Here is a 55096-nt window from a genome sequence, read left to right on the forward strand (position 1 = left end):
TGAAGCCGGTGGCGCCGGCCGAGAAGTACGAGGGCGCGTACGGCTCGGCGAGGCCCGCGACCCACACGAAGCGGTCCAGGCCCGCGTCGCGGGCGAACGCGGCGAACTTCGCGGCGTCCGGCACGGCGTACTTCACACCGATCACGTTGGGACAGGCGTCGGCGAGCTGGGCGAGGCGGGCGCCGGGGAGCTGGGCGTTGCGGATGTACGGCACGACGCCCAGGTCGGGGACGGCCTCGGCGATGGCGCGGTGGTAGTCGACCCAGCCGCTCTGCGCGACGTAGGGGTGGACGGGCTGGTGGACCATGACCATCCGGGCGCCCAGCTCGCGGGCGTGCCGGGCGGAGGCGACGGCGGTGGGCATGTCGTGGCCGACGCCGACCAGGACGGCGGCGCGGTCGCCGCTCTCCTCGACGGTCAGCTCGGTGACCAGGCGGCGCTCCTCGGGGGTGAGGGCGTAGAACTCGCCGGTGTTGCCGTTGGGGGTGAGGGTGGTGATCCCGGCGTCGAGCAGCCGGCGCAGCAGCGCCCGGTGGGTCCGCCGGTCGACGGAGCCGTCCTCGGCGAACGGGGTCACCGGGATGGCGACCACGTCGGCCAGGGCCGCACGCTGGCTCTCGAACACCACGCTGCTCATTCCTGGCCCTCCTGGTGGGATGCGGGGACGTCCGCCCCGGGGAACGCCCGCTCGACGAAGGACGCGATGTGGGCGTGCAGGGCGCGGGCCGCGCCGTCCGCGTCGCCGGCCAGCGCCAGGCGCAGGATCTCCCGGTGCTCGCCGGCCTCGCGCTCCCAGGAGGGGTCGGCGGCCCAGGCCACGGCGGAGACCAGGGCGGCCTGGTCGCGGACCTCGTCGAGCATCCGGCCGAGCAGCGGGTTGCCGCACGGCACGTACAGGGCGCGGTGGAACTCCCGGTTGGCGAGGGAGCGTTCGGCGGTGTCGGTGGCGTCGTCGGCCCGGGTGAGGGCGTCGCGGGCGGCGTCCAGGGAGGCGCCCCGGCGCACCGCCCGGCGCAGCGCCTCGGGTTCGAGGAGCAGCCGCACGTCGTAGACCTCGCGCGCCATGTCCGCGTCCACCATGCGCACCGTGACGCCCTTGTACTGGCTCATCACGACCAGCCCGGTGCCGGCCAGGGTCTTGAGCGCCTCGCGCACCGGGGTCTTGGAGACCCCGAACTGCGCGGCGAGCTCGGTCTCGACCAGGGCCTGGCCGGGCGTGAGCTGCCCGGTGAGGATGCGGCGTTTGATCTCCTCCAGCACGTACTGCGTACGGGAGGGAATCGGCGTGGGCACAGAGGTCATGCGCGCCTCTCGGAAGTCACGTGTCAGATCTCGGTGTATCTGATCTCGTGTATCGCGTCTCATATATGACGTACGAAGTACGACGCGTTGAAGGTAGGAGGGGGCCCGTGTTTCGTCAATGCTTCCGACACAGAAACCTGGGGCGGCGGCGCGAAGGCGCAGGTGGGGGCGGAAAGAAGGGCCGCCCGCCCCCGGTGGCGGGGACGGGCGGCCCTGGGCGCGCGGGAGCCGGGGCGGTCACGGGGTCCAGTGCGGGTCGCGGCCGCTGAGGCCCACGGCGCGGTCGAGGAGCGGCGCGTCGTCGGGGACGGGGACGGGCGGGCCGAAGGGGCCCTCACCGCCGCCCTGCGCCACCTGCAGCAGGAAGGCGTGGGCCGCCCCGAGCGCGGCCGGGTCGGGGACGTACTCCTGGCCGGTGGCGCGGGCCAGGTCCCAGCCGTGCACGACCAGTTCGTCGGCGGCCACGGCGAAGGCCACCTCGGCGGGCAGGTCGATGCTGCCGGCGCGGGTCATGCCGCTCGTGGCGGCCGGGTCGCGCCAGGCGTCGGCCAGCTCCTCCAGGACCTTGGGCAGCTCCGTGCGCCAGCCGGGCCCGACGTCGGGCAGGCTCGCGTCCGGCCGGGTGTCGGTGGCCGGCCCGAAGTCCTTGCGGGCCGCGTCGCGGAACGCCACCGAGAGGCCGGCCAGGTGCCCCAGCAGATGACGCACCGCGTACTGCGGACAGGGCGTCGCACCGCCCAGCTGGGCGTCCGTCACCCCCTCCGCGAGCCGGGCGACGACCAGCGCCTGCGGTCCGAGGTCGAGCGTCGTGGGGTCGGACATGGGTGCTCCTCCGGGAGACGGGAATCCCTACCGGAGGGTGGACCGCGCGCCTGCCCGGAATTCATCGGTCGTCGCCGGAGGCCCGCCGCGTCAGCCGCGCAGCGCCTCCCGCACCGCCTCCAGGTCCGCGTCCGAGGCCAGGCCCGCGTGGTAGAGGCGCAGCTCCGTCGCACCCAGCTCACGCGCGCGGGACGCGTCCGCGGCGAGGGTGGCCGGGTGGCCCCCCATGCCGGAGACGATCGTGAAGTTGGCCGCGAGGACGGCGTCCGCGCCCGTCTCGGCGAAGGGGGTGAGCAGGCCGGGGCCGCCCGTGCAGGGCACCACCACGCCGTCCGCGACGGACAGCACGTGCGCGGGGTCGACGCCCGCGTTGGCGCCGGTGTGGTGGGTGACCGGGTCGGCGTGCAGCAGCACCTGGAAGCCGTCGGGCGCCGCCGCGCGCACGGCGGCGACGGCCTGCTCCTGCAGGGAACGCGCGGTCGTGTCGCGCCACGCGCGCGTGGCGGCCGCCGTGTCCGGCCCGAGCAGCTTCTCGACCCCCGCCCAGCCCCCGTCGTCCGGCGCCCCCCGCCACAGCGGCTCCAGCGCCTGGCGTACGGCGGCGGCGAGCGCGTCGGCGTCCAGGCCCTGCCCGCCGTAGCCGGCCCGGCAGGCGGCGCAGAAGCACAGGGACATCAGGTAGTGGCCGGCGTCGCCCAGGCCGACCCCGCCGGTCTTGTCGTGGGCGTGCAGGTGCGCCAGCCCGTACCAGCCGAGGGACTCCAGCTCGGTGCCGGCCGCACCGGGGCGCACGGCGGCCTCGGCGGCGAGGTCGACGAGGTACGCGCGCGTGGCGGGCTGGGCGATGCACGGCGCCCAGGGGTAGCGGTCGCCGTAGGCGTTGACCACGGAGGTGTCCGGGTGCTCGGCGCCCAGGCGGGAGCTGTGCGCGAGGACGACCCAGGTGTGGACCTCCAGACCGGCGTCGCCGAGGGCGGCGGCCGCCTCGCCGAAGGCGTCGCCCGGGGCCCAGTCGCCGGCCGGGTGGGGGCGCAGGGCGCGTCCCTCCCAGCGCTCGCCCGGCGGGTACAGGGCGGCCGCGTACGCGGCGGTGACGACGCGGTGGCGGGGGTGGCGGGGGGTCAACGCGCGCGTGGAGTGGTAGGCGGAGGCGAGGGTCACCTGCCGCACGCCGAGCGCGGCGATCCGTGCGGGGGCCTGCGGGTCCCCGTTGACGTCCCAGGGGTAGACGAACGCCGACGCCTTCACTTGTCCTCCGTGCTGTCCTCGTCGAGCAGCGCCTGGCCGCGCTCGATCAGCTGGGCGAGCTGCTTGACGTGGTCCTCGCCCGGCTCGTGCAGCGGCGGCCGCACCTCCCCCACGTCCAGGCCGCGCAGCCGCACGCCAGCCTTGACCAGCGCGACGGCGTACCCGCGGCCCCGGGCGCGCAGTTCGACGAAGGGGCGGTAGAAGCCGTCCAGCAGCCGCCGGGCGGTGGCGTCGTCCCCGGTGTGCAGCGCGCGGTGGAAGGCGAGGGCGATCTCGGGCGCGAAGCAGAAGACGGCCGAGGAGTAGAGCGGGACGCCGAGGGCGCGGTAGGCGAGCTGGGTCTGCTCGGCGGTCGGCAGGCCGTTGAAGTAGAGGAAGTCGCCGGTCACCTCGGTGCGCACGGCGCTGATGACGCGCTGCATCAGGTCGAAGTCGCCCACGCCGTCCTTGAGGCCGACGATCCCTTCGGTGCGGGCGAGTCCGACGACGGTGGCGGGGGTGAACACGGCGTTGTCGCGCTGGTAGACGATCACCGGGAGCGGGGTGGCGGCGGTGACCTCGCGGTAGTGGCGCAGCAGGCCCTCCTGTCCGGCGACCACCAGGTAGGGCGGCAGGGCGAGCAGTCCGTCGGCGCCCGCCGCGTGGGCCAGGCGGGCGTAGCGGACGGCGAGCGCGGTGCCGTAGCCGACGCCCGCGACGACCGGGACGCGTCCGCCGGTGACCTCGACGGCGGCGCGCACGCAGTCCTCGAACTCCTCGGGGGTGAGCGCGTGGAACTCCCCCGTGCCGCAGCAGGCGAAGACGGCCGCCGCGCCCGCCTCGACCCCGCGGCGGACGTGCGCCCGGTAGACGTCCAGGTCGAGGGAGCCGTCCGGGCCGAAGGCGGTGACGGGGAAGAACAACGGCCCGCTGGGCACGGCGAGTCGGGCGGCGAACGGGGCTGGCGTCACGGGCTCTCCCTCGGAGCAGGCGCTGACCGGTGCACGTCTCTGACTGGTGTCCATATTTCTGAACACGGTCACGCTAAGGCGCCCTACCGGGCCGGTCAAGCGGGAAGAACGGCAGGACAGCACTGGCGGGGGCGACCCGTCCGGCACTTGACGGGCCGGGTCCCGCTCCCTAGCGTGTCCACGCATGTGAATGGCGTTTACGCACGCGGCCGTTGAGAGCCGCCCACACCCGTCGACACCCGCTGACACCGGCTGACACCCGCCGAGACCCGTCGACACCCGTCGATCAAGGAGACCCGAGGATGCCCGCTCCGCGCACCGTCCTGCTCACCGGCGCCGCCGGTGGCGTCGGCACCCTGATGCGGGGCCTGCTCCCCGCGTACGGCTACACGCTGCGCCTGCTGGACGTGCGGCCGATCGAGGACGAGCCGGACGCCGTCGTCGCGGACCTCTCGGACCGGGACGCCCTGCGCGAGGCCGTGCGGGGCGTCGACGCGATCATCCACCTCGCGGGCATCTCCCTGGAAGCCCCGTTCGAGAAGATCCTCCGCGCGAACATCGAGGGCACCTACCACCTCTACGAGGCCGCCCGCGAGGAGGGCGTCGGCCGTATCGTCTTCGCCTCCTCCAACCACGCGGTGGGCTTCACCCCCCGCCCCCGGGGCGACGACCCGCTCATCCCGGTCGACACGCCGCGCCGGCCGGACACCTTCTACGGGCTGTCCAAGTGCTTCGGGGAGGACCTGGCCCAGCTCTACTGGGACAAGCACGGCCTGGAGACCGTCTCGGTGCGCATCGGCTCCTGCTTCCCGGAGCCGACCAGCGTGCGGATGCTCTCGGTGTGGATGAGCCCCGCCGACGGCGCCCGCCTGTTCCACGCGGCCCTGACCGCGCCGGACGTCGGCCACACGGTCGTCTACGGCTCCTCCGCCAACACCCGCCTGTGGTGGGACCTGTCGAGCGCGCGGGCGCTCGGCTACGAGCCGCGCGACGACTCCGAACCGTACGCCGAGAAGCTGATCGCCGCACAGGGCGACCTGGACGAGGAGACCGTCTCGCACGCGTACCTGGGCGGCCACTTCGTCAACGACCCGCCGATCTGGCCGTACTGACGACACCTCACCGAAGGGGAGCGACGGGCGGCGCCGCCGTCGGAAGTGACGGAAAACCGTCGCTCCCCGCGGCGGGCGGGCACCGAACGGGCCCGCCCGGCGCGCATCCGGGCACCGAACGGGCCCCCGTGCGGTCCATCCGGGCACCGCACCCGGGCAGCACACCGTCCTGGAAGCTCCGCGGGAGACGACCCGAACCGCACGCCGCGAGTACCGTGACACCCCTCTGAGCAGCCACGAAACCTCCGCCCCCGGTCCGTCCCGACGCCGCCCGCACCCGCGGCCCGCTCCGGGCAGGCCGCCGACCGAACGGGCACACCCGGGCAGTATCACCTCGGCAACAGACCTGGTCGGCGCCGCGCACCCCCTGTAGAACTTCCCCCATGAGCCCACCGAGGGCCCGAACGGGCAACACGGCAGGAGGCGGGGAGTCGGCCATGACCAGGACCGCGGAAGAACGCCAGCGCGAGATCGTACGGGTGGCACGCGCCGCCGGCTCGGTCGACGTCGCCGCGCTCGCAGTCGAACTGGGCGTGGCCAAGGAGACCGTGCGCCGCGACCTGCGCGCCCTGGAGGACCACGGCCTGGTCCGCCGCACCCACGGCGGCGCCTACCCCGTGGAGAGCGCCGGCTTCGAGACGACGCTCGCCTTCCGCGCCACCAGCCACGTCCCCGAGAAGCGCCGGATCGCCACCGCGGCGGCCGAACTGCTCGGCGACGCGGAGACGGTCTTCGTCGACGAGGGCTACACCCCCCAGCTCATCGCCGAGGCGCTGCCCCGCGACCGGCCGCTGACCGTGGTCACCGCCTCCCTGCCCGTGGCGGGCGCCCTGGCCGAGGCCGAGAACACCACCGTCCTGCTGCTCGGCGGCCGGGTCCGCTCCGGGACCCTCGCCACCGTCGACCACTGGACCACCCGGATGCTGGCGGGGTTCGTCCTGGACCTGGCCTACATCGGCGCCAACGGCATCTCCCGCGAGCACGGCCTCACCACCCCCGACCCGGCCGTCAGCGAGGTCAAGGCGCAGGCGATCCGGGCCGCGCGGCGCACGGTCTTCGCCGGGGTGCACACCAAGTTCGGCGCGGTCAGCTTCTGCCGGTTCGCGGACATCGGCACGCTGGAGACGATCGTGACCAGCACGCTGCTGCCGTCGGCCGAGGCCCACCGGTACTCCCTGATGGGCCCCCAGGTCGTCCGGGCCTGAGGCCGCCACCCCCACGTCACCTTCTCCCCTCCGCTGTTCTCTTCCTCCACGTCGTCATGACGTCACGTCCCTATGTCGTCATGTCCTCATGTCCCTACGTCCAGGAGCGATCCATGCGAACCCAGAGCCGACGGAGGCCGCGCGCAATGCTCGCCGCGGCCGCCGCAGGGACGCTGCTCGCCCCGCTGCTCTCCGGCTGCTGGGTCGGAGCGGGCGGGGCCGGATCCGGCGGTGACGCCATCAACGTCCTGATGGTCAACAACCCCCAGATGACCGAGCTGCAGAAGCTGACCGCCGCGCACTTCACCAAGTCCACCGGCATCAAGGTCAACTTCACCGTCCTGCCCGAGAACGACGTCCGCGACAAGATCAGCCAGGACTTCGCCAACCAGGCCGGCCAGTACGACGTCGCGACCCTGTCCAACTACGAGATCCCGATCTACGCCCGCAACGGCTGGCTGCACGCGATGGACTCCTACGTCGCCGGGGACCCGGCGTACGACGAGCAGGACGTCCTGAAGCCGATGCGCGAGTCGCTGACCGCCGACGACGGCAAGCTCTACGGCCAGCCGTTCTACGGCGAGTCGTCCTTCCTGATGTACCGCAAGGACGTCTTCGCGCAGCAGGGGCTGACCATGCCCGCGCACCCCACCTGGCAGCAGATCGCGGACCTGGCCGCGCGGGTGGACGGGGCCCGGCCCGGCATGAAGGGCATCTGCCTGCGCGGACTGCCCGGCTGGGGCGAGGTGATGGCCCCGCTCACCACCGTCGTCAACACCTTCGGCGGCACCTGGTTCGACAAGGGCTGGAAGGCCCGGCTCGACTCCCCCGAGTGGAAGCGGGCCACGAGCTTCTACGTCGACCTGGTGCGCGAGCACGGCGAGTCGGGCGCGGCGCAGTCCGGGTTCGCCGAGTGCCTGAACAACATGACCCAGGGCAAGGTCGCCATGTGGTACGACGCCACGTCGGCGGCCGGTTCGCTGGAGGCGGCCGGCTCCCCGGTGAAGGGCAAGGTCGGCTACGCGCCCGCGCCCGTCGAGCGCACCGGATCCTCCGGCTGGCTGTACACCTGGGCCTGGGGCATCCAGAAGGCGTCCCGCAACGCCGACAAGGCGTGGAAGTTCGTCTCCTGGGCGTCCGGCAAGGACTACGAGCAACTCGTCGGCGACACGATCGGCTGGTCGAACGTCCCGGCCGGCAAGCGCGCCTCGACGTACGCGAACCCCGCCTACGTCAAGGAGGCCGCCGCCTTCCAGCAGATGACCAAGGCGGCCATCGAGGGCGCCCGGCCGAAGGACCCCGGGGTGCAGCCGCGCCCGGCGCCCGGCATCCAGTTCGTCGGCATCCCCGAGTTCACCGACCTCGGCACCAAGGTCTCGCAGGAGATCAGCGCCGCCATCGCCGGCCGCCAGTCGGTCGAGTCCGCCCTGAGGAAGTCCCAGAAGCTCGCCGAGCGCATCTCCGAGGAGTACGAGGGACGATGACCGCCACGACCACGACCCCCCTCAGCACCGCGCCCGTCCCGGCGGTGCGCCGGCCGTCCGCCCGGCTGCGCGCCTGGAGCACCCGCGCCCCGCTGCTGCCCGCCCTGATCTTCATGATCGCCGTGACCCAGCTGCCGTTCGTGGCCACGCTGGTGATCTCCTTCTTCGACTGGAACGCCCTCTACCCCGACGCCCGCCGCTTCACCGGGTTCGACAACTACCACCAGGTCCTCACCGACGCCGACCTGCGCCGCTCGGTGGGCACGACCGTGCTGCTGACCGCGGCCGTGGTGATCGCCAGCCTGGTCCTCGGGCTGGCCCTGGCCCTGCTGCTGGACCGCAGGTTCCGCGGCCGGGGCGTGGTGCGCACGCTGCTCATCGCGCCGTTCCTGGTGGTCCCGGTCGCCGCCGCGCTGCTGTGGAAGCACGTGCTCTACAACCCCGAGTACGGCCTGTTCAACGGCCTGTTGCACTACGTCGGCGGGCCCCAGCCGGACTGGATCTCCCACACCCCGCTGCTCGCGGTCGAGGCGTCGCTGGTGTGGCAGTGGACGCCGTTCATGATGCTCATCCTGCTCGCCGGACTGCAGAGCCGCGACCCCGAGCAGATCGAGGCCGCCCGGGTGGACGGCGCGAGCGACTGGCAGATCTTCCGCCACCTGACGCTGCCCCACCTGCGCCGCTACCTCGAACTCGGCGCGCTGCTCGGCTCGATCTACATCGTGCAGAACTTCGACGCGGTCTTCACGATCACGTCGGGCGGCCTGGGCACCGCCAACCTGCCCTACACCGTCTACCAGAGCTTCTACCAGGCCCACGAGAACGGCCTCGCCTCGGCGGCCGGCGTCCTGGTGGTCATCGGCTCGCTCGTCATCGCGACCCTCGCCCTGCGCGTGGTGTCGTCCCTGTTCCGCGAGGAGGTGTCGCGCGCATGACCGCGACGACCGTACGCCGGGGCGGTCTCGGCCTGCTGGCCTGGCTCGCCGGGATCGTGTTCTTCCTGCCGATCGCCTGGATGGCGCTGACGTCGTTCCACTCGGAGGCCGACGCGGCGACCAACCCGCCCTCCTTCACGGCCGCGTTCACCCTGGACGGCTACCGCGAGTTCTTCGGCACCGGCGGCGGCGCCAGCCCCTGGCCGGCCCTGCTCAACTCCGCGGTGGCGTCGGTGGCGTCCACGCTGCTGGTGCTGCTGCTGGCCCTGCCGGCGGCGTACGCGCTGTCGATCCGGCGGGTGCGCAAGTGGACCGACGTGCTGTTCTTCTTCCTGTCCACGAAAATGCTGCCGGCCGTGGCGGGCCTGCTGCCGGTGTACCTGTTCGCGAAGAACGCCGGGATGCTCGACAACATCTGGCTGCTGGTCGTCCTGTACACCTCCATGAACCTGCCGATCGCGGTGTGGATGATGCAGTCGTTCCTCGCCGAGGTGCCCGTCGCGGTGATCGAGGCGGCCCAGATCGACGGCGCCCGCCTGCCGACCGTGCTGGCCCGCGTGGTCGCGCCCATCGCGCTGCCGGGCATCGCCGCCACCTCGCTGATCTGCTTCATCTTCAGCTGGAACGAACTGCTGTTCGCCCGGGTCCTGACGGGCGTGGTCGCCGAGACCGCCCCCGTCTTCCTGACCGGCTTCATCACCAGCCAGGGCCTGTTCCTGGCGAAGGTGTGCGCCGCGTCGCTCGTCGTCTCCCTGCCGGTGCTCGCCGCGGGGTTCGCCGCCCAGGACAAGCTGGTCCAGGGCCTGTCGTTGGGAGCCGTGAAATGAAGGCCGCCGTCATCGAGTCCGTGGGCCGTGCCGTGGTCACCGAGGTGCCGGACCCGACGCCCGGGCCGCGCGACGTCGTCGTGGAGGTCGCCGCGTGCGGCCTGTGCGGCACCGACCTGCACATCCTGCAGGGCGAGTTCGCGCCGAAGCTGCCGATCGTGCCGGGCCACGAGTTCGCGGGCGAGGTGGTCGGCGTCGGCACCCAGGTCACCGAGGTCGCGGTAGGCGACCGGGTGGCCGTGGACCCCTCCCTGTACTGCCACGAGTGCCGCTACTGCCGCACCGGTCACAACAACCTGTGCGAGCGGTGGGCCGCGATCGGTGTGACCACGGCGGGCGGCGCGGCCCACTACGCGGTGGCCCCCGTCGCCAACTGCGTGAAGCTCCCCGAGCACGTGCGCAGCGAGGACGCGGCGCTGATCGAGCCGCTGTCGTGCGCGGTGCGCGGCTACGACGTGCTGCGGTCCCGCCTCGGCGCCCACGTGCTGATCTACGGCTCGGGCACGATGGGCCTGATGATGCTGGAGCTGGCCAAGCGCACCGGCGCGGCGAGCGTGGACGTGGTCGACGTCAACCCGGAGCGGCTGCGGACCGCGCGCCGCCTCGGTGTGACGGGGTCGGCGACCGGCGCGGACGAGCTGGAGCGGCCGCAGGGCTGGGACGTCGTGGTCGACGCCACCGGCAACGCGGCCGCCATCCAGGACGGCCTGGGACGGGTGGCGAAGGCGGGCACGTTCCTGCAGTTCGGCGTGGCCGACTACGCGACCCGGGTCACCATCGACCCGTACCGCATCTACAACCAGGAGATCACCATCACCGGCTCGATGGCCGTGCTGCACAGCTTCGAGCGCGCCGCGGAGCTGTTCGCGAACGGGGTGCTGGACCCCGACGTGTTCATCAGCGACCGGGTGCCGCTGGAGCGCTACCCCGAGGCCCTGGAACAGTTCGCGGCGGGCGTCGGCCGCAAGATCGTGGTGGTGCCGTAGGGGCCCGTTCGCGTGGTCCGGTGCGCGGCTCCGCCGAACGGCGGTCGGTAAGGGAACGGTAAAGCGGGTCCGATCGTTCTCGGGGCATGACAGCTATGACCCCTGGCTCGAACATCCCCCTCACGGCCGCGCGCGTGACGGTCGACGTCGCCGCTCCGGTGCGGCTCGACGTGTCGGGCCTGCTGCTCACCGCCGACGGCAAGGTGCGCTCCGACGACGACTTCATCTTCTACAACCAGCCGGCCGGCCCGGGCGTGACCTACCGCTCGGGCGGCGGCGCCGGCCCCGACGCCGTCACGGTGGACACCGCGGCGGTGCCGCCGGCCATCGAGAGGATCGTCGTCACGGCGAGCCCGGACGCCCCGGGCCAGACCTTCCAGGGCGTGGAACCGACGGCCACCCTGCGCAACGCGGACGACAACAGCGTGCTGGCCACGTTCACGCCGCCGCGGCTGGGCACCGAGACGGCCCTGGTCGTCGTGGAGATCTACCGCCGGCAGGGCGCCTGGAAGGCCCGCGCGGTCGGCCAGGGCTACGCCGACGGACTGGCCGGCATCGCCACGGACTTCGGCGTGACGGTGGAGGAACCGGCCCAGCCGGCCCCCGCCCCGCAGGCCGCTCCCCCGGCGCCCGCCCCCCAGGCCGCCCCGCCCGCGCCCGTGGCCCAGCCGCAGGCCGCCCCGCCGGCGCCCCCGATGCCGCCCGCGCCGCCCGCACCCCCCGCTGCCGGCACCGGGAAGATCAACCTCGACAAGGGCCGGGTCAGCCTCCAGAAGAACCAGACGGTGTCCCTGATGAAGGGCGGCCGCCCGCTGCTGTCGCAGGTGCGGATGGGCCTGGGCTGGGAGCCCGCCTACCGCGGCAAGGACATCGACCTCGACGCCTCGGTCATCGCCTACGGCCCGCAGCGCAACCACATCGACAGCTGCTACTTCGGCAAGCTGACCATCGTGAACGGCGCGATCCGCCACTCCGGGGACAACCTCACCGGTGAGGGCGGTGGCGACGACGAGGCCATCACCGTGGACCTCGGCCGCCTCCCGCAGGACGTCACCGGCCTGGTGTTCACGGTGAACTCCTTCTCCGGCCAGAAGTTCACCGAGGTCGCCAAGGCGTACTGCCGCCTCCTCGACGCCACCACCGGCGAGGAGCTGGTCCGCTTCGACCTGACCAACGCCGAGCCCCAGACGGGCGTGCTGATGGCCAAGCTGATCCGTCAGTTCTCCGGCGAGTGGGAGATGACGGCGCTCGGCGACTTCGTGAAGGCGCGCACGGTGCGGAACATGGTGAAGCCGGGCGCGCAGGCGCTGTAACGGCCGGCCGCCCGGGGGGCGTCCCCGGCGGGCGCCCCGCGCGGCCGTCCCTCACCCGGCCGCCGGGCGCAGGCCCTCCGTCAGGAGGCACAGGTAGCGGCGGATGTGGCGGGGGCCGTCGTCGGCCAGCTCCGAGGCCGTGGCCACGCCGTGGGCGAGGCGCAGCAGCTCGATCGGCTCGACGTCGGGGCGCAGAGTGCCCTCCCGCCGGGCGGCGACGACCAGCCGGGTCGCGGCGCCCGTGACGGCGGTGCCGCAGGGGGTGCCGGCCGCCGTGCTGCCGTCGGTGACCGCCGAGCCCAGCAGGGACTTCAGGCCGCGCACCTCGATGCCGCCGACGCACACCTCGTACAGCCACTCGGTCAGCGCCTCCCCCGGCGGCAGCCGGGCCGCGAGGTCGTCGGCGCGTGCGGCCAGCGCCTGGACGCGGTCGACGTACGCCGCCTCCAGCAGCGCCTGCCGGGTCGGGAAGTGGCGGTACAGCGTGCCCGAGCCGACGCCGGCCCGCTTGGCGATGTCGTCCAGCGAGGCCCGTTCCCCGTGCTCGGCGAAGGCCTCGGCGGCCGCCCGCAGCAGCCGTTCGTAATTGCGCCGGGCGTCCGCGCGCATGGCCTTGACCTGCGTCATCCACGTCTCCTCGCGAGCAGCGGTCTCCTGCCCGCATGGTCCACCACTTCGCCCCGGGGGCGCCAGGGAGCGCGGGGGACGGCGACGCGCCCCCTCGACCGCCCCTGACACCCGCGCCCGGCCGCGGCCTAGAACAGCGCGCTGTACGCGTTCAGGGCCGGCTGGCCGCCGAGGTGGGCGTACAGCACCGTGGAGTCGCGCGGTATCTCGCCCCGTGCGACCAGGTCGACCAGGCCCGCCATCGACTTCCCCTCGTAGACGGGGTCGGTGACCATCCCCTCGGTGCGGGCCGCCAGCCGCATCGCCTCCAGGGTCCGCTCGTCGGGGATGCCGTAGATGCCGGCGTGGTAGCGCTCGTCCAGTTCCACGTCGGCCTCGGTCAGGTCGCGCCGTACGCCGATGAGGTCGCCGGTGCCGGCGGCGATACGCGCGATCTGGGCGCGGGTCGCGGTCGGATCGGCCGAGGCGTCGATGCCGAGGACCCGGCGGGACCGGCCGCCGGCCTCCTCCAGCGCGGCGAACCCGGCGACCATGCCCGCCTGCGTGGAGCCGGTCACGGAGCAGACCACCACCGTGTCGAAGAAGACGCCCAGCTCCCGCTCCTGCTCGGCGACCTCGTGGGCCCAGCGGGCGAACCCGAGCCCGCCGAGCGGATGGTCGGACGCGCCCGCCGGGACGGCGTACGGCGTGCCGCCCGACTCCTCGACCTCCCGCAGCGCCTGCTCCCAGCTCTCCTTGAAGCCGATGCCGAACCCGGCCCGCACCAGCCGCACGTCGGCCCCGGCGAGCCGGCTGATCAGGATGTTGCCGACCTTGTCGTAGACCGCGTCCGGCCACTCCACCCAACTCTCCTGCACCAGCACGCACTTCATGCCGGCCCGGGCGGCGACCGCGGCCACCTGGCGGGTGTGGTTGGACTGCACCCCGCCGATCGACACCAGCGTGTCGCAGCCCCGGGCGAGGGCGTCGGCGACCAGGTACTCGAGTTTGCGCGTCTTGTTGCCGCCGTAGGCGATCCCGGAGTTGCAGTCCTCCCGCTTGGCCCACAGGGCGGCTCCGCCGAGGTGGGCGGTGAGGCGTTCGAGGGGGTGCACGGGCGACGGCCCGAACAGCAGCGGGTAACGCTCGTACGAGGACAGGGACATGAGCACCTCCACGGGGCGCGGTCGTCGGTCGTCGGTCGTCCTGGGGCGTCGTGGGCCGCTGTCGGCGTGGCCGGCCGTGGTCAGTCGGCCAGGTCGGCGAGGGTGCGCCAGATCTCCGCGGTGACGTGGACCGCGCCGTCGGCGTCACCGGCCGCGCACGCGGCGATCAGCCGCTCGTGCAGCCCGGCCGAACGGCAGGTCCCGCCCTCGCCGAAGCGCCGTCGCTCCAGCCGGCGGATGAGCGGGGTGTAGCGGGCCACGGTGGCGGCGGCAGCGCGGTTGCCGCTCACCCGGACCAGCACGTCGTGCAGGGCGTCGTCGGCGCGCAGGGCGAGGTCGACGTCACCCGCGCGCACGGCGCCGTCGAAGCGCTCGTTGGCGGCGCGCATGGCCGCCACGTCGGCCGCCGTCAGCCGGGGCACGGCCGCCCGGGTCGCCAGTTCGTGCATGGCGCCGACCACCGCCGCCGCGTCCCGTACGTCGGCCGCGACGACCGGGGTCACGCGCGTGTAGCTCTGCGGCTTGCTCTCCAGCAGCCCCTCGTCCACGAGCCGCGCGAATGCCTCCCGCACCGGCGCCCGGGACAGCCCGAGCCGCGCGGCCAGCTCGGCGTCCCGCACCGCCGCCCCGGGCTCGATCTCCCCGGCCACGATGGCGTCCCGGATCGCCGCGTACGCCTGGTCGCGCAACAGGGTCCGGCCGACGGGTCGTATCGCCTCCATGGACTGACATGTTAGATGTCAGCCGGCTCGGCGAACAGACCCGCGACGGCCCCTCAGCGCGTCTCCCACGGCCAGTGGGCGTCGCGGGCCGCCTCCAGCAGGGGCACCATCCGGAACGCCGCGTCCGACAGGCCGCCGAAGGTGTGCCGGTTGCCCCGGCCGGACGGACCGTGGCCGGGCCGGTAGCCGGCCAGGTTCCAGGTGTAGACGGGCACGTCGGCCGGGACCTGCTCGGTCGGCTCGCCGTGCGGGCTGTGCGCGTACTGCTCGTCGGTGACGATCAGCACCCGGTCGTGGCGGCGGTAGTGCCGGCGCACCGCGCCCGTCGTGTCGGTGCCGCCCAGGTCGCCGAAGCGTCCCAGGACCTTCAGGACCGACTCGCCCCTGCGGAAGCGCACCGGCTTGCTCGACGTGCCGAACTCGACGAGGTCCGCGTCCGCCGCCCGCAGCGCGAGCGCCGTGCCGAAGACCGCCGCAGCGTCGGCCCGGGTGAGCTCGGAGCGGTCGGACAGGCGCGAGAAGAACATCGAGCCGGAGCGGTCGACGAGCACCAGCGTGCGGCCGGGCAGCGCGGGCACGCCGGCCAGCGCGTGGCCGAGCGCCTGCTCCAGCGGGTACGCCCAGCGCAGCGACGGCGCGTGCCGGTACGCGGCGAGGTACCGGAACGGGAACTGCCGCGAGCGCGCGACCTCCTCCGGGTCGCTGATCCTCGCCGCCACCCGGGCCGCGACCTCGTCGCCGACCCCGGCCTCGTCGAAGTTCCTCAGGTTGCGCAGGAGCGCCATCGCGCCCATGGAGGGGATCACCGCCTCCCAGGCCGCCCGGTCCATCGGACCCCGCAGCCAGCCCGCCAGCGCCTCCCAGGTCATCCCGGCCGCCGCGAGCCGCTCGGCGGCGTCGGGCGCGGTGACCACCGCGCGCCGCTCCTCGGCCGGCAGCGTCATCAGCGCACGGTGCGCCGTCAGGACGGGGTCGGAGGCGGGCGGCACCGCGGTGTCCGGGTGGTGCCGCCGGTCCAGGGCGTACCGGAACAGCTCGCCCTGCCACGGCTTGGCGGGGTCCGGCGCCGCGTGCACGAGGTTCAGCACGTCCCCGAAGCGGTAGCCGCGGGTCGCGGTGTCGTACTTCAGCAGCGCCTTCCCGCCGTACAGCCGCCGTACGGCGTCGGCGACGCCGCGCTTGACCGGCTTCGGGACGGCGCGGCCGTACGTCGCCGTCCAGTACGCCAGCAGCTCGCCGGGCTCGTCCGGGCGCTGGAGCACGGAGCCGACGACCCGGCGGTTCGAGGGGCCGTCGGTCACGCCCGCGTCCAGGCGGGCCTTGACGTACTCGGCGGCGCCCACGACGGCGGCGGTGCGGAGGTTGCCCTCGCCGCGCAGCCAGCCCAGCAGGCCGGCCGTCCACGCGGGGTCGGTCACGGCGAGTTCGCGCACGAGCCGGGCGTACCGGTCGTCGCGGTCGGGGCCGGACTCGTAGAAGGTCTGCTGCGTGACGAGGTTCGACACGGCGAGCAGGAAGAGTTCGGAGCGGGCGTCGCGCTCGTGGCCGCGGCCGCCCTCGTAGGTGCGCAGCACCCGGCCCGTCGAGGTGACGCGCGAGGCGGGCTGCGCCCGCGCGGTGCGCCTGTTGAATCGCGTCATGGTGAATTCCCCCCGGATCCGGTGCGGTTCCGTTCCGTTTCGGAGGGAGGCGCGGCAGGGGAAGGGGGCCCGAGGTCAGAAGTCGGCGGCGGACTTGTCGGATGCTCTGCCGTTTGAGCTACACCGACCCGAAGTCGATGACGGGATTCGAACCCGCAACCGTCCGATCCCAGGAAGTAACCGCTGCCTGCGCACCGGGCCCCCGTCCTGGAGCTGCGCCTCCCGAGATCAGTTCGCCTGCGGCGTGTGATTCTTTTGCAGAGAAGTAGCCGCTGCCTTCGCACCGGGAGGTGCGCTGTCGTGATCTCAGGTTAGGAGGCGCAGCCCGGGGACCGCGAGCGAATTGATTTACCGCTTGTGGCGCTTCCAGGGGCCGGTGATGGCCAGCATGATGCCGGGCTCCTGGATGTTGGCGAACAGGGTCCGCCCGTCGGGCGAGAAGGTGACGCCGGTGAACTCGCTGTACTCGGGCTCGTCCGCGGTGCCGATGTTCAGCTCGTTGCGCGCGATCGGGTAGGTGCGGCCGCTGTCGGTCGCGCCGAACAGGTGCTGCACGCCCTCGCCGTCCTCGGCGATGACCAGGCCGCCGTACGGGGAGACCGTGATGTTGTCGGGGCCGTCGAAGGCGCCGTCCCGGTCCGGGTCGGGGTTGACCCCGAGCAGCACCTTCAGGGTGAGGGTGCGGCGCTTGGGGTCGTAGAACCAGACCTGGCCGTCGTGCCGGCCGGGGCTCTCCTCACGGGCGTAGGAGGAGACGATGTACGTGCCGCCGTCGCCCCACCACATGCCCTCCAGCTTGCGGGCGCGGGTGACCTGGCCGGCGGTGAACTGCTTGCGCACGGAGACGGTCTTCGCGTCGCGGTCGGGCACGTCCACCCAGTCGACGCCGTACACGGTGCCGATCCGCGTGGCGCGGGAGAGGTCGTCGACGAACTGGCCGCCGGAGTCGAAGCACTTGAACGCCTGCAGCACGCCCGCGTCGTCGGCCAGGGTGCGCAGCTTGCCGCGGCCGTGGCGGAAGCCGGCCGGCAGGGTCCAGCGGTAGAGCAGGCCGTTGGGGTTGGAGGCGTCCTCGGTGAGGTAGGCCTGCCCGCTCTTCGGGTCGACGACGACGGCCTCGTGGGCGTAGCGGCCGAGGGCCTTGACCGGCTTGGGGTCGCGGTTGGCGCGGCGGTCCTCGGGGTCGACCTCGAAGACGTAGCCGTGGTCCTTGGTCATGCCGTTCTGGCCGGCCTTGTCCTCGGTCTCCTCACAGGTCAGCCAGGTGCCCCAGGGGGTGCTGCCGCCCGCGCAGTTGGTGGACGTGCCGGCGATGCCGACCCACTCGGCGACGTGGTGGCCGGGGCGCACCTCGACGACCGTGCAGCCACCGGAGGCGGCCGGGTCGTAGACGAGGCCCTCGGTGAGCGGCACCGGGTGGGCCCAGTTGGCGCGCGGGCCCTTCAGCTCGTGGTTGTTGACCAGCAGGGTCGCGCCGCGCGGACCGTCGAAGGTGGCGGTGCCGTCGTGGTTGGAGGGGGTGAACTCGCCCGACTCCAGCTTGGTGCGGCCGCTGTAGGTGATCACCCGGTACGAGAACCCTTCCGGCAGCGCGAGGATGCCCTCCGGGTCCGGGACCAGGGGGCCGTAGCCGACGCCGTGCCGGTCCGCCGACCCGCCCTCGTGGCTGCCGGTCTCCGTCGACGCGAGGGCGTTCGGCGCGGTGGCGAGGGCGCCGACGCTGCCCGCCAGGGCGACCCCGGCTCCGGTGATCGCTGATGTCCTGGCGAAGTCCCTGCGGGTGAGCGACATGGTGTCTCCTGAGACGCTGGTGAGCCGTGGAGGGTGGCGGACCTCGGTCGGCGGCAACGGTCCCGGCCCCACCTGAACACGACCTGAACACCACACGACCTGACGTCAGGCGCCCGGAGAACTAAGGTCTCCGCACACCCCGCACCCCACCTCAGCCCGTCCCGCCCAAAGGGGCGCGGGGAACTGCGCGACCAGCCCCCACCGACCCGCACACGCCACCCACGCCCCAGCCCCCACCCCGGACCGCGCCGACCCGCCCTCAACCCACCCGCACCAACCCCCCGTCCACTACCCCCCGTTGGAGAGCGACCGCGCCTTGAACGCCGCCTTCCGGGCCTCCTTCGCCACCTTCTTGTCGGGATGCAACCGCCCCATCGCCTCCAGCACGTCCGCTGTCGCGGGGTGCTCCACCCGCCACGCCGCCGCGAAGAACCCGTCGTGCTGCGCGGCGAGCCCCTCCACCAGCGCCTGCAGCTCCTCGGAGTTGCCCTCGGCCGCGAGCTGCGCGGCCAGGGTGTCGATCGTCAGCCAGAAGACCAGGTCCTGCGAGGGCGCGGGCACGTCCGGCGCCCCGTGTTCGGTCAGCCAGACCCGGGCGAGCCCGCCCAGCTCGGGATCGTCGAGGACCTCGCGCAGGGCCTCCTGCGCGGGCAGCCCGACCAGGGACAGCGCCTGCTGGCAGCGCAGCCGCCGCAGTGGCGCCCCGCTGTCGCCGCCCCGGGCCGCGGCCAGCAACTCCCGGGCGGCGGCGAGCGGTTCGCGGCGGGCGAGCCACTGCTCGGTCTCGGCGCGGGCGGCCGTCGGCCCGTAGGCGGCCGTGCCGTCGAGCAGGGCGTCCGCGCCCTTGTCGGCGAGTTCGCCCACGGCGGGCACCTGGAACCCGGCCTCCATCAGCCGGGCGCGCAGCCCGTACAGCCCGAGGGGGGTGAGGCGGACCATGCCGTAGCGGGTGACGTCGGTCTCGTCGACGGCACCGGACCCGGCCCCGTCGTCACCGCCGTCGTCGGCCTCCGCCATCAACGCCTCGTCCACGGGCTGGTACTCGACCAGTCCGATGGGCTCCAGCAGCCGGAACTGGTCGTCGAGGCGCATCATCGCGTCCGACACCTGTTCCAGGACGTCGTTGGTGGGCTCGCCCATGTCGCCGGGCACGATCATCGACGCGGCGAGCGCGGGCAGCGGCACGGGGCCTTCGCCCGGCCCGTCCTCGTTGACGGTGAGCAGGTAGAGGTTGCCGAGCACGCCGTCGAGGAACTCCGCCTCGGCCTCGGGGTCCCAGTCGAGCCGGGAGAGGTCGACCTCGCCGCCCTCGTCCATGGCCTCGACCAGGTCGTCCAGGTCGGGCACGCTCGCGTCGGCGAGCACGGTCTCCAGGGCCGTCTGCCACACGGCGAGGACGTCGTGCGGGGAGCCGCCGGTGAGCTGCGCCAGCTCCTCGCCGGCCGCGACGGTGCCGGCCTCCTCGTCGGCGATCTCGACCAGCCCGGTGTCGACGGCGACCCGCCAGGCCTCGCCGGCGTACGCGGCGGCGTCCTCCCCGGTCAGCCCGAGGACCTCGGCGGCGGCGGGCAGCTGCTCCTCCACGAGCCCGCCGCCGGCGTCGACCCGGGTGTCCGGTCCGGCCCAGCGGGCCAGCCGGGCGGCGCGGGCGAGCAGCGGCGCGGACAGCGCGTCACGCGCCAGCTCGGCCGCGGAGGTCAGCCGCACCGGCGGCAGGGGGGAGCTGTCTGACATCGGCTGTTTCTCCTAGGCACCTCGACTCGGACCGAAGCCTAGACGGGTTTCCACCCATGCCGCCCGGTTCATCTCCCCGACGGGTGTCGTACATGGCCGAAACCTTGACAACTGGCGTGATCAACCAGGAGATTGACGCGCGTAGAAATGGGGGGACAACTGTTCACTCGGCTCTACGCGTGTCACGCACATGTCATCATCTGCCAGCCCTCGTCCCGGCGCTCATGTTCGTCCCCGGAGGGATTCCCTTGCCGAGCAAGTCGTCCGCGCGTCTCGCCGCGCTCACCGTCGCCGCCGCCTGCTCCGCGGCGACCACCCTGGTCCTGGTCTCGCCCGCGCACGCCGCCGCCGTACGGATCCACGACGTCCAGGGCACCACCCGGACCTCCCCGTACGCCGGCCAGAAGGTCACCGACGTGGCGGGCATCGTCACCGGTGTGCGCACCTACGGCTCGTCCAAGGGCTTCTGGATCCAGGATCCGAACCCGGACGACGATCCGGCCACCAGCGAGGGCGTCTTCGTCTTCACCAGCTCGACGCCGAAGGTCGCGGTCGGCGACTCGGTCACCGTCTCCGGCACGGTCTCGGAGTTCGTCCCGGGCGGCACCTCGTCCGGCAACCAGTCGGTGACGGAGATCACCAAGCCGACGGTCACCGTGCTGTCCAGCGGCAACGCGGTCCCGGCCGCCACCGTGATCGACGCCCGCTCGGTCCCGGCCGCGTACGCCCCGGCCGGCGACCCCGCCGCCGGCAACTCGGTCAACGGCCTGCCGCTGCAGCCGCGGACCTACGCCCTGGACCACTACGAGTCCCTGGAGGGCATGAACGTCCAGGTCGCCGACACGCGCGTGGTCACCGCGACCGACCCGTACACCGAGCTGTGGGTCACGGTGAAGCCGCGGGAGAACGCCGGCCGCCGCGGCGGCACGGTCTACGGCTCCTACGACGCCCAGAACACCGGCCGGCTCCAGATACAGTCGCTCGGCCGGACCGCCGACTTCCCGGTCGCGAACGTCGGCGACGTCCTGGAGGGCACCACCGCCGGCCCGCTGGACTACAACCAGTTCGGCGGCTACACCCTGGTCGCCAACCAGCTCGGCACCCTCCGCAGCGCGGGTCTGCAGCGGGAGTCGACCGAGAAGCAGAAGAACGGCGAGCTGGCGGTCGCGACGTACAACGTCGAGAACCTGGACCCGTCGGACAGCACCTTCGAGGCGCACGCCTCCGCGATCGTGAACAACCTGAAGTCGCCCGACATCGTGTCCCTGGAGGAGATCCAGGACAACAACGGCGCCACCGACGACGGCACGGTCGCCGCCGACGTCACGGTGAACAAGCTGATCGACGCGGTCGTCGCGGCGGGCGGCCCGCGCTACGACTGGCGCTCGATCGACCCGGCCAACGACACCGACGGCGGCGAGCCGGGCGGCAACATCCGCCAGGTGTTCCTGTTCAACCCGGAGCGGGTCTCCTTCACCGACCGCGCGGGCGGCGACGCCACCACCGCCGTCGGGGTGCAGCGCCTGCGCGGCAAGGCCGCCCTGACGGTCTCCCCCGGCCGGATCGACCCGGCGGACATGGCCTGGAAGAGCAGCCGCAAGCCGCTCGTCGGGGAGTTCGTCTTCCGCGGCCGCACGGTCATCGTGATCGCCAACCACTTCAACTCCAAGGGCGGCGACCAGGGGCTGACGTCGCAGTACCAGCCGCCGGTGCGCAGCTCCGAGACCCAGCGCCACCAGCAGGCGACGCTGGTGAACGCCTTCGTGAAGGACGTCCTCGACACCCAGAAGAACGCGGACGTCATCGCGCTCGGCGACATCAACGACTTCGAGTTCTCCGGCACCGCGCAGATCCTCGAGGGCGACGGCGAGCTGTGGTCGGCGATCAAGTCGCTGCCGAGGAGCGAGCGGTACACGTACGACTACCAGGGCAACCAGCAGGTCCTGGACCAGATCCTGGTGAGCCCGGCGATCCGGCGCGGCTGCGACTTCGAGTACGACAGCGTGCACATCAACTCGGAGTTCCACGACCAGATCAGCGACCACGACCCGCAGGTGCTGCGCTTCCACCCGTAACAGCCGCAGCAGCCGTACGGGTTGTACGGGGGCGTCTCAGGGCCGGCTGAACACACCGTCCAGCCAGCCCTGCCAGGCGGCCCCGTTGGCCTCGGCGTCGGCGTCCGGCGCGAAATCGTGGACGCTGATGCCGAGCGGGGCGCCCCAGTTGCCGCGCCCGAAGAAGCGGATGAGCGCGTGGTCCGTGCGCAGCCCGAGGAAGTACGGGTTGCGGTAGTCGAGCACCGCGTCGAGGTCCTGGCCGCCGGGGCCGCGGACGGTGACCTTCGCCCCGGCCGCCGCGTCGTCGGCGAGCCCGAGCGCACGGGCCGCCGCGGCGAGCGCCCGCGACGTCTGCGAACTCCGCGGGCCCTGGAGTTGGGCGAAGGCCACCGGGCGGGGCGCGAAGTGCGTGAGGTACTCGCACAGGGTGTGCAGGTAGAAGTTGGTGTGCTTGCTGGCGCCGTCGTACTGGTTGTTCCAGTCGTCGGTGAAGATGCCGCTGTGCACGTAGCGCACCCAGGAGCGGCGGCCGTCGTCGCGGGGCTCGATGGTGTAGTCGAGCTGGTTGACCGACTGGACGGGGAAGCCGACGTCCTCGCTGCGGTTGGTGTAGCGGTGGGGCGGGTCCCAGGCGGTGACGGTCGACCCGAAGGGCCCCTTGCCGCCCTCCCGGGGCTCGGGCGGGTCCATCGGCCACAGGTAGCCACCGGTGCCGGTGGTGATCGCCTCCCACACCTCCTCCGGCGGGACGGCGACCTCGAACTCGCGGACGATCTCGAACTCCTTGGACATGGCGGGCTCCTGCTCAGTTCTCTGCGACGGGGGTCGACGGGGTCGGCTGGTCCTTGACCGTGGGGTGGAGGGCGACGACGATCCGGTGGTCGCGCCCCTCCTCGGCATCCGGGGCGCCGTACTTGCGCACCAGCGCGCTCACACCGGCCGTCAGCTCCTGCACGAACGCGGCGCGGTCGGCGGCCGAGGCGAAGCGGACCTCGCCGTCCAGGGCGTAGGTCGCGAGCCGCTTGCGGGCCTTCGCGGCGCCGGTGATCAGCGAACCGACGTCCCGGACGAGCCGGGCCCCGAGCGCGAGCAGCCAGCGGGCGGAGAGCTGGTCGCGGAAGCGGTCCGGATCGGGCTGCACCGCGGCGAGCGCGAGCGGCGAGATCACGTACGACGCGGCGGTCGCCCGCATCAGCCGCTCGGTCACGTTCCCCTTGCGGCGCTCCCCTGCCAGCTCCACCAGGCCGTGCCGCTCCAGGGTCTTCAGGTGGTAGTTCACCTTCTGCCGCGGCAGCCCGACCTTGCCGGCCAGCATCGCGGCCGACGCGGGCCCGGCGGCCAGCTCGGCCAGCAGCCGGGCCCGGACGGGGTCCAGGGAGACGGCGGCGGCGTCGGCGTCCTCGATGACGGTCACATCCAGCATGGGTCCACGGTCTCACCGACAAATTATTTTGTCCAGTCGGTTGGAGTTGTCGGTGGGGAGGTGTGACGGGGCACGGCACGACCCGGCCGGGATGCGGGCCGCGAGCCCGGCCTGATCGACGAGACACTCCCCAGGGGGTCGGCGGATCAGCGATGCAGACGGCGGACGACCCCGGTCGCCACCGCGGCGCCGAGGGCGGCGGAGCCGAGGAGCAGGGCGGGACCCGGGTGGCGGACGCCGAACCGCACGACCGCGCGGGTCGGGCGCGGCGCCGTGCGCTCCAGGGCGGCACCCGCCCGGCTGACCTCGACCGGGCCGTTCCGCCCGAGGCGGGTCAGCCGCTGCCGGGCGACGAGCCGGGCGCGGCCCGCGCCGGCCTCCAGTTGGACCGTCAGCGCTCCGGCCCGGTCCATGAGGTCGGCCGCCCGGACGCGGGCCCGCCCGGTCACGTCGGCGTGGGCGGCCTTGCCGGCCAGCTCCCCGACGGCCCGGCCGAGTCGGGTTCCGGCCCCCTGGGCCTGGTGCCGCACCTCGCCGAGCCCCTTGGCCCCGTTCGCTCTGCCGTTCATCGGCGCACCTTCCCCACTCCTGTCTCCGGGTCGACCCGGGTCGGGTACCCGGGGCCCGCGCGCTACCCCCGGGCCCCTCCGCCCGCGCCGGACTCCCCCAGCCGGGCGAGCTGCGTCTGGAACCAGTCGAGCCGGGCCTGCAGCAGGGCGGCCTCCGCGGTGAGTTCCGGTACGCCGAGGGAGGCGGCGGAAGTGTCCGCGGCGGGCCGGCCGACCGGCACGGCGAGGACCCGCAGGCCGTCCCCGGCCAGCCGGGCGAAGGAGGCGAGGGAGACGGACGTACGGGCGCGGACGCAGGCGGCGCAGGAGGGGGCGAGCGCGCGCCAGCCGGGCCTGCCCCAGCCGGCGTCGGCCAGCGCGACGGCGGGCGCCCCGCAGGCGCAGGGTCCCACGGTCGCCGTACGGACCCGCTGGCGGGCGGAGCGGAAGCCGCGCTCGAAGCGGATGTAGGCACCGAGGACCGTGACCTCGAGGAGGACGGCCGCCCGGTGCTCGGCGGTGCAGAGCAGGGCCTCCGCGGCCGCGCGGTCGTGCACGCAGTGGAAGCCACAGTCGCAGCGGCGGTGCGGGGCGCGGTGCCGCAGGCCGTAGACGCAGGTGGCCTCGGCCAGGACGCCGTACGGCAGCGCGCCGCCGAGCGACACACCGGTGAAGCCGGCCCGGGTGCCGTCGTGGGACAGCACCGGGTGGGCGATCTTGTATCCGGTCGGCGGCTCCGCTGGGCGTTCCTCGGGGAGCCGGAACCTCATCGGACGGCCGGCACCTCGTCGGCCGCGGAACGGTCCCCGGCCTCGGCGGGCAGGTCGGTGTCGGTTGCGAGGCTGATGTCGGTGGCTGTGTCGATGTCGGTGTCAGCGGTCTGCGGTCGCTCCTCCGCGACGCCGGTGGCCAGGGCCTTGCCGAGCTTCATGGTGCCTCCCGTGACAGTGGGTGGAGCTGCCGTCGGTGACGCTCCGGCCATGGTGACCCATGGAGGCCCATTTTGGACATAGGGCCTTGCGGACGACCCGGGATCGGTAAGCAGAATTTGGGAATCGCGAGCAGAAAATGTAAGTAGACCTACGACGTCCGGGCGGCCGAGACTACCCCCATGACGACCGACCGACGAAGAACACGCACCGAGGCCCCCGCGGCCCCCTTCGGCCGGGCCCTGTGCGCCATGGTCACGCCGTTCACGGAGGCGGGGGCGCTGGACCTCGACGGGGCGCAGCGGCTGGCCGACCACCTGGTGGCGCGGGGGTGCGACGGGCTGGTGCTCTCGGGGACGACGGGTGAGTCGCCGACGACGAGCGACGCGGAGAAGGAGGAGCTGGTCCGGGCGGTGCGGGCGGCGGTGGGCGACCGGGTGACGCTGGTGGCGGGCGTGGGCACGGCGGACACCCGGCACACGGTGGAGCTGGCCCGCGCGGCGGCGAAGGCGGGCGCGGACGGCGTCCTGGTGGTCACGCCGTACTACAGCCGCCCGCCGCAGGAGGCGGTGGAGTTCCACTTCCGCGAGGTGGCGGACGCCTCGGACGTGCCGGTGATGCTCTACGACATCCCGGGCCGCACGGGCACGGCCGTCGCCACGGACACGATGCTCCGGCTGGCCGAGCACCCGGGGATCGTGGCGGTGAAGGACTGCTCGTACGACCTCCTGGGCACGCAGAAGGTCCTGTCCCGCACCGGCCTGGCCTACTACGCGGGCTGCGACGAGCAGATCCTCGCCCTGTGCGCGATCGGCGCGACGGGATACGTCAGCACGGTGGCGAACGTCGTCCCGGCCCACGTCCGCACGATCCTGGACAGGTACGCGGCGGGCGCCACCCGGGAGGCGACCGACGCCCAGCTCGGGCTGACGGACCTCATCGACCGGATGATGAACACCCCCCTCCCCGGTACGGTCACCACGAAGGCCCTCCTCACCACCCTGGACCTCCCGTCGGGCCCACCCCGCGCCCCCCTCCGCCCGGCGTCCCAGGAGACGACGGACCACCTGCGGGCGGCGTACGAGCGGTTGACGGGGGCGCCGGCCTGAGGGGATCCCGTACTACGGTGCCGTCATGACACCGACCGGGGCGGCACCGGACCACGGCAACCGGCCGCTCCTCTTCCTGGACGTCGACGGCCCCCTCAACCCGTACGCCGCGAAGCCGGAACGGCGTCCGGAGGGATACACGACGATCAGAGCGGCGGTCCGTCCGGGCCGGCCGCTGCGGGTCTGGCTGAACCCGTCCCACGGGGCCGCCCTGCAGGCCCTGCCCTACGACCTGTGCTGGGCGACGACGTGGATGGCCGAGGCCAACCGGTGGATCGCACCCGTGGTCGGTCTCCCGGGGCTGCCGTACGTCGACTTCGGCGACCACCTCTTCGCCGAACGCCCGGACGGCGTCCACTGGAAGACGGAGGTGATCGTGGCCCACGCGGCGGGCCGGCCTTTCGCCTGGGTCGACGACGAACAGTCCCCGGCCGACAGTGAGTACGTCACCCGCCACCACCCGGGGCCGGCCCTGCTGCACCACGTGAACCCGCGACTGGGCCTGCGCGCAGCGGACTTCACGACGCTCGGGCAGTTCGCGGCGCGCCTCGCACCCTGAGCGGGACAACCGCGGGCGAAGGCAAAGACATGGATCCCTCCCGGATCCCGTTCGGGAAAGACGCTGGATCGGGGTGTGCACGGCGCCCTACGGTGACGTCATGAGCGATCACCCCGAGGCGCCTGTCGCGCCCGTGCCGGCCTTCGAACCTCCCTACTACCTGGCGGTGTTCACCTCGGTGAAGACCCAGGAGCTGGGCGGCTACCGCGAGACCAACGCGCGCATGGAGGAGCTGGTGCAGAAGATCCCCGGGTACCTGGGGATGGACCACGCCCAGACCCCGGGCGGGCTGTCCGTCACCGTCGGCTACTTCCGGGACGCCGACGCCCTCGCCGAGTGGCGGACCGATGCCGAGCACCGCGCCGCGCAACGACGCGGCCGGGCCGAGTGGTACGAGAGCTACACCCTGCACGTGGCGAAGGTGGAGCGCAGCTACGCGTTCAGCCGGACGGAGAGCGCGGAGACGGCGTAGGGGCGGTGGTCACCACCGGCCCCGCCCACGAGGCGGCGCGGGCGGGCTACCCGACGGAGTCCAGCGCCGGGGCGATGGTGGCGAAGGCCCGGTCGGTGAGGTCGGCGGGGTCCTCGGCACCCTCGCTGCCGCTCCACCGCTGCAGCACGGCGTCGAAGGCGGTGAGCGCCATCCCGGCGGCGAGCTGCGGGTAGAGATGGGTGCTGGAGTCGATCCCCAGGCGCTGCGCCAGCTCCGCCGCCAGGTCGTCGCGCCACTGGTCCTGGCGTTCGAGGAAGCGTGCGCGCAGGGCGGGGGTGCCCAGGATGAGCTGAACCACGCGCAGCGCCCTGTCCCCGTGGTCGGCGCACGCGGCCATCGAGACCCAGACGGTGTGCCGCAGGGACGCGGAAGGCCGCTCCCCGAGGGGACGGGACGCCAGGGCCGCGCGCATGTCGGTGCCCATGCCGGTCAGGAACCGGACGACCACGTCCTCCTTGGAGGCGAAGTACCGGAAGAACGTCCGCTTGGACACGCCGGCGGTCGCCGCGATCTCGTCGATGGTGACCGCGTCGAACCCCTTCAGCGCCAGGAGCTGGAGTGCCGCCTCACTCAACTCGTCGGAGACGAGCTGGCGTTTGCGCTGGGCCAGGGTGACTTCAGGACGGGAGCTCACCGGACAACCCTACCGCCATGCCATCCATGACACTCGGTGCCTAGTTGACACCAAGTGACACGTACGGCAGCGTGTGCCGTATGACGGACACCGAGCGCTGGACCGCCGATAGCGTCCCCGACCAGACCGGGCGGGTGTTCGTCGTCACCGGGGCCAACAGCGGCCTCGGACTGGCGACGACCCGGGCACTCGCCCGCAAGGGCGGCCACGTGGTCCTCGCCGTGCGCGACGCGGCGAAGGGCCACCGGGCCGTCGCGGAGATCACCGCCGAGCAGCCCGGCGCCCGCCTCGAGGTGCGCCGCCTCGACCTGACCGATCTCGACTCGGTCCGGGCGTTCGCCGAGGGGCTGCGCGCCGATCACCCGCGGCTGGACGTGCTCGTCAACAACGCGGGCGTGATGGCGCCCCCGCGCTCGCTGAGCGCCCAGGGCCACGAGGTGCAGTTCGCCGGCAACCACCTCGGTCACTTCGCGCTCACCGGCCTGCTGCTCGGGCCGCTGACCGACGGCGACGACCCCCGCGTGGTCACGGTGACGTCGACCAACCACCGGCAGGGGCGCCTCCACTTCGACGACGTCTCCGGCGAGCGCACGTACGCGCCCATGAGGTTCTACAACCAGTCCAAGTTCGCCAACGCCGTCTTCGGACGGGAACTGCACCGGAGGCTGACCGCGGCCGGCAGCCCGGTGCGCAGCCTGCTGGCCCACCCCGGCTACGCCTCCACCAACCTCCAGACGACCGCGCCGGCCGGCCTGGTGAAGCTGCTGTTCGGCCGCGTCCTCGCCCCGTTCGCCCAGTCCCCGGACCAGGGCGCGCTGCCCCAGCTCCACGCGGCCACCGCACCGGACGTGGCGGGCGGCGAGTTCATCGGGCCGGACGGCTTCGCCGAGCTGCGCGGCGGCCCCACGCGCGTGCGGTTGTCCGCCGCGGCGGCCGATCCCGGGACCGGCCGCCGTCTGTGGGACCTGTCGGAACGGCTCACCGGCGTACGGTTCCTGTCTCCGGCCCCCTCCTGACACCGAGGGACCGACGGTCGGGGCCGACGGTAGGGGCCAGGGGTCGGGAGCGGGGGTCTGGAGCGGCGGACCGGCCGGGTGACCGCACCGGGCAGCCGTCGCCGGACATCGTGCCGGTGACACGGCCGAGCGCCCTCCCGGACCGGCCGCCGGCCGTCGGAAGGGCGCTCGCGCTCGCCGTGCGGCGGCCGCGGGTCACGGCCGCCGTCGGTCAGTTGTGGGCGTGCAGGATGTCGTTCAGCCCGCCCCACACCGCGTTGTTCGGGCGGGCCTCCACCGTTCCCGTCACCGAGTTGCGGCGGAAGAGGATGTTGGAGGCGCCCGACAGTTCGCGGGCCTTGACGATCTGGCCGTCGGGCATGGTCACCCGGGTGCCCGCCGTCACGTACAGGCCGGCCTCCACCACGCACTCGTCGCCGAGCGCGATGCCCACGCCCGCCTCGGCGCCCACCAGGCAGCGCTCGCCGATGGAGATGATCACGTTGCCGCCGCCGGACAGCGTGCCCATCGTGGAGGCGCCGCCGCCGATGTCCGACCCGTCGCCCACGATCACACCGGCCGAGATGCGGCCCTCGACCATCGACGTGCCCAGCGTGCCCGCGTTGAAGTTGACGAAGCCCTCGTGCATCACCGTCGTGCCCTCGGCGAGGTGCGCGCCCAGCCGCACCCGGTCGGCGTCGGCGATGCGGACGCCCTTCGGCGCCACGTAGTCCGTCATGCGCGGGAACTTGTCGATCGAGGTGACCTGCAGGTGCAGGCCCTCCGCGCGGGCGTTCAGGCGCACCTTCTCCACGTCGTCCACCGCGACCGGGCCGAGCGACGTCCACGCCACGTTGGCCAGGAAGCCGAAGATGCCGTCCAGGCTCTGGCCGTGCGGCTTGACCAGGCGGTGGGAGAGCAGGTGGAGCCGCAGGTAGACGTCGTGCGCGTCGATCGGCTTCGCGTCCAGCGCGGAGATGACCGTGCGGACCGCGATCACCTCGACGCCACGGCGGGCGTCCGGGCCGATCGCCCTGGCCGCACCCTCGCCGAGCAGCTCCACGGCCCGCTCGGCCGACAGCCGCTCGGTCCCGGACGGGCCGGGCTCGGCGACGAGTTCGGGGGCGGGGAACCAGGTGTCGAGGACGGTGCCGTCGGCGGCGAGGGTGGCGAGGCCGGCGGCCACCGCCCCGGTGGTGCTGGGTGCAGTCGTGTCGGTCATGGGGGAAACCTAACCGGCGGCGGCCCGCCGAAGCGAACCCGCGGCCCGGTGTCTCAGGTGGCGGGCCGGGCCACCGCGTCCCCCGGCCCCGGCCGCTCGCCGGACGCCCGCCGTCCCGGCAGCCGAAGCGTTACGGAAACCGCTCGCAAACCCCTGCTCGACCGCCCCGTCCTCCACTACTGTGCGGCCCACCCACCAGGTCGTCGCAGCCGCGGCCGCCCCGAACGGCGCCGCTGGAGGAACCGCGCATGCCACACAACGAGTCCCGGCCCTCTCCCGACCGACCATGGGAGGCCGGCTGGGCCCCGGACACCACCCGGGCCCCGGGCACCCGCCGGCTCTGGCTGGCCGGGGCCCTCGCCGTGGCCACGGTCGTCGCCTGCGTCACGGCGATCGCGCTCGGCGACCGGCCGGGCGACGAGGCGTCGGGGCGCACCACCGCCACCGCGCCGAGCGGCGCGGACCCCCGGAACGGCCCCGGGCTCATCTCCTTCGCCACGCCGTCCGCGACGGCCGGTGGCGGGCCGGGGGCGGAGCCGTCCGGTGCCCCCTCGCCGTCACCGACCCCTTCCGTCCGGCACCGCACCACAGCGGCCCCCTCGGCGTCCTCCCCCGCGCGTCCCACCCGGGCCGCCCCCGCGCCCGCCTCCCCGCGCCGCTCCCTGCGCTCCGTGAACTACCCCGACCGCTACTGGCACGTCAGCCAGGGACTCGTCCGGCTCGACCCGGCCCCGGCAGGGGACGCCCGCGCGGACTCCACCTTCACCGTCGTCCCCGGTCTGGCCGACCGCGCCTGCTCCTCCCTGCGCACCGCCGACGGCCGCTACCTGCGCCACCGCGACTTCGTCCTGCGCGCCGAGCCCGACGACGGGTCCCCGCTGTTCGGCCGGGACGCCACCTTCTGCGCCCGCCCCGCTCCCGCCGTCCCCGGCGCGGTCGCGCTGGAGTCCGTGAACTACCCCGGCCGTTTCCTGCGCCACCAGGACTTCCGGCTCCGGCTGGACCCCGCCCAGGACTCCGGCCTCTACCGCGCCGACTCGGCGTTCCGCCTCGTACCGCCCCTGGCCGGCTGAGCGGCGAGCCCCCCCCTCCACGGGCGCCCGCCCCCGGACACGCCGATGGCCCCCGGCGCACTGTCGTGCCGGGGGCCATCGCGCGGTCCGGGGCGCGGCGCGGGCTCAGACGTTGAAGCCCAGCGCGCGGAGCTGCTCGCGGCCGTCGTCCGTGATCTTGTCGGGGCCCCACGGCGGCATCCACACCCAGTTGATGCGCAGCTCGTTGACGAGGCCGTCCGTGGCGGACTTCGCCTGGTCCTCGATGACGTCGGTCAGCGGGCAGGCCGCCGAGGTCAGGGTCATGTCGACGGTCGCGATGTTCGCGTCGTCGACGTGGATGCCGTAGATCAGCCCGAGGTTGACGACGTCGATGCCCAGCTCGGGGTCGACGACGTCCATCAGGGCCTCGCGGAGCTCCTCCTCGGAGACCGGCTTCATCTCAGCGGTGTCGGTCATGCCGTCTTCCTTTCGGCGTCGGCTCCGCCCAGGGCCTGGGCCGTCGCGTCCTTCCACGCCATCCAGCTCAGGAGGGCGCACTTCACCCGGGCCGGGTACTTGGAGACCCCGGCGAACGCGACGGCGTCCTCCAGGACGTCCTCCATCGCGTCGTCCGGCTCGATCCTGCCCTTGGACTGCATCAGCTCCAGGAAGGTCTCCTGGATCTTCTGCGCGTCGGACAGCTCCTTGCCGACCAGCAGGTCGTTGAGCACGGACGCCGAGGCCTGGCTGATGGAGCAGCCCTGGCCCTCATACGACACGTCCGTGATCGTGGTGCCGTCGTACTTCACGCGGAGGGTGATCTCGTCACCGCACGTCGGGTTGACGTGGTGCACCTCGGCGTCGCCGTCCCGCAAGCCCCGCCCGTGCGGGTTCTTGTAGTGGTCCAGGATGACTTCCTGGTACATCGAGTCCAGCTTCACGGTCTCAGCTCACGCCCTTCAGCCGAAGAAGTTCCGTACGTGCTCCAGCCCCTCGACCAGTGCGTCGATCTCGGCCGGCGTGGAGTACAGATAGAACGACGCTCGCGTGGTCGCAGGAATTCCGTAGCGCAGGCAGACCGGGCGCGCGCAGTGGTGACCGACGCGGACGGCGATGCCCTGCTCGTCGAGCACCTGGCCCACGTCGTGCGGGTGGATGTCGCCGAGCGTGAAGGAGATCGCCGCGCCCCGCTCCTCGGCCGTGGCCGGGCCGATGATCCTCAGGTCGGGGACCTCGGTCAGGCGGCGCACCGCGTACTCGGTGATCGCCTGCTCGTGGGCGAGGACGTTGTCCATGCCGATGGCGTTGAGGTAGTCGATCGCCGCGCCGAGGCCCACGGCCTGCGCGATGGGGGGCGTGCCCGCCTCGAACTTGTGCGGCGCCGGGGCGTACGTCGAGGAGTGCATCGAGACGGTCTCGATCATCTCGCCGCCGCCCAGGAACGGGGGCAGGTCCTCCAGGAGCTCCTGGCGGCCCCACAGCACGCCGATGCCGGTCGGGCCGCACATCTTGTGGCCGGTGAAGGCCACGAAGTCGGCCTGGAGCGCCTGCACGTCCAGCGGCATGTGCGGCGCGGCCTGCGAGGCGTCGATGCAGACCAGCGCGCCGACCTCCTGCGCGCGGCGCACGATCGCCTCGACCGGGTTGACCGTGCCGAGGATGTTCGACACCAGCACGAAGGAGACGATCTTCGTCTTCTCGGTGATGACCTCGTCGATGTTCGACAGGTCGAGCCGGCCGTCGTCGGTCAGGCCGAACCACTTCAGCTTCGCGCCCGTGCGCTGCGCGAGGAGCTGCCACGGCACGATGTTGGAGTGGTGCTCCATCTCCGTGATGACGATCTCGGTCTCGCGGTCCACGCGGTAGGGCTCGTCGGCCCAGCCCAGCATGTTCGCGACGAGGTTGAGCGACTCGGAGGCGTTCTTGGTGAAGATCACCTCGTCGCGCGAGGGCGCGTTGACGAACTCGGCGACCTTGTCACGCGCACCCTCGTACAGCGCCGTGGCCTCCTCGGCGAGCACATGCACACCGCGGTGGACGTTGGCGTTGTACCGCTCGTAGTACTCACTGAGGGCGTCGAGCACCTGGCGCGGCTTCTGCGAGGTAGCCGCGTTGTCCAGGTACACGAGCTTCCGTCCGTCGTGGACCTGGCGGTCCAGGATGGGGAAGTCCTTGCGGATCGCCTCTGTGTCGAGGAGGCCCGGCAGCTGGGTCACTCGGATGCGCCACCCTTCGTGTATGCCTCGTAGCCCTCGTTCTCCAGCTTGTCGGCGAGCTCGGCACCGCCGGACTCGACGATCTTGCCGCCGGCGAACACGTGGACATGGTCGGGCTTGATGTAGCGCAGGATGCGCGTGTAGTGCGTGATCAGCAGGGTGCCGACCTCGCCGGACTCGCGGACGCGGTTGACGCCCTCGGAGACGATGCGCAGGGCGTCGACGTCGAGGCCGGAGTCGGTCTCGTCGAGGATCGCGACCTTGGGCTTGAGCAGTTCGAGCTGGAGGATCTCGTGGCGCTTCTTCTCACCGCCGGAGAAGCCCTCGTTGACGTTGCGCTCGGCGAAGGACGGGTCCATGTTGAGGCGCTCCATGGCCTCCTTGACCTCCTTCACCCAGGTGCGCAGCTTGGGGGCCTCGCCGCGGATGGCGGTGGCGGAGGTGCGCAGGAAGTTGGAGACCGAGACGCCGGGGACCTCGACCGGGTACTGCATGGCGAGGAACAGGCCGGCGCGGGCACGCTCGTCGACGGACATCTCCAGGACGTCCTCGCCGTCGAGGGTGACGGTGCCGCCGGTGATCGTGTACTTCGGGTGACCCGCGAGCGAGTAGGCGAGGGTCGACTTGCCGGAGCCGTTGGGGCCCATGATGGCGTGCGTCTCGCCCTGCTTCACGGTCAGGTCGACGCCCTTGAGGATCTCCTTCGTGGCGTTGTCGGCCTCGACGGTGACGTGCAGGTCTCGGATTTCAAGCGTTGCCATGGGTGCCTCAGGACTCCTGGGTGAGGGAGGCGTGCACGTCGACGAGGACGCTGCCCCCTTCGATCTTGACGGGGTATACGGGGACGGGGCGGGTCGCGGGGAGGCCCGACGGCTTGCCGGTGCGCAGGTCGAAGGAGGAACCGTGCAGCCAGCACTCGATCTGGCAGTCCTCCACCTCGCCCTCGGAGAGGGAGACGTTCGCGTGCGAGCAGATGTCGTGGATCGCGAACACCTCGCCCTCGGTCTTCACGACCGAGACCGGCGTGCCGTCGAGCTCCACCCGCTTCGGGGTGTCGTCCTCCAGCTCGCTCAGGTCACAGGCGCGTACGAAGGTGCTGGTCATGCGACCGACGCCTCCAGCTCCTGCTCGATCTTGGCGAGCAGGCGCTCCTCGATGTCGGTGACGCCGATCTGCTGGACCAGCTCGGCGAAGAAGCCGCGGACCACCAGGCGGCGGGCCTCGTGCTCGGGGATGCCGCGGGCCATCAGGTAGAAGAGCTGCTCGTCGTCGAAGCGGCCGGTGGCGGAGGCGTGGCCGGCGCCGACGATCTCGCCGGTCTCGATCTCCAGGTTGGGCACGGAGTCCACGCGCGCGCCGTCGGTGAGGACGAGGTTGCGGTTCATCTCGTAGGTGTCGGTGCCCTCGGCGGCGGCCTCGATCAGCACGTCGCCGATCCACACGGCGTGCGCCAACTCGCCCTGCAGCGCGCCCTTGTAGACGACGTTCGACTTGCAGTGCGGGGTGTTGTGGGTGACCAGCAGGCGGTGCTCCTGGTGCTGCCCGGAGTCGGTGAAGTACAGGCCGAACAGCTCGGCCTCGCCGCCGGGGCCGGCGTACTCCACGCGCGGGTGCAGCCGGACCACGTCGCCGCCGAAGGTGACGACCACGGACTTGAAGGACGCGTCCCGGCCGATCAGGGCGTTGTGCTGGGCGACGTGGACGGCCTTGTCGTCCCAGTCCTGCACCGAGACGACGGTCAGCTTGGCGCCGTCGCCCAGGAGGTAGTCGACGTTGGCGGCGAGCACGGCGTCACCGGTGTGGTCGATGACGACCACGGCCTCGGCGAACGCGCCCAGCTCCACGACCTGGTGGCCGTAGGCGGTGCCGCCCTCGCCGTGCACCGCGATGCGGATCGGCTCGGTGAGGACGGTCTCCTTCGGCACGGTCACGACCGAGGCCTTCCCGAAGGCGGAGTACGCCTGCGCGGCGACGCGGTCCACGGGGGTGCCCGCCTTGCCGAGGCGCGCGTCGTCGCGGCCGACGGTCTCGACGGTGACGCCCTCGGGGGCCTGCACGTCGACCTTCACGCCCTCGCCGGTGGCGGTCGCGGTGCCGTCGTGCAGTCCGCGCAGCCGCTCCAGCGGGGTGAACCGCCACTCCTCCTCGCGGCCGTGCGGGACCGGGAAGTCCGTCACGTCGAAGGACGGGGACGCGCTCATGCGCGAGACGACGGTCGACTCGGCGGCGACCGCGATCGAGCCGGCGGTCGTGGAACCGACCGGGATGTTAGGGGCCTCAGCCATGGCTGTCGTAATGCTCGCTTTCTTACGGGTGGGCTTGACGGGGGTGCGGGCGGGGACTAGCCGACCGCGCCCTCCATCTGCAGCTCGATCAGCCGGTTGAGCTCCAGGGCGTACTCCATGGGCAGCTCCTTGGCGATCGGCTCGACGAAGCCGCGCACGATCATCGCCATCGCCTCGTCCTCGGACAGGCCGCGGCTCATCAGGTAGAAGAGCTGGTCCTCGGAGACCTTGGAGACGGTCGCCTCGTGGCCCATGGACACGTCGTCCTCGCGGACGTCGACGTACGGGTAGGTGTCCGACCGGGAGATGGTGTCGACGAGCAGGGCGTCGCACAGCACGTTGGACTTGGAGCCCGGGGCGCCCTCGCCGATCTCGATCAGACCGCGGTACGACGTACGGCCGCCGCCGCGCGCCACCGACTTGGAGACGATGTTGGACGAGGTGTTCGGCGCCATGTGGACCATCTTGGCGCCGGCGTCCTGGTGCTGGCCCTCGCCCGCGAAGGCGATGGACAGGGTCTCGCCCTTGGCGTGCTCGCCCATCAGGTAGACGGCCGGGTACTTCATCGTCACCTTGGAGCCGATGTTGCCGTCGATCCACTCCATGGTGGCGCCCTCGTAGGCGACGGCGCGCTTGGTGACCAGGTTGTAGACGTTGTTCGACCAGTTCTGGATGGTCGTGTAGCGGCAGCGGGCGTTCTTCTTGACGATGATCTCGACGACCGCGGAGTGCAGCGAGTCCGACTTGTAGATCGGGGCGGTGCAGCCCTCGACGTAGTGCACGTAGGCACCCTCGTCGACGATGATCAGGGTCCGCTCGAACTGGCCCATGTTCTCCGTGTTGATGCGGAAGTAGGCCTGGAGCGGGATCTCGACGTGGACGCCCTTGGGGACGTAGATGAAGGAGCCGCCGGACCACACGGCGGTGTTCAGCGCGGCGAACTTGTTGTCGCCGGCCGGGATGACCGTGCCGAAGTACTCCTTGAAGAGCTCCGGGTGCTCCTTCAGGGCGGTGTCGGTGTCGAGGAAGATGACGCCCTGCTCCTCCAGGTCCTCGCGGATCTGGTGGTAGACGACCTCCGACTCGTACTGGGCGGCGACACCGGCGACGAGGCGCTGCTTCTCGGCCTCCGGGATGCCCAGCTTGTCGTAGGTGTTCTTGATGTCCTCGGGCAGGTCCTCCCAGGACTCCGCCTGCTTCTCCGTGGAGCGCACGAAGTACTTGATGTTGTCGAAGTCGATGCCCGACAGGTCCGAGCCCCAGTTCGGCATGGGCTTCTTCTCGAAGAGCTTCAGGCCCTTCAGACGCAGCTTCGTCATCCACTCGGGCTCGGACTTCTTCGACGAGATGTCGCGGACGACGTCCTCACCCAGACCGCGCCTGGCGGAGGCACCGGCCACGTCGGAGTCGGCCCAGCCGTATTCGTACTTGCCCAGGCCCTCGAGTTCGGGGTGGGCAGTCTCCGTGGGGAGAGTCATGCGGGGTTCCTCCCGGCCGTGCTGGCAGATGCGTCAGTGCTTGCAGATGCGTCAGTGGAAATCTTGGGGATGAACGTCGTGCAGACGCCGTCGCCGTGCGCGATGGTCGCCAGCCGCTGGACGTGGGTCCCGAGCAGTTCGGCGAAGAACTCGGTCTCCGCCTCGCAGAGCTGGGGGAACTGTTCCGCGACGTGAGCCACCGGGCAGTGGTGCTGGCAGAGCTGCTCCCCCACGGGCGCGCTCCGCGCGGTAGCAGCGTACCCGTCGGCGGACAGCGCCCTGGCCAGGGCTTCGGCGCGCTTCTCGGGGGCCACGCCCTCGACCGCCCTGCGGTAGGCGCCCGCCTGGGCGGCGATGCGGGACCGGGCGAAGGCGGCGACCGCGTCCTGGCCGCCCTCCTGCTGGGCGATCCAGCGCAGCGCGTCCGCGGCGAGCTTGTCGTACGACTGGTCGAAGGCGTCGCGGCCGCAGTCGGTGAGCGCGAAGACCTTGGCCGGGCGCCCGCGCGTGCGCGTGCCGTAGACGCGCTGCTCGCGCGGCTCCACGACGTCGTCGGCGACCAGGGCGTCGAGGTGGCGGCGCACGGCGGCCTGGGTCAGGCCCAGCCGGCCGGCCAGCTCGGCGACGGTCGACGGCCCGTGGTCCAGGATGGACCGCGCGACCCGGTTGCGGGTGGACCGCTCCCCGGTCGCGAGCTCCTCCTGAGGGGCCCCCGTGGGGGTCTCCCGAGCCTCGCCGACGTTTTTCACAACGCCATTGTTGCGTAATTCCTCCGGCCCGGGCAAGCGGCCTCCGGATCACCCGACGGTGCCCTGCGTCACTTAGGCATACCTAAGGTGACCTGCGGAAACGATCTCTGATCGATCAGCGCGCCCCCTCTCGCACAGGCCGTTGGCCTGCGCGGACCGGCCCCCGGCGGGTCCGGCGCCTCCGGCGGGGGCCCGTGGCCGGTTCCCGCACCCGGCCGTCCGCGCCCCCGTGCGCGAACCTAGACTCGGGCCCATGCGAAGTGAGCCTGTCGTCCAGATCCAGGCCCTGGTGAAGCGGTACGGCACCAAGACCGCGGTGGACGGCCTCGACCTGGCGGCCCGGGCGGGCGTCACCGCCGTGCTCGGCCCCAACGGCGCGGGCAAGACGACGACGATCGAGACCTGCGAGGGGTACCGCGCGGCGGACTCCGGCACCGTGCGCGTCCTCGGCCTGGACCCGGTCGGGGAGGCTTCCCGGCTCCACCCCCGGATCGGCGTGATGCTCCAGTCCGGCGGGGTGTACTCCGGCGCCCGCGCCGACGAGATGCTGCGCCACATGGCGAAGCTGCACGCCCACCCGCTCGACGTGGACGCCCTGGTCGAACGGCTGGGGCTCGGCTCGTGCGGGCGCACCGCCTACCGCCGGCTCTCCGGCGGCCAGCAGCAGCGCCTCGCGCTCGCCATGGCCGTGGTCGGGCGGCCCGAGCTGGTGTTCCTGGACGAGCCGACCGCCGGACTCGATCCGCAGGCCCGCCGCGCCACCTGGGACCTGGTGCGCGACCTGCGCGCCGACGGCGTGTCGGTCATCCTCACCACGCACTACATGGACGAGGCCGAGCAGCTCGCCGACGACGTCGCGATCATCGACGCAGGCCGGGTCATCGCCCAGGGCTCGCCCGAGGAGCTGTGCCGCGGCGGCGCCGAGAACACCCTGCGCTTCACCGGCCGCCCCGGGCTCGACGTCGGCTCCCTGCTCAAGGCGCTGCCCGCCGACTCCACGGCCGCCGAGCTGACCCCGGGCTCGTACCGGGTGACCGGCAAGGTCGACCCCCAGCTGCTGGCGACGGTCACCTCCTGGTGCGCCCAGCACGGCGTGATGCCGGACCGCATCTCGGTGGAACGGCACACCCTCGAAGACGTCTTCCTCGAACTGACCGGCAAGGAGCTGCGCTCGTGACCGCCACCGGCACCTACACCCCCCGGCCGGGCGCGGCGCCGCTCCCCCGCATGATCGCGGCGCAGACGGCGCTGGAGACGAGGATGCTCCTGCGCAACGGCGAGCAGCTGCTGCTCACCGTGGTGATCCCGACCCTGCTGCTGGTGCTGTTCAGCACGGTCGACGTCGTGGACACCGGCCCCGGCGAGGCCGTCGACTTCCTCACCCCGGGCGTCCTGGCGCTCGCGGTGATGTCGACCGCGTTCACCGGCCAGGCCATCGCCACCGGCTTCGAGCGCCGCTACGGCGTCCTCAAGCGCCTCGCCTCCTCCCCGCTGCCCCGCTGGGGCCTGATGACCGCGAAGACGGCGTCGGTGCTGGTCACCGAGGTGCTCCAGGTGATCCTGCTGACGGTCGTCGCGTACGCGCTCGGCTGGTCCCCGCACGGCGACCCCCTGAGCGTCCTGCTCCTGCTCGTCCTCGGCACGGCCGCCTTCTCCGGCCTCGGCCTGCTCATGGCGGGCACCCTGAAGGCGGAGGCCACGCTGGCCGCCGCCAACCTCGTCTTCCTGCTGCTGCTGGTCGGCGGCGGCGTGATCGTGCCGCTGGACAAGTTCCCGCAGGGTGCCCAGGACGTCCTCGGGCTGCTGCCGGTCTCGGCCCTGTCCGACGGGCTGCGGGACGTGCTCCAGCACGGCGCCGGGACGCCCTGGGGCGACCTGGGGATCCTGGCCGTGTGGGCGGTGGCGGGCCTCGCCGCCGCCGCGGCCTTCTTCCGCTGGGAGTAGAAGTCGTGCCGGACCCTCGTGAAAGGGTGCACAAGCGGCGGCCTACGATGGGAGGCGTGCCCCACGTGACCCGCGCCGACGCCGTAGCCGCCGTGCGCAACCCGCTCGCCTTCATCGCCGCACGCTGGACCCCGCAGCCCCGCACGGTCCGGCGGGCCGCCCTCGCCGCCCTCGTCATGTCGGTGATCATCGTGGTCACCGGCGGCGCGGTCCGGCTCACCGGCTCCGGCCTCGGCTGCCCGACCTGGCCCAAGTGCACCGACGACTCGCTCACCACGACCGGCGCCATGGGCGTCCACGGGGTGATCGAGTTCGGCAACCGCATGCTGACGTACGTGCTGTGCGCGGCCGTCGGCTGGGCGATCGTCGCCGCGCGCTCCCAGAAGCCGTTCCGGCGCAGCCTGACCCGGCTGGGCTGGGCGCAGTTCTGGATCGTGATGGGGAACGCGGTGCTGGGCGGCATCGTCGTCCTGGTCGGCCTGAACCCCTACACGGTCGCGGCGCACTTCCTGCTGTCCTCGGCGCTCATCGCGGTCGCCACGGTGATGTGGCAGCGCACCCGGGAGGGCGACACGACGCCCCGCCCGCTCGTCGGCAAGGCGGTGCAGCAACTGGTGTGGTTCCTGGTGGCCGCGTCGGTGCTGCTGATCGCGGTGGGCACCGTGGTCACCGGCTCCGGGCCGCACGCGGGCGACTCCAGCGAGGTCGAGCGGATGCCGCTGGACTGGGAGACGGTCAGCAAGCTGCACGCGGTGCTGGCCTGGATCGTCGTCACGCTGACCTTCGCGCTGTGGTTCGTGCTCAAGGCCGTGGACGCGCCCCGGGCGCCGCTCGCGCGCACCCGTGAGCTGTTCCTGGTGCTGCTGTGCCAGGGCGTCATCGGCTACGTCCAGTACTTCACCGAGCTGCCCGAGGCCCTGGTGGCCGCCCACATGCTCGGCTCCTCGGTGATGTGGATCTGGGTGCTGCGGGTGCTGCTGTCCCTGCGGGAGCGGCCGGGGACCACGGCGGACCTGCCGGGCCCCGCGGAGGCGGCGGCCGTCCCGACGCGCGCCTGACGCGTCCGCGGCCCCACCGGGCCGGGAGCCCCGCTCAGAGCCCGTACACCCGGCGTGCGTTGCCCGCCGCGATCATCCCGGCGACGCGCTGCGCGTCGTCCGGCGACCACGCCCCCTCGGCCACCCAGTCGCCCAGCACCCGGGCCAGCGCCCCGCGGAACAGCTGCGCCCCCACCACGTGCAGCTCGGGCAGCCCGCCGGCCCCGCTGGAGAACAGGATCTTGCCGAAGGGGGCCAGCTCCAGGATCTCCGCGAGGACGCCCGCGGCCCGGGCGCCGGTGCGCACCAGCGCGGCACCCGCGTCGGCGTACACGTGCGGGAAGACGCCGGCCAGGTGGGCGGCGTGGCGGTGGTAGGGGTAGCCGTGCAGCAGAACCAGGTGGGCGCCGAGGCCGGCCGTGGCCCGCACGAAGTCGGTGAGCAGGACCGGGTCGGTGCGGTCGGTGCGCGCCCCGGGCTCGCCCAGCCCCGCGTGCAACTGCACCGGCAGCCCCGAGGCGACCGCGATCCACAGCAGGTGCCGCAGCAGCACGGGGTCGGTCAGCTCCCCGCCGACCCGGCGGTCCCCGAGCCAGCGTCCGGCGGCGCCCCTGACCTCGCCGGGGCCGGGCGGTTCCGGCGCGAGCGCGAGGCCGTGCCGCAGGCCCGCGACCGAGGTGAACGCCACGGCGTGCGCGGCGGCGGCGTGCACCGACTCGGCGAGGTTGGCGAGGAAGGACTCCACGGTGCCGGAGGTGTCGGCGACCTGCTCCGCGAGCAGTTCGAGCCGGACGATCTCCCGCGCCTCGCCGCCCCCGGCGCCGGCCATCTCGTCGGGCGGGGTGAGGTCGCCGGGCAGCCCGGTGTCGACCAGGTAGGTCGTGATGCCGCTGCCGCGCAGCAGCCTGCGGCCCGCCTCGAGGAACCCCAGCTCCCGGCGGCGGGCCAGGTACAGGGCGGGCGGGCAGTGGGGTTCCAGGCCGAGCAGGGGCGGGCACCAGCGCCGGACGGCGAAGCCCGTCTGGGTGTCGAAGAGGGTGGTGCCGGGCGCGGGCGGGCCCTCGGTGCGGGCGAGCTGGGCCTCGAAGGTGCCGAGGCCCAGTTCCGTTCTGAGGATGCCGTGGCAGTACTGGTCCACGAGGGACGAGGGGTCGATCATCCGGGCTCCCCGTGTAGGCGCTGTCACACGTCCTAACGGGTGAACCGGGACCGGGGTACCGCCCGCCGGCGGTCAGCCGCCGAGCTGGATGCCCGCCATGCGCTTCCACTCGTACGGGCCCGTGGTCACCTTGGCCGCGAACTCGCCGTCGAAGGACTCGTGGCGGGTGATGCCGGCCTTGGCCACCGCCTGCTCGGCGATCTCGAAGGTCGGGGCCACCAGGTCGCCCCAGTCGCCGTCCTCGCCGACGAGCACGATGCGGGCGCCGCGCTCCCCCACGTAGGAGACCTGGCCCTCGGCGCCGCCGTGGGCCCGGGCGAAGGTGCTGATGCGCTGGGCGAGCCGGGCGACCTTGCGCTCGGCCTTCGGGTCAACCTGCTGCGTGTCTGCCATGAGCAGGATGTTACCGAGGGGTAGATCGTTCGGCGACGGGCGGGCGCAGTGACCCTTGCCTCAGGGTGGGCTGGAGCGGCAGGGGAACGCGCCTAGCGCAGGAACGGGTCGACCGCGATCGCCACGAACAGCAGCGACACGTAGGTGATCGACCAGTGGAACAGGCGCATCTCCTTGAGCTTCGCGCCCGTCACCTCGGCCTTCGCGCGGTTCTGCAGCGCGTGTGCCTCCCACAGCCACCAGCCGCCCGACACGAGGGCGACCGCCGTGTAGAACCAGCCGGTGTAGCCCAGCGGGGTGAGCAGCAGCGAGACGCCGACCATGACCCAGCTGTAGAGCACGATCTGCCGGGCGACCACCTTGTTGGAGGCGACGACCGGGAGCATCGGCACGCCCACGCGCGCGTAGTCGTCCTTGACCTTCATGGACAGCGGCCAGTAGTGCGGCGGGGTCCAGAAGAAGATGACCAGGAAGAGGATGACCGGCGCCCAGGACAGCGAGTCCTTCACGGCCGACCAGCCGATCAGCACCGGCATGCAGCCGGCGATGCCGCCCCAGACGATGTTCTGCGCGGTACGGCGCTTGAGGATCATCGTGTAGACGACGACGTAGAAGAGGAGTGCGCCGAGGGAGAGCCAGGCGCTCAGCCAGTTGACGGTGAAGCCGAACAGCAGCGTGGAGACGACCGCGAGGGAGATGCCGAAGGCGAGGCACTCGCGCGGGCTGACCATCCCGGTGACCAGGGGCCGCTGCGAGGTGCGGTCCATCAGCGCGTCGATGTCCCGGTCGATGTACATGTTCAGCGCGTTGGCGCCGCCCGCCGACAGGTAGCCGCCCACACAGGTGAGCACGACCAGGCCGAGGTCGGGGACACCCTGCTGGGCCAGGAACATCACCGGCACGGTGGTGATGAGCAGCAGCTCGATGATCCGCGGCTTGGTCAGCGCCACGAACCCCTTGACCCGGGCCCCGAACGGCCGACGGCTCGGGCTCTTGCTCGCACCGAGTAGCCCCGCAGGACGGGATTCAACGGCCGTCACGCACACCCCTGACAGAGACATCCCAGCGAGCCTCCCGGGTGAACCGGCGGTAAAGGGCTCGCGCGTACCACGCCACTGTAGACGTTGCCCAGACCCGGACATTCGCGGGGGTCGGTTCGTGTTGGCGCACGCGCTCCGACGTGCGGACGACGACACGATTGAGACGTCGGATGAGCGGCTGCGTAATCACTTGTGGACGGCGGACACGAGCAGGTCAGCAGGCGCGTCGGGACGACTCCCGGCACTCTGGAACGACCCGAAAGAATGCACGTCCCACGGGGGTAGGCTCAGCTACGGCCGGTAGGCGACCAGTCGCCGGTTATTCGACATGTGGAGAGGAGCCCTGACTCAGGGTGAGCACGAAGCCGACCACCACAGACCTCGAGTGGACCGAGTTGGACCAGCGGGCCGTGGACACCGCCCGCGTCCTGGCCGCCGACGCCGTACAGAAGGTCGGCAACGGCCATCCGGGTACGGCGATGAGCCTGGCGCCCGCCGCCTACACCCTCTTCCAGAAGGTGATGCGGCACGACCCGTCGGACCCGGACTGGGTCGGCCGCGACCGCTTCGTGCTGTCCGCGGGCCACTCGTCCCTGACCCTCTACACGCAGCTCTACCTGGGCGGCTTCGGCCTGGAGCTGGAGGACCTGGAGTCGTTCCGCACCTGGGGCTCGAAGACCCCGGGCCACCCGGAGTACGGCCACACCGCGGGCGTGGAGACGACGACCGGCCCGCTGGGCCAGGGCGTCGCCAACGCCGTGGGCATGGCCATGGCCGCCCGCTACGAGCGCGGCCTGTTCGACCCGGAGGCGGCGCAGGGCGAGTCCCCCTTCGACCACTTCGTCTTCTGCATCGCCGGTGACGGCTGCCTGCAGGAGGGCATCTCCGCCGAGGCGTCCTCGCTGGCCGGCCACCAGAAGCTGGGCAACCTCGTCCTGCTGTGGGACGACAACCACATCTCGATCGAGGGCGACACCGAGACGGCCGTCTCGGAGGACACCGTCAAGCGGTACGAGGCGTACGGCTGGCACGTGCAGCGCGTCGCCCCGAAGCCCGACGGCGACCTCGACCCGCACGCGCTGTACGAGGCGATCGAGGCGGCCAAGCAGGTCACCGACCGGCCGTCCTTCATCGCGATGCGCTCGATCATCGCCTGGCCCGCCCCCAACGCCCAGAACACCGAGGCCGCCCACGGCTCGGCGCTCGGCGACGAGGAGGTGGCCGCCACCAAGCGCGTCCTCGGCTTCGACCCGGAGAAGACCTTCGAGGTCGCCGACGAGGTCCTCGCGCACACCCGCAAGGCCCTGGACAGGGGCCGGGCGGCCCGCGCCGTCTGGGAGAAGTCGTACCAGCAGTGGCGGGACGACAACCCCGAGCGCGCCGCCGAGTACGACCGGATCGCCAAGGGCGAGCTGCCCACCGGCTGGGAGGAGAAGCTCCCGGTCTTCGAGCCCGGCAAGGGTGTGGCCACGCGTGCCGCGTCCGGCAAGGTGCTCCAGGCGCTCGGCGCGGTCATCCCGGAGCTGTGGGGCGGCTCCGCCGACCTGGCCGGCTCCAACAACACCACGATCGACAAGACGTCCTCGTTCCTGCCCGAGGGCAACCCGCTGCCCGAGGCGAGCCCGTACGGCCGCACCGTGCACTTCGGCATCCGCGAGCACGCCATGGCCGCGGAGCTCAACGGCATCACCCTGCACGGCAACACCCGCGCCTACGGCGGCACCTTCCTGGTGTTCTCCGACTACATGCGCAACGCCGTGCGCCTGTCGGCCCTCATGCACCTGCCGGTGACGTACGTCTGGACGCACGACTCCATCGGCCTCGGCGAGGACGGCCCGACCCACCAGCCGGTCGAGCACCTGGCGTCGCTGCGCGCCATCCCCGGTCTGAACGTCGTCCGCCCGGCGGACGCCAACGAGACCGCGATCGCCTGGCGCGAGGTCCTCAAGCGGTGGACCAAGGTGTACGGCAAGGGCGCCCCGACCGGCCTGGTCCTCACCCGGCAGGGCGTGCCGACCTACGAGCCGAACGAGGACGCGGCCCGCGGCGGTTACGTGCTGGCCGAGGCCGAGGGCGGCGAGCCGCAGGTCGTGCTCATCGCGACCGGTTCCGAGGTGCACGTGGCCGTCGAGGCGCGTGAGCAGCTCCAGGCCGACGGCGTGCCGACCCGGGTGGTGTCGATGCCGTGCGTGGAGTGGTTCGAGGAGCAGGACCAGGGGTACCGGGACAGCGTGCTCCCGCCGTCCGTGAAGGCCCGTGTCGCCGTCGAGGCCGGGATCGGTCTCACCTGGCACCGGTACGTCGGGGACGCCGGCCGCATCGTTTCCCTGGAGCACTTCGGTGCTTCGGCCGACGGCAAGGTGCTCTTCCGCGAGTTCGGCTTCACCGCCGAGAACGTGGCCGCCAAGGCGCGGGAATCCCTCGCGGCCGCCCAGCGCTGACGCTCACACACGACCGTAGGAGATGTAATTCCATGACAGACGCACTGAAGCGCCTCTCCGAGGAAGGCGTCGCGATCTGGCTGGACGACCTGTCGCGCAAGCGGATCACGTCCGGCAACCTCGCCGAGCTGATCGACCAGCAGCACGTCGTGGGCGTCACCACCAACCCGACGATCTTCCAGAAGGCGATCTCCGAGGGCGACGGCTACGACCAGCAGCTGTCCGACCTCGCCGCCCGCAAGGTCTCCGTCGAAGAGGCCATCCGCATGATCACCACGGCGGACGTCCGCGACGCCGCCGACATCCTGCGCCCGGTCTTCGACGCCACCGACGGCCAGGACGGCCGGGTCTCCATCGAGGTCGACCCGCGCCTGGCCTTCAACACCAAGGCCACCGTCGCCGAGGCCAAGCAGCTGGCCTGGCTGGTGGACCGGCCCAACGCGCTCATCAAGATCCCGGCCACCGAGGCGGGTCTGCCGGCGATCGCCGAGACCATCGGCCTGGGCATCAGCGTCAACGTCACGCTGATCTTCTCGCTGGAGCGCTACCGCAGGGTGATGGACGCCTACCTCACCGGCCTGGAGAAGGCCAAGGAGCGCGGCCTGGACCTGTCGCAGATCCACTCCGTGGCGTCCTTCTTCGTCTCCCGCGTGGACACCGAGGTCGACAAGCGCCTCGACGCGCTGGGCACCGACGAGGCCAAGGCGCTGCGCGGCAAGGCCGCCCTGGCCAACGCGCGCCTGGCCTACCAGGCGTACGAGGAGGTCTTCTCCTCCGACCGCTGGCAGGCCCTGGAGAAGGCGGGCGCCAACAAGCAGCGTCCGCTGTGGGCCTCCACCGGCGTGAAGGACCCGGCCTACAAGCCGACCCTGTACGTCGACGACCTGGTCGCGCCGAACACGGTCAACACCATGCCGGAGGCCACCCTGCAGGCCACCGAGGAGCACGGCTCGATCACCGGCAACACCATCGCCGGGACGTACGAGCAGGCCCGCGCCGACCTCGACGCCCTGGAGAAGCTCGGCATCGGGTACGACGAGGTGGTGCAGCTGCTGGAGGAGGAGGGCGTCCAGAAGTTCGAGGCGTCCTGGACCGACCTGCTGAAGTCGACCGAGGCGGAGCTGGAGCGCCTCGCCCCCTCGGAGGGCTGACGTCTTGGCCTCCACCTCCGGATCCGGGGCGAACCCGCTCCGTGACCCCGCGGACCGACGGCTCCCGCGCATCGCGGGGCCGTCGGGCCTGGTCATCTTCGGCGTCACGGGCGACCTGTCCCGGAAGAAGCTCATGCCCGCCGTGTACGACCTCGCCAACCGGGGTCTGCTGCCGCCGGGCTTCTCCCTCGTGGGCTTCGCCCGCCGCGAGTGGGAGCACGAGGACTTCGCCGCCGAGGTCCACGACGCGGTCAAGGCGCACGCCCGCACCCCCTTCCGCGAGGAGGTCTGGCAGCAGCTCATCCAGGGGATGCGCTTCGTGCAGGGCACCTTCGACGACGACGAGGCCTTCGAGCGGCTGCGCGGCACGATCGAGGAGCTGGACAAGGCGCAGGGCACGGGCGGCAACTTCGCCTTCTACCTGTCGGTGCCGCCGCGCTCCTTCCCGGTGGTCATCCAGCAGCTCAAGAAGCACGGGCTGGCCGACCAGAAGAACGGCGCCTGGCGCCGCGCGGTGATCGAGAAGCCCTTCGGCCACGACCTGAAGTCGGCCGAGGAGCTCAACGCGATCGTCCACGAGGTCTTCGCCCCGGACCAGGTCTTCCGCATCGACCACTACCTGGGCAAGGAGACCGTCCAGAACATCCTGGCGCTGCGCTTCGCCAACACGATGTTCGAGCCGATCTGGAACCGGTCCTTCGTGGACCACGTGCAGATCACCATGGCCGAGGACATCGGCATCGGCGGCCGCGCCGGCTACTACGACGGCATCGGCGCCGCCCGGGACGTCATCCAGAACCACCTGCTGCAACTGCTGGCGCTGACCGCGATGGAGGAGCCCGCCTCCTTCGACGCCGACGCGCTCGCGGCGGAGAAGACCAAGGTGCTCGGCGCGGTCCGGCTGCCGGAGGACCTGGGCGCGCACACCGTGCGCGGCCAGTACGCGGCCGGCTGGCAGGGCGGCGAGAAGGCGGTCGGCTACCTCGAAGAGGACGGCATCGACGCGAAGTCGAAGACCGACACCTACGCCGCCGTGAAGCTGGAGATCGACAACCGCCGCTGGGCGGGCGTCCCCTTCTACCTGCGCACCGGCAAGCGGCTGGGCCGCCGGGTCACCGAGATCGCGGTGGTCTTCCAGCGGGCGCCGCACTCCCCCTTCGACACCACCGCCACCGAGGAGCTGGGCTCCAACGCCATCGTGGTCCGGGTCCAGCCGGACGAGGGCGTCACGGTCCGCTTCGGCTCGAAGGTGCCGGGCACGTCGATGGAGATCCGGGACGTGTCGATGGACTTCGCCTACGGCGAGTCGTTCACCGAGTCCAGCCCCGAGGCGTACGAGCGGCTGATCCTGGACGTCCTGCTGGGCGACTCCAACCTCTTCCCGCGCACCGAGGAGGTCGAGCTGTCCTGGAAGATCCTCGACCCGATCGAGGAGTACTGGGACACCCACGGCAAGCCCGCCCAGTACCCGGCCGGCACCTGGGGGCCCGTCGAGGCGGACGAGATGCTCGCACGAGAGGGACGGAGCTGGCGCCGGCCATGAAGACAGACCTCACGGACACCACGGCCAGCAAGATCAACAAGGCGTTGGTGCAGGGCCGCCGCGCCATCGGCACCCCGGCCGTCGGCATGGTGCTCACGCTGGTCATCGTCACCGACGAGGAGAACGCCTACGACTCCCTGAAGGCCGCCAACGACGCGTCGCGCGAACACCCCTCGCGCACGCTGGTGGTCGTCAAGCGCGTCTCCCGCTCCCCGCGCGACCGCACGCAGTCCCGGCTGGACGCCGAGGTGCGGCTCGGGGCGGACGCGGGCAGCGGCGAGACGGTGGTGCTGCGGCTGTACGGCGAGGTGGTCGACCACGCCCAGTCGGTCGTGCTGCCGCTGCTGCTGCCGGACGCGCCGGTCGTCGTCTGGTGGCCGGTGAACGCGCCGCTGCACCCGGCGAAGGACCCGCTGGGTGCCCTCGGACAGCGCCGGGTCACCGACACCTACGCCGCCGAGCAGCCGGTGCGCGAGCTCACCGCCCGCGCCGAGACCTACACCCCCGGCGACACCGACCTGTCGTGGACCCGCATCACGCCCTGGCGCTCGATGCTGGCCGCGGCCCTGGACCAGGTGAACTGCCGGGTGGAGTCGGTCGAGGTGGAGGGCGAGGAGTTCAACCCGAGCTGCGAGCTGCTGGCGATGTGGCTCGCGGACCGCCTGGACGTGCCGGTGAAGCGCACGCTGTCGGGCGGGCCGGGGCTGACCGCGGTGCGCATGTCGACGGACTGCGGCCCGGTCGTGCTGGACCGGGCGGACGGCTCGCTGGCCACCCTGTCCATCCAGGGCCAGCCGGACCGCGCGGTGGCGCTCAAGCGCCGGGACACGGCCGAGCTCATAGCCGAGGAACTGCGCAGGCTGGACCCGGACGACACCTACGCGTCGGCGCTGCGCTACGGCGTGGACCGGCTGAACGCCACGTCGGACGCGGCGGAGGCGTTCGCAGCCGACGGGGACGACACCGTCGGCGCCGGTGACGGCGAGGCCGCCGGGGCGGCCGCCGCGGAACCGGAGGCGCCGGAAGCGGTGGCCAAAGGAGCCGACGGAGCCGGGTCGGCCGACGCAGCCGACGGGAACGACGGGGACGGGAAGCGGGAAGCCGTGGAGACCCCTGTCGAGGAGGCTGCGAAAGCTCCCGCGAGCGAGGCGGCGGCGCCGGAGCCGGTGACCAAGGGGGCCGCGAAGTGAGCACCCCGCAGCTGGTCGTGCACCGCGACAAGGAGCTGATGGCGCAGGCCGCCGCGGCCCGGCTGATCACGAGGATCGTGGACGCGCAGGCCTCCCGGGGTCACGCGTCCGTGGTCCTCACCGGCGGCCGCAACGGCAACGGCCTGCTGGCCGCGCTGGCCGCCGAGCCCGCCCGGGACGCCGTCGACTGGGGCCGGCTCGACCTGTGGTGGGGCGACGAGCGGTTCCTGCCCGAGGGCGACCCGGAGCGCAACGTCACGCAGGCCCGCGAGGCCCTGCTGGACGCCGTACCGCTGGACCCGAAGCGGGTGCACGCGATGCCCGCGTCGGACGGTCCGCACGGCACGGACGTCGAGGCGGCGGCGGAGAGCTACGCCGAGGAGCTGGCGCGGGCGGCCGGCCCCGAGAACCACGGGGCGGTGCCGACCTTCGACGTGCTGATGCTGGGCGTCGGCCCGGACACCCACGTGGCGTCGCTGTTCCCGGAGCTGCCAGCGGTCCGCGAGACGGAACGCACGGTGGTCGGCGTGCGCGGGGCGCCCAAGCCCCCGCCGACCCGGGTCACCCTGACCCTCCCGGCGATCCGCGCGGCCCGCGAGGTGTGGCTGCTGGCGGCCGGCGAGGACAAGGCCCGGGCGGCGGCGATCGCCCTGTCCGGTGCGGGCGAGATCCAGGCCCCGGCGGCGGGCGCGCGCGGCCGTGCCCGCACCCTGTGGCTGCTGGACACGGCGGCGGCCTCCCAGCTCCCCCGCTCGCTGTACCCGCCGGCGTCGCCCTGATCGACGAGGCACCCCCTGAGGGGCCGGACCCGCGCGGGTCCGGCCCCTTCGGTGTACGGCGGGGCGGGTGTCAGGTCCCGCCCGGGCCGCGTCACTTCACCGACCCCGCCATCACCCCCTGCACGAAGTGCCGCTGGAACGCGAAGAACACGGCCACCGGCACGATCAGGGACAGGAACGCGCCGGGCGCCAGGACGTCGATGTTGCTGCCGAACTGGCGGATCTGCGACTGGAGTTCCACGGTCAGCGGCTGGGAGGAGCTGTCCGCGAAGAGCAGGGCGACCAGCATGTCGTTCCACACCCACAGGAACTGGAAGATGGCGAGGCTGGCGATGGCGGGCCGGCCCACCGGGAGGACCAGGCGGGTGAAGATGCGCCACTCGCTGCCGCCGTCCATGCGGGCCGCCTCCAGCATCTCCTTCGGCATCTCGGCGAAGTAGTTGCGCAGCAGGAACACCGCGAACGGCAGCCCGTAGGCCACGTGGAAGAGCACCACACCGGGGATCGTGCCGAACAGGCCCAGTTCGCCGAAGAGTTTGGCCACCGGCAGCAGACCGATCTGCACGGGCACCACCAGCAGGGCCACCACGACCAGGAAGACGGTGTCGCGGCCGGGGAAGTCCAGCCAGGCGAAGGCGTATCCGGCGAGCGCCGCGACGACCACGACCAGGACGGTGGTGGGCACGGAGATCAGGACCGTGTTCCAGAACGCCCGGGTGATGCCCGCGTTCTGCAGCAGGGCGGAGTAGTTGTCGAAGGAGAGCTGCCCGGGGGCGGCGAACGCCGTCCACCAGCCCCCCTTGGCCGTGTCCTCGGCGGACCGCAGCGAGGACAGGAACAGCCCGGCCAGCGGCGTCATCCACACCAGGCCGATCACCACGAGGAAGGCCTGCACCACGGCGTTGCCGAGGCCGCGCCGGACCGCGTTCATCGCTGACTCCTTCGGAAGCGGCGGACGTTGAAGACCATCGCCGGGATCACCAGCAGCAGGAGCAGCACGCCGAGGGCGCTGCCGAGGCCCTGGTTGTTGCCGCCGCCGAACGACACCAGCCACATCTGGGTCGCGAGCACGGTGGCGTCCTCCTGCACGGGGCCGGGGGCGATGATGTAGACGAGGTCGAAGACCTTCAGCACGTTGATCACGAGCGTCACGAACACGACCGTGAGCACGGGGGCGAGGAGCGGGACGGTGATCCGGCGGAAGATCTGCCACTCGTTGGCGCCGTCCATGCGCGCCGCCTCCAGCGCGTCCCGGGGCAGCGCCGCCAGGCCGGCGCCGATCAGCACCATGGCGAACCCGGTCCAGATCCACAGGTACGCCCCGATGATCGCCGGGGTGACGAGCGCCGGGCCGAGCCAGGAGACGCCCTCGTAGGGCGGGGCGAAGTTGGCGGCGGGCAGGCGCACGGTGTACGCGCCGTCGGACAGGCCGGCGAAGCGGAACGATCCGTCGGCCGCCGTGGTCGTGGTGGCGACCGTCCGCCCGTCGCGCACGGCCTGGACCGTCATCTCGGGCAGGCCGCTCTCCTTCGGGTCGACGGCGCCCTGTCTGCCGCCCCCGCCCGGCGTGAAGTCCAGGTAGACGACGCCGCGCAGCTCGCCGGGGGCCGCCGCGCGGGCCGCCGCCGGGGAGGCGGGCCGGGCCGAGCCGGGCAGGTCGCCGGGGCGGACGCCGACCAGGCCGAGCGCCACCGTCCGCCCCGGCGCGAGTGCGCCGCTCGTGCTGTAGGAGCCGTCCCGGCCCTTGGTCAGGCCCTGGCCGTCGCGGGCCCGTGTCGTCGGGTAGGTCGAGGAGTCCTGGAAGGCGTCGTGGACGGAGACCACGGCGGCGTTCAGCACGCCCTTGTCGGGGTCCTCGTCGTAGGCGAGCCGGAAGATGATGCCGGCGGCGAGGAAGGACACCGCCATCGGCAGGAACAGCAGCAGCTTGAAGGCGGTGGCCCAACGGACCTTCTCCACCAGCACGGCCAGGATCAGGCCGAGGCCGGTCAGCAGCGCCGGGGCGACGACGACCCAGATCGCGGTGTTGCGGACGGCCTTGACGGTCGCCGGGTCGCGGAACATCTCGGTGTAGTTGTCACCGCCCACGAAGCGGGTCCCGGAGGCGTCGAAGAAGCTGCGGCCGACCGAGAACAGCACCGGGTAGACGACGAGCGCGCCGAGCAGCAGCAGGGCGGGGAAGACGAACAGCAGGGCGGCGACCCGGCCCCGCCGCCGGGTGCGCCGTGCGCCGACGGGGCCGGGGGCGGCCGGGGCGCGCGTCTCTTTCACCAGGGTCGTGGTCATGGTCAGCCCTGGTACGCCTTGGCCGCCGCGGCTTCGAGCCGGCCCGCCGTGGCCTTGGGGTCGGACGGGTCGCGCAGGAAGTCCTGGAGGATCTTCCACTCGCCGGCGCCCTTGGTGCCGCCGAAGGCCGCGGGGGCCTGGTCGGACATGTCGAAGCGCACCGAGTCGCCGGCCTCGACGAGGGACTTGGCGGTCGCGCGGGTGACGTCGTCGCCGTAGGAGGCGAGGTCGAGCTTCTTGTTCGGAGAGAGGAAGCCGCCCGCGCCGGCCCAGACGGCCGCGGCCTCGGGGGTGGCGAGGTACTCCAGGAGTGCCATGCCGGCCCGGTGGTTCTTGCCGTCCTTCAGGACGACGGCCGCGTCTCCGCCGCTGACCACGGGTGCCTGCCCGGCGCCGACCTTCGGGAAGGGGAAGAAGTCCGCGTCCTCGCCGATCGCCCGGCCGAACTGGTCCTTGGCGACTCCGGCCACGAAGTCGCCCTCGTAGACCATGCCGGCCTCGGGCTTGGGCCCGAACACCTTCTCGACCGAGCCGGGGAAGTCGGTGTTCAGGGCCTCCTTCGGGCCGCCCGCGACGAGTTGCTTGTCCTTGAACAGCGCGCCGAGGGTCTGCAGGGCCTGGACGACACTCGGGTCGGTCCACTTCAGCCGGTGGGCGGCGAGGGCGTCGTACTTCTCGGGGCCGGCCTGGGAGAGGTAGACGTTCTCGAACCAGTCGGTGAGCGTCCAGCCGTCCTGTCCGGCGACCGAGAAGGCGGCCAGACCGGAGTCGGAGACGGCGCGCCCGGCCTTCAGCAGGTCGTCGAAGGTGGCCGGGGGCTTGACGCCGGCCTGGTCGAGGGCGTCGGGGCTGTACCAGACGGTCGACTTGTGGGCGGCCTTGAAGTAGAGGCCGTACAGGGTGCCGTCGACGCTGCCGTAGTTCTTCCAGACGGGGGCGAAGTCGGCGGTCACGGACTTCTGCGCGGTGGCAGACAGCGGCTGGAGCCAGCCCTTCTTCGCGAACTGCTGGAGCACGCCGACCTGCGGGACCATCACGACGTCGGGGGCGTTGCCGCCCTCGATCTTGCTGCCGACGACGGTGGAGACGTTGTCGCCCGTCGAGGTGAACTGCGTCTTCGCGCCGGTCTTGGCCGTGAAGGCGTCCAGCACCTTCTGGAAGTTCTTCTGCTCGGTGCCGGACCAGACGCCGGCCACGCTCACGGTCTGGCCGCTGAGCGCCTTGTCGCCGCCGCCGGCCGAGACGGGTCCGCTGCCGCCGCAGGCCGTCGCGCCGAGCGCGAGGACGAGGGCGGTGCAGCCGGTGAGCAGGGTGGTGCGTCGTCGCATCATCGTTGATGTCCCTTCGGGAATGGGAAACTGACGGAGGCTCAGAAAAGGGACGCGGGTTCAGTGATCGCTGGTGATCGCTGATCAGAGGTCCCTGATCCACCAGGCGGCCGTCGAGCCGGGCAGCACGCCGGCCGGGCAGGGGGCGCTGGCCAGCAGCGGGGTGCCGGGGACCGGCGCGGGGGTGGGGGCGGTGCCGAAGTTGACGGCGCAGACCAGGTCCTCGCCGCGGGCGAAGGCGAGGACGCCGGGCGGGGTGTCCAGCCAGCGCAGCGTGCCGTCGCCCAACTGGGGCAGCGCGGACCGCAGGTGGAGGCCGTCCCGGTACAGGTGCCAGAAGGAGCGGGTGTCGGCCAGGGCCCGGTCGGTGGCGTACTCGGCGAAGTACTCGGGCTGGGGCAGCCACGGCTTGGCGCCCTCCGTGCCGGAGGTGAACCCGAACGGCGATGCCTGCCCCGACCAGGGCAGCGGCACACGGCACCCGTCCCGGATCCGGGCCCGGCTGCCGGTGCGGCGGAAGATCGGGTCGGTCAGCACGTCGTCGGGCAGGTCGACGACCTCGGGCAGGCCCAGTTCTTCGCCCTGGTAGATGTACGCGGCCCCCGGCAGCGCCAGCATCAGCAGCGCGGCGGCGCGGGCCCGGGCGGGGCCGAGTCCGCTGCCCTCGGGGGTGGGCTCGCCGTAGCGGGTGACGGTGCGCACCTGGTCGTGGTTGTTGAGGACCCAGGTGACCGTGGAGCCGGTGCCGGCGATGTCCTGCATGGCCTCGGAGATGACCTTGCGGAAGGCGTCCGGGTTCCAGGGGGCGCTCAGCAGGTCGAAGAAGAACGCCTGGTGCAGCTCGTCGGGGCGGACGTAGCGGGCGTGCTCGCGGGCGGTGGGCACGGAGACCTCGCCGACCAGGAGGCGTTCGCGGCCGTCGCGGGCGGTGTACTCCTCGCAGACCGCGCGCCAGCGCCGCCACACGTCGTGCACCTCGGGCCGGTTCCAGGCGAGCGGGTTGACCGAGTCGCGGGTGCGGGCGTCGGCCTCGGGGTCGTCCGAGTCCGGCAGGTCCGGGTGCTTGAAGAGGCCGGCGGCGACGTCGATGCGGAACCCGTCGACACCCCGGTCCAGCCAGAAGCGCAGGATCCGCTCGAAGGCGGCGGGCACCTCGGGGGTGCGCCAGTTCCAGTCGGGCTGCTCGGGCGTGAACATGTGCAGGTACCACTGGCCGGGGCGGCCGTCGGCC

Annotated in this window: 54 protein-coding genes (2 of these 54 running past the window's edge); 21 read left to right on the forward strand and 33 right to left on the reverse strand. The window is 72.6% G+C overall.

Annotation, left to right across the window (positions count from 1 at the left end):
• The 5 genes from E4U92_RS16855 to E4U92_RS16875 all read right to left on the reverse strand — a co-directional run.
• On the reverse strand, positions 1-637 hold the 5' portion of the coding sequence (locus E4U92_RS16855) for a dihydrodipicolinate synthase family protein (protein WP_137301244.1). Its footprint begins 275 nt before the window's first position; the window shows 637 of its 912 coding nt (coding positions 1-637); its start codon is at positions 635-637; its stop codon lies beyond the left edge, outside the window.
• Positions 634-1302, reverse strand: coding sequence for a GntR family transcriptional regulator (locus tag E4U92_RS16860; protein WP_137301245.1), 669 nt, complete (start codon positions 1300-1302; stop codon positions 634-636). The genes E4U92_RS16855 and E4U92_RS16860 overlap by 4 nt, the downstream gene beginning before the upstream one ends.
• A 237-nt stretch (positions 1303-1539) precedes the next feature.
• Positions 1540-2124 carry a TIGR03086 family metal-binding protein gene (locus E4U92_RS16865; RefSeq protein ID WP_137301246.1) on the reverse strand — a complete coding sequence of 195 codons (585 nt, stop codon included), beginning with the start codon at positions 2122-2124 and terminating at the stop codon, positions 1540-1542.
• Positions 2125-2214: 90 nt separating this feature from the next.
• Positions 2215-3372, reverse strand: a complete 1158-nt coding sequence (locus tag E4U92_RS16870; RefSeq protein WP_137301247.1) for a hypothetical protein — start codon at positions 3370-3372, stop codon at positions 2215-2217.
• On the reverse strand, positions 3369-4322 hold the full coding sequence (locus tag E4U92_RS16875) for a 5-dehydro-4-deoxyglucarate dehydratase (protein WP_137301248.1): 954 nt from the start codon (positions 4320-4322) through the stop codon (positions 3369-3371). Before E4U92_RS16875 ends, E4U92_RS16870 begins: the two co-directional genes overlap by 4 nt.
• 302 nt (positions 4323-4624) lie before the next feature.
• On the opposite strand from E4U92_RS16875, the gene E4U92_RS16880 reads away from it, so the two are divergent.
• The 7 genes from E4U92_RS16880 (at position 4625) to E4U92_RS16910 (ending at position 12184) form a co-directional block, all read left to right on the forward strand.
• The gene (locus tag E4U92_RS16880) at positions 4625-5434 is read left to right on the forward strand and encodes an NAD-dependent epimerase/dehydratase family protein (protein WP_137301249.1); all 810 of its coding nucleotides are present in this window, start codon (positions 4625-4627) and stop codon (positions 5432-5434) included.
• Between the two features lie 437 nt (positions 5435-5871).
• Positions 5872-6639, forward strand: a complete 768-nt coding sequence (locus tag E4U92_RS16885) for a DeoR/GlpR family DNA-binding transcription regulator (protein WP_137301250.1) — start codon at positions 5872-5874, stop codon at positions 6637-6639.
• A gap of 113 nt (positions 6640-6752) precedes the next feature.
• Complete coding sequence (locus tag E4U92_RS16890; protein ID WP_137301251.1) at positions 6753-8123, forward strand: ABC transporter substrate-binding protein; 1371 nt, start codon at positions 6753-6755, stop codon at positions 8121-8123.
• On the forward strand, positions 8120-9058 hold the full coding sequence (locus E4U92_RS16895) for a carbohydrate ABC transporter permease (protein ID WP_137301252.1): 939 nt from the start codon (positions 8120-8122) through the stop codon (positions 9056-9058). Before E4U92_RS16890 ends, E4U92_RS16895 begins: the two co-directional genes overlap by 4 nt.
• Entirely contained in the window at positions 9055-9885 is an 831-nt protein-coding gene (locus E4U92_RS16900) for a carbohydrate ABC transporter permease (RefSeq protein WP_137301253.1), read from the forward strand. Before E4U92_RS16895 ends, E4U92_RS16900 begins: the two co-directional genes overlap by 4 nt.
• On the forward strand, positions 9882-10871 hold the full coding sequence (locus tag E4U92_RS16905; RefSeq protein ID WP_137301254.1) for a zinc-dependent alcohol dehydrogenase family protein: 990 nt from the start codon (positions 9882-9884) through the stop codon (positions 10869-10871). The genes E4U92_RS16900 and E4U92_RS16905 overlap by 4 nt, the downstream gene beginning before the upstream one ends.
• Before the next feature lie 95 nt (positions 10872-10966).
• The gene (locus E4U92_RS16910) at positions 10967-12184 is read left to right on the forward strand and encodes a TerD family protein (RefSeq protein WP_137301303.1); all 1218 of its coding nucleotides are present in this window, start codon (positions 10967-10969) and stop codon (positions 12182-12184) included.
• 51 nt (positions 12185-12235) lie between these two features.
• On the opposite strand, the gene E4U92_RS16915 is transcribed toward E4U92_RS16910, so the two are convergent.
• From E4U92_RS16915 to E4U92_RS16940, 6 genes are all read right to left on the reverse strand, one after another.
• Positions 12236-12811, reverse strand: coding sequence for a TetR/AcrR family transcriptional regulator (locus E4U92_RS16915; RefSeq protein ID WP_137301255.1), 576 nt, complete (start codon positions 12809-12811; stop codon positions 12236-12238).
• A 128-nt stretch (positions 12812-12939) separates the two neighbouring features.
• Complete coding sequence (locus tag E4U92_RS16920; RefSeq protein WP_137301256.1) at positions 12940-13956, reverse strand: 1-aminocyclopropane-1-carboxylate deaminase; 1017 nt, start codon at positions 13954-13956, stop codon at positions 12940-12942.
• 80 nt (positions 13957-14036) lie between these two features.
• On the reverse strand, positions 14037-14678 hold the full coding sequence (locus E4U92_RS16925) for a GntR family transcriptional regulator (RefSeq protein ID WP_137301257.1): 642 nt from the start codon (positions 14676-14678) through the stop codon (positions 14037-14039).
• A 53-nt stretch (positions 14679-14731) separates the two neighbouring features.
• Complete coding sequence (locus E4U92_RS16930) at positions 14732-16318, reverse strand: TROVE domain-containing protein (RefSeq protein WP_137301258.1); 1587 nt, start codon at positions 16316-16318, stop codon at positions 14732-14734.
• Positions 16319-16666: 348 nt separating this feature from the next.
• Entirely contained in the window at positions 16667-18109 is a 1443-nt protein-coding gene (locus tag E4U92_RS16935; protein WP_137301259.1) for an alkaline phosphatase PhoX, read from the reverse strand.
• Between the two features lie 288 nt (positions 18110-18397).
• Positions 18398-19843, reverse strand: a complete 1446-nt coding sequence (locus E4U92_RS16940) for a hypothetical protein (RefSeq protein WP_137301260.1) — start codon at positions 19841-19843, stop codon at positions 18398-18400.
• Between the two features lie 248 nt (positions 19844-20091).
• Between E4U92_RS16940 and E4U92_RS16945 the strand changes: the two genes are divergently transcribed.
• A complete protein-coding gene (locus E4U92_RS16945; protein ID WP_137301261.1) occupies positions 20092-21918 on the forward strand; it encodes an endonuclease/exonuclease/phosphatase family protein in 1827 nt (608 codons plus the stop codon).
• Between the two features lie 36 nt (positions 21919-21954).
• Here the strand turns inward: E4U92_RS16945 and E4U92_RS16950 are convergent, their stop codons facing one another.
• The 5 genes from E4U92_RS16950 to E4U92_RS35940 form a co-directional block, all read right to left on the reverse strand.
• On the reverse strand, positions 21955-22692 hold the full coding sequence (locus tag E4U92_RS16950; RefSeq protein ID WP_137301262.1) for an SRPBCC family protein: 738 nt from the start codon (positions 22690-22692) through the stop codon (positions 21955-21957).
• A gap of 13 nt (positions 22693-22705) precedes the next feature.
• Positions 22706-23323 (reverse strand): ArsR/SmtB family transcription factor, encoded by a 618-nt coding sequence (locus E4U92_RS16955; protein WP_137301263.1) that lies wholly within the window; start codon positions 23321-23323, stop codon positions 22706-22708.
• 146 nt (positions 23324-23469) lie between these two features.
• Positions 23470-23892 (reverse strand): DUF3618 domain-containing protein, encoded by a 423-nt coding sequence (locus E4U92_RS16960; RefSeq protein ID WP_137301264.1) that lies wholly within the window; start codon positions 23890-23892, stop codon positions 23470-23472.
• 62 nt (positions 23893-23954) lie between these two features.
• Positions 23955-24641 carry a hypothetical protein gene (locus tag E4U92_RS16965; RefSeq protein WP_137301265.1) on the reverse strand — a complete coding sequence of 229 codons (687 nt, stop codon included), beginning with the start codon at positions 24639-24641 and terminating at the stop codon, positions 23955-23957.
• The gene (locus tag E4U92_RS35940) at positions 24638-24802 is read right to left on the reverse strand and encodes a hypothetical protein (RefSeq protein WP_168725141.1); all 165 of its coding nucleotides are present in this window, start codon (positions 24800-24802) and stop codon (positions 24638-24640) included. The genes E4U92_RS16965 and E4U92_RS35940 overlap by 4 nt, the downstream gene beginning before the upstream one ends.
• A gap of 180 nt (positions 24803-24982) precedes the next feature.
• Here E4U92_RS35940 and dapA point away from each other — a divergent pair, with 180 nt between their 5' ends.
• The 3 genes from dapA to E4U92_RS16980 all read left to right on the forward strand — a co-directional run bounded on the left by dapA (position 24983) and on the right by E4U92_RS16980 (position 26940).
• Positions 24983-25909, forward strand: a complete 927-nt coding sequence (gene dapA / locus E4U92_RS16970) for a 4-hydroxy-tetrahydrodipicolinate synthase (protein ID WP_137301266.1) — start codon at positions 24983-24985, stop codon at positions 25907-25909.
• Between the two features lie 25 nt (positions 25910-25934).
• On the forward strand, positions 25935-26468 hold the full coding sequence (locus E4U92_RS16975) for an HAD domain-containing protein (RefSeq protein WP_137301267.1): 534 nt from the start codon (positions 25935-25937) through the stop codon (positions 26466-26468).
• 100 nt (positions 26469-26568) lie between these two features.
• The gene (locus E4U92_RS16980) at positions 26569-26940 is read left to right on the forward strand and encodes an antibiotic biosynthesis monooxygenase family protein (RefSeq protein WP_137301268.1); all 372 of its coding nucleotides are present in this window, start codon (positions 26569-26571) and stop codon (positions 26938-26940) included.
• A gap of 46 nt (positions 26941-26986) precedes the next feature.
• Here E4U92_RS16980 and E4U92_RS16985 read toward each other — a convergent pair whose 3' ends face one another.
• On the reverse strand, positions 26987-27595 hold the full coding sequence (locus E4U92_RS16985; protein WP_137301269.1) for a TetR family transcriptional regulator: 609 nt from the start codon (positions 27593-27595) through the stop codon (positions 26987-26989).
• Positions 27596-27675: 80 nt separating this feature from the next.
• Here E4U92_RS16985 and E4U92_RS16990 point away from each other — a divergent pair, with 80 nt between their 5' ends.
• The gene (locus tag E4U92_RS16990; protein WP_137301270.1) at positions 27676-28611 is read left to right on the forward strand and encodes an oxidoreductase; all 936 of its coding nucleotides are present in this window, start codon (positions 27676-27678) and stop codon (positions 28609-28611) included.
• Positions 28612-28822: 211 nt separating this feature from the next.
• Here the strand turns inward: E4U92_RS16990 and dapD are convergent, their stop codons facing one another.
• Positions 28823-29812 (reverse strand): 2,3,4,5-tetrahydropyridine-2,6-dicarboxylate N-succinyltransferase, encoded by a 990-nt coding sequence (dapD, locus tag E4U92_RS16995; protein WP_137301271.1) that lies wholly within the window; start codon positions 29810-29812, stop codon positions 28823-28825.
• A gap of 248 nt (positions 29813-30060) precedes the next feature.
• Here dapD and E4U92_RS17000 point away from each other — a divergent pair, with 248 nt between their 5' ends.
• The gene (locus tag E4U92_RS17000; protein ID WP_137301272.1) at positions 30061-30885 is read left to right on the forward strand and encodes an AbfB domain-containing protein; all 825 of its coding nucleotides are present in this window, start codon (positions 30061-30063) and stop codon (positions 30883-30885) included.
• Between the two features lie 105 nt (positions 30886-30990).
• Here the strand turns inward: E4U92_RS17000 and E4U92_RS17005 are convergent, their stop codons facing one another.
• From E4U92_RS17005 to E4U92_RS17040, 8 genes are read right to left on the reverse strand one after another with little or no spacing between them, the layout of a single operon-like run.
• Complete coding sequence (locus E4U92_RS17005) at positions 30991-31323, reverse strand: metal-sulfur cluster assembly factor (protein ID WP_137301273.1); 333 nt, start codon at positions 31321-31323, stop codon at positions 30991-30993.
• Positions 31320-31787: a Fe-S cluster assembly sulfur transfer protein SufU gene (gene sufU / locus E4U92_RS17010; RefSeq protein WP_137301274.1), complete on the reverse strand. Its 468-nt coding sequence runs from the start codon at positions 31785-31787 to the stop codon at positions 31320-31322. Before sufU ends, E4U92_RS17005 begins: the two co-directional genes overlap by 4 nt.
• Positions 31788-31805: 18 nt before the next feature.
• Positions 31806-33062 (reverse strand): cysteine desulfurase, encoded by a 1257-nt coding sequence (locus E4U92_RS17015; RefSeq protein ID WP_137301275.1) that lies wholly within the window; start codon positions 33060-33062, stop codon positions 31806-31808.
• On the reverse strand, positions 33059-33823 hold the full coding sequence (sufC, locus tag E4U92_RS17020; RefSeq protein WP_137301276.1) for a Fe-S cluster assembly ATPase SufC: 765 nt from the start codon (positions 33821-33823) through the stop codon (positions 33059-33061). The genes E4U92_RS17015 and sufC overlap by 4 nt, the downstream gene beginning before the upstream one ends.
• A gap of 7 nt (positions 33824-33830) precedes the next feature.
• Entirely contained in the window at positions 33831-34166 is a 336-nt protein-coding gene (locus tag E4U92_RS17025; protein WP_067232211.1) for a non-heme iron oxygenase ferredoxin subunit, read from the reverse strand.
• A complete protein-coding gene (gene sufD / locus E4U92_RS17030; RefSeq protein WP_137301277.1) occupies positions 34163-35347 on the reverse strand; it encodes a Fe-S cluster assembly protein SufD in 1185 nt (394 codons plus the stop codon). Before sufD ends, E4U92_RS17025 begins: the two co-directional genes overlap by 4 nt.
• A gap of 56 nt (positions 35348-35403) precedes the next feature.
• Positions 35404-36825 carry a Fe-S cluster assembly protein SufB gene (gene sufB / locus E4U92_RS17035; RefSeq protein ID WP_137301278.1) on the reverse strand — a complete coding sequence of 474 codons (1422 nt, stop codon included), beginning with the start codon at positions 36823-36825 and terminating at the stop codon, positions 35404-35406.
• A complete protein-coding gene (locus E4U92_RS17040) occupies positions 36822-37574 on the reverse strand; it encodes a helix-turn-helix transcriptional regulator (protein ID WP_137301279.1) in 753 nt (250 codons plus the stop codon). Before E4U92_RS17040 ends, sufB begins: the two co-directional genes overlap by 4 nt.
• A gap of 253 nt (positions 37575-37827) precedes the next feature.
• Between E4U92_RS17040 and E4U92_RS17045 the strand changes: the two genes are divergently transcribed.
• The 3 genes from E4U92_RS17045 to E4U92_RS17055 are packed head-to-tail and all read left to right on the forward strand — an operon-like array spanning position 37828 to position 40576.
• Positions 37828-38751 (forward strand): ABC transporter ATP-binding protein, encoded by a 924-nt coding sequence (locus E4U92_RS17045; protein ID WP_137301280.1) that lies wholly within the window; start codon positions 37828-37830, stop codon positions 38749-38751.
• Between the two features lie 50 nt (positions 38752-38801).
• The gene (locus E4U92_RS17050) at positions 38802-39518 is read left to right on the forward strand and encodes an ABC transporter permease (protein WP_229862306.1); all 717 of its coding nucleotides are present in this window, start codon (positions 38802-38804) and stop codon (positions 39516-39518) included.
• A 47-nt stretch (positions 39519-39565) separates the two neighbouring features.
• Positions 39566-40576 (forward strand): COX15/CtaA family protein, encoded by a 1011-nt coding sequence (locus E4U92_RS17055; protein ID WP_137301282.1) that lies wholly within the window; start codon positions 39566-39568, stop codon positions 40574-40576.
• A 34-nt stretch (positions 40577-40610) separates the two neighbouring features.
• Here the strand turns inward: E4U92_RS17055 and E4U92_RS17060 are convergent, their stop codons facing one another.
• The 3 genes from E4U92_RS17060 to E4U92_RS17070 all read right to left on the reverse strand — a co-directional run bounded on the left by E4U92_RS17060 (position 40611) and on the right by E4U92_RS17070 (position 43153).
• Positions 40611-41714: an amidohydrolase family protein gene (locus tag E4U92_RS17060; RefSeq protein ID WP_137301283.1), complete on the reverse strand. Its 1104-nt coding sequence runs from the start codon at positions 41712-41714 to the stop codon at positions 40611-40613.
• A gap of 72 nt (positions 41715-41786) precedes the next feature.
• Positions 41787-42107 carry a hypothetical protein gene (locus E4U92_RS17065; protein WP_137301284.1) on the reverse strand — a complete coding sequence of 107 codons (321 nt, stop codon included), beginning with the start codon at positions 42105-42107 and terminating at the stop codon, positions 41787-41789.
• 92 nt (positions 42108-42199) lie between these two features.
• Positions 42200-43153 carry a heme o synthase gene (locus tag E4U92_RS17070; RefSeq protein ID WP_168725143.1) on the reverse strand — a complete coding sequence of 318 codons (954 nt, stop codon included), beginning with the start codon at positions 43151-43153 and terminating at the stop codon, positions 42200-42202.
• A 347-nt stretch (positions 43154-43500) separates the two neighbouring features.
• On the opposite strand from E4U92_RS17070, the gene tkt reads away from it, so the two are divergent.
• From tkt to pgl, 5 genes are read left to right on the forward strand one after another with little or no spacing between them, the layout of a single operon-like run.
• Complete coding sequence (gene tkt, locus E4U92_RS17075) at positions 43501-45588, forward strand: transketolase (RefSeq protein ID WP_137301286.1); 2088 nt, start codon at positions 43501-43503, stop codon at positions 45586-45588.
• A 32-nt stretch (positions 45589-45620) separates the two neighbouring features.
• Entirely contained in the window at positions 45621-46739 is a 1119-nt protein-coding gene (gene tal / locus E4U92_RS17080; protein ID WP_137301287.1) for a transaldolase, read from the forward strand.
• 4 nt (positions 46740-46743) lie between these two features.
• Positions 46744-48282, forward strand: a complete 1539-nt coding sequence (zwf, locus tag E4U92_RS17085) for a glucose-6-phosphate dehydrogenase (RefSeq protein WP_137301288.1) — start codon at positions 46744-46746, stop codon at positions 48280-48282.
• The gene (opcA, locus tag E4U92_RS17090; protein ID WP_137301289.1) at positions 48279-49472 is read left to right on the forward strand and encodes a glucose-6-phosphate dehydrogenase assembly protein OpcA; all 1194 of its coding nucleotides are present in this window, start codon (positions 48279-48281) and stop codon (positions 49470-49472) included. Before zwf ends, opcA begins: the two co-directional genes overlap by 4 nt.
• Positions 49469-50251 (forward strand): 6-phosphogluconolactonase, encoded by a 783-nt coding sequence (gene pgl / locus E4U92_RS17095; protein WP_137301290.1) that lies wholly within the window; start codon positions 49469-49471, stop codon positions 50249-50251. Before opcA ends, pgl begins: the two co-directional genes overlap by 4 nt.
• Positions 50252-50342: 91 nt before the next feature.
• Here the strand turns inward: pgl and E4U92_RS17100 are convergent, their stop codons facing one another.
• The 4 genes from E4U92_RS17100 to E4U92_RS17115 all read right to left on the reverse strand — a co-directional run.
• Positions 50343-51182, reverse strand: coding sequence for a carbohydrate ABC transporter permease (locus E4U92_RS17100; RefSeq protein ID WP_137301291.1), 840 nt, complete (start codon positions 51180-51182; stop codon positions 50343-50345).
• A complete protein-coding gene (locus E4U92_RS17105) occupies positions 51179-52537 on the reverse strand; it encodes a carbohydrate ABC transporter permease (RefSeq protein ID WP_137301292.1) in 1359 nt (452 codons plus the stop codon). Before E4U92_RS17105 ends, E4U92_RS17100 begins: the two co-directional genes overlap by 4 nt.
• Before the next feature lie 2 nt (positions 52538-52539).
• Positions 52540-53868, reverse strand: coding sequence for an ABC transporter substrate-binding protein (locus tag E4U92_RS17110; RefSeq protein WP_137301293.1), 1329 nt, complete (start codon positions 53866-53868; stop codon positions 52540-52542).
• Positions 53869-53949: 81 nt separating this feature from the next.
• Positions 53950-55096 carry the 3' portion of a glycoside hydrolase family 13 protein gene (locus tag E4U92_RS17115; RefSeq protein WP_174863912.1) on the reverse strand. 479 nt of this gene lie beyond the right edge of the window, so 1147 of the gene's 1626 nt are visible here — the last part of the coding sequence; the start codon falls outside the window, past its right edge; the stop codon is at positions 53950-53952.

It is taken from the genome of Streptomyces galbus, from assembly GCF_005280195.1.
GTDB classification, from domain to species: domain Bacteria; phylum Actinomycetota; class Actinomycetes; order Streptomycetales; family Streptomycetaceae; genus Streptomyces; species Streptomyces galbus.

Excerpts from the sequence above, each read along its gene's own strand:
- E4U92_RS16860 (WP_137301245.1), bottom strand. The coding sequence starts at position 1,302 with ATGACCTCTGTGCCCACGCCGATTCCCTCCCGTACGCAGTACGTGCTG.
- E4U92_RS16865 (WP_137301246.1), bottom strand. The coding sequence starts at position 2,124 with ATGTCCGACCCCACGACGCTCGACCTCGGACCGCAGGCGCTGGTCGTC.
- E4U92_RS16880 (WP_137301249.1), top strand. The coding sequence starts at position 4,625 with ATGCCCGCTCCGCGCACCGTCCTGCTCACCGGCGCCGCCGGTGGCGTC.
- E4U92_RS16885 (WP_137301250.1), top strand. The coding sequence starts at position 5,872 with ATGACCAGGACCGCGGAAGAACGCCAGCGCGAGATCGTACGGGTGGCA.
- E4U92_RS16890 (WP_137301251.1), top strand. The coding sequence starts at position 6,753 with ATGCGAACCCAGAGCCGACGGAGGCCGCGCGCAATGCTCGCCGCGGCC.
- E4U92_RS16895 (WP_137301252.1), top strand. The coding sequence starts at position 8,120 with ATGACCGCCACGACCACGACCCCCCTCAGCACCGCGCCCGTCCCGGCG.
- E4U92_RS16900 (WP_137301253.1), top strand. The coding sequence starts at position 9,055 with ATGACCGCGACGACCGTACGCCGGGGCGGTCTCGGCCTGCTGGCCTGG.
- E4U92_RS16905 (WP_137301254.1), top strand. The coding sequence starts at position 9,882 with ATGAAGGCCGCCGTCATCGAGTCCGTGGGCCGTGCCGTGGTCACCGAG.
- E4U92_RS16910 (WP_137301303.1), top strand. The coding sequence starts at position 10,967 with ATGACCCCTGGCTCGAACATCCCCCTCACGGCCGCGCGCGTGACGGTC.
- E4U92_RS16915 (WP_137301255.1), bottom strand. The coding sequence starts at position 12,811 with ATGACGCAGGTCAAGGCCATGCGCGCGGACGCCCGGCGCAATTACGAA.
- E4U92_RS16920 (WP_137301256.1), bottom strand. The coding sequence starts at position 13,956 with ATGTCCCTGTCCTCGTACGAGCGTTACCCGCTGCTGTTCGGGCCGTCG.
- E4U92_RS16925 (WP_137301257.1), bottom strand. The coding sequence starts at position 14,678 with ATGGAGGCGATACGACCCGTCGGCCGGACCCTGTTGCGCGACCAGGCG.
- E4U92_RS16930 (WP_137301258.1), bottom strand. The coding sequence starts at position 16,318 with ATGACGCGATTCAACAGGCGCACCGCGCGGGCGCAGCCCGCCTCGCGC.
- E4U92_RS16935 (WP_137301259.1), bottom strand. The coding sequence starts at position 18,109 with ATGTCGCTCACCCGCAGGGACTTCGCCAGGACATCAGCGATCACCGGA.
- E4U92_RS16940 (WP_137301260.1), bottom strand. The coding sequence starts at position 19,843 with ATGTCAGACAGCTCCCCCCTGCCGCCGGTGCGGCTGACCTCCGCGGCC.
- E4U92_RS16950 (WP_137301262.1), bottom strand. The coding sequence starts at position 22,692 with ATGTCCAAGGAGTTCGAGATCGTCCGCGAGTTCGAGGTCGCCGTCCCG.
- E4U92_RS16955 (WP_137301263.1), bottom strand. The coding sequence starts at position 23,323 with ATGCTGGATGTGACCGTCATCGAGGACGCCGACGCCGCCGCCGTCTCC.
- E4U92_RS16960 (WP_137301264.1), bottom strand. The coding sequence starts at position 23,892 with ATGAACGGCAGAGCGAACGGGGCCAAGGGGCTCGGCGAGGTGCGGCAC.
- E4U92_RS16965 (WP_137301265.1), bottom strand. The coding sequence starts at position 24,641 with ATGAGGTTCCGGCTCCCCGAGGAACGCCCAGCGGAGCCGCCGACCGGA.
- E4U92_RS35940 (WP_168725141.1), bottom strand. The coding sequence starts at position 24,802 with ATGAAGCTCGGCAAGGCCCTGGCCACCGGCGTCGCGGAGGAGCGACCG.
- dapA (WP_137301266.1), top strand. The coding sequence starts at position 24,983 with ATGACGACCGACCGACGAAGAACACGCACCGAGGCCCCCGCGGCCCCC.
- E4U92_RS16975 (WP_137301267.1), top strand. The coding sequence starts at position 25,935 with ATGACACCGACCGGGGCGGCACCGGACCACGGCAACCGGCCGCTCCTC.
- E4U92_RS16980 (WP_137301268.1), top strand. The coding sequence starts at position 26,569 with ATGAGCGATCACCCCGAGGCGCCTGTCGCGCCCGTGCCGGCCTTCGAA.
- E4U92_RS16990 (WP_137301270.1), top strand. The coding sequence starts at position 27,676 with ATGACGGACACCGAGCGCTGGACCGCCGATAGCGTCCCCGACCAGACC.
- dapD (WP_137301271.1), bottom strand. The coding sequence starts at position 29,812 with ATGACCGACACGACTGCACCCAGCACCACCGGGGCGGTGGCCGCCGGC.
- E4U92_RS17000 (WP_137301272.1), top strand. The coding sequence starts at position 30,061 with ATGCCACACAACGAGTCCCGGCCCTCTCCCGACCGACCATGGGAGGCC.
- E4U92_RS17005 (WP_137301273.1), bottom strand. The coding sequence starts at position 31,323 with ATGACCGACACCGCTGAGATGAAGCCGGTCTCCGAGGAGGAGCTCCGC.
- sufC (WP_137301276.1), bottom strand. The coding sequence starts at position 33,823 with ATGGCAACGCTTGAAATCCGAGACCTGCACGTCACCGTCGAGGCCGAC.
- E4U92_RS17025 (WP_067232211.1), bottom strand. The coding sequence starts at position 34,166 with ATGACCAGCACCTTCGTACGCGCCTGTGACCTGAGCGAGCTGGAGGAC.
- sufD (WP_137301277.1), bottom strand. The coding sequence starts at position 35,347 with ATGGCTGAGGCCCCTAACATCCCGGTCGGTTCCACGACCGCCGGCTCG.
- sufB (WP_137301278.1), bottom strand. The coding sequence starts at position 36,825 with ATGACTCTCCCCACGGAGACTGCCCACCCCGAACTCGAGGGCCTGGGC.
- E4U92_RS17045 (WP_137301280.1), top strand. The coding sequence starts at position 37,828 with ATGCGAAGTGAGCCTGTCGTCCAGATCCAGGCCCTGGTGAAGCGGTAC.
- E4U92_RS17050 (WP_229862306.1), top strand. The coding sequence starts at position 38,802 with ATGATCGCGGCGCAGACGGCGCTGGAGACGAGGATGCTCCTGCGCAAC.
- E4U92_RS17055 (WP_137301282.1), top strand. The coding sequence starts at position 39,566 with ATGGGAGGCGTGCCCCACGTGACCCGCGCCGACGCCGTAGCCGCCGTG.
- E4U92_RS17060 (WP_137301283.1), bottom strand. The coding sequence starts at position 41,714 with ATGATCGACCCCTCGTCCCTCGTGGACCAGTACTGCCACGGCATCCTC.
- E4U92_RS17065 (WP_137301284.1), bottom strand. The coding sequence starts at position 42,107 with ATGGCAGACACGCAGCAGGTTGACCCGAAGGCCGAGCGCAAGGTCGCC.
- tal (WP_137301287.1), top strand. The coding sequence starts at position 45,621 with ATGACAGACGCACTGAAGCGCCTCTCCGAGGAAGGCGTCGCGATCTGG.
- opcA (WP_137301289.1), top strand. The coding sequence starts at position 48,279 with ATGAAGACAGACCTCACGGACACCACGGCCAGCAAGATCAACAAGGCG.
- E4U92_RS17100 (WP_137301291.1), bottom strand. The coding sequence starts at position 51,182 with ATGAACGCGGTCCGGCGCGGCCTCGGCAACGCCGTGGTGCAGGCCTTC.
- E4U92_RS17105 (WP_137301292.1), bottom strand. The coding sequence starts at position 52,537 with ATGACCACGACCCTGGTGAAAGAGACGCGCGCCCCGGCCGCCCCCGGC.
- E4U92_RS17110 (WP_137301293.1), bottom strand. The coding sequence starts at position 53,868 with ATGATGCGACGACGCACCACCCTGCTCACCGGCTGCACCGCCCTCGTC.